At 46.6% G+C, this 57,671-nt stretch carries 44 protein-coding genes (2 of these 44 cut by a window edge); 40 read left to right on the top strand and 4 right to left on the bottom strand.

Annotated elements, in window-relative coordinates; translation table 11 throughout:
• Positions 1 to 2,150 carry the 3' portion of a TonB-dependent receptor gene (locus CWI84_RS06535; protein WP_198674488.1) on the top strand. 1,009 nt of this gene lie to the left of the window's left edge, so only the last 2,150 of its 3,159 coding nucleotides appear in the window; its start codon lies beyond the left edge, outside the window; the stop codon is at positions 2,148 to 2,150.
• Between the two features lie 399 nt (positions 2,151 to 2,549).
• Positions 2,550 to 3,947: a Na+/H+ antiporter NhaC family protein gene (locus tag CWI84_RS06530; protein WP_126841782.1), complete on the top strand. Its 1,398-nt coding sequence runs from the start codon at positions 2,550 to 2,552 to the stop codon at positions 3,945 to 3,947.
• 289 nt (positions 3,948 to 4,236) lie between these two features.
• Here CWI84_RS06530 and CWI84_RS06525 read toward each other — a convergent pair whose 3' ends face one another.
• Complete coding sequence (locus CWI84_RS06525) at positions 4,237 to 4,605, bottom strand: GxxExxY protein (RefSeq protein WP_241968747.1); 369 nt, start codon at positions 4,603 to 4,605, stop codon at positions 4,237 to 4,239.
• Between the two features lie 215 nt (positions 4,606 to 4,820).
• On the opposite strand from CWI84_RS06525, the gene mltF reads away from it, so the two are divergent.
• The 27 genes from mltF to CWI84_RS06390 all read left to right on the top strand — a co-directional run bounded on the left by mltF (position 4,821) and on the right by CWI84_RS06390 (position 39,794).
• Complete coding sequence (mltF, locus tag CWI84_RS06520) at positions 4,821 to 6,191, top strand: membrane-bound lytic murein transglycosylase MltF (protein ID WP_126841780.1); 1,371 nt, start codon at positions 4,821 to 4,823, stop codon at positions 6,189 to 6,191.
• Complete coding sequence (gene tadA, locus CWI84_RS06515) at positions 6,192 to 6,650, top strand: tRNA adenosine(34) deaminase TadA (protein ID WP_126841779.1); 459 nt, start codon at positions 6,192 to 6,194, stop codon at positions 6,648 to 6,650.
• Between the two features lie 326 nt (positions 6,651 to 6,976).
• Positions 6,977 to 7,459 carry a transcription/translation regulatory transformer protein RfaH gene (gene rfaH, locus CWI84_RS06510; RefSeq protein ID WP_126841778.1) on the top strand — a complete coding sequence of 161 codons (483 nt, stop codon included), beginning with the start codon at positions 6,977 to 6,979 and terminating at the stop codon, positions 7,457 to 7,459.
• A gap of 507 nt (positions 7,460 to 7,966) precedes the next feature.
• The gene (gene purL, locus CWI84_RS06505) at positions 7,967 to 11,854 is read left to right on the top strand and encodes a phosphoribosylformylglycinamidine synthase (RefSeq protein ID WP_126841777.1); all 3,888 of its coding nucleotides are present in this window, start codon (positions 7,967 to 7,969) and stop codon (positions 11,852 to 11,854) included.
• Between the two features lie 113 nt (positions 11,855 to 11,967).
• A complete protein-coding gene (locus CWI84_RS06500) occupies positions 11,968 to 12,210 on the top strand; it encodes a hypothetical protein (RefSeq protein ID WP_126841776.1) in 243 nt (80 codons plus the stop codon).
• A 144-nt stretch (positions 12,211 to 12,354) separates the two neighbouring features.
• Positions 12,355 to 13,887 carry a YjbF family lipoprotein gene (locus CWI84_RS06495; RefSeq protein WP_126841775.1) on the top strand — a complete coding sequence of 511 codons (1,533 nt, stop codon included), beginning with the start codon at positions 12,355 to 12,357 and terminating at the stop codon, positions 13,885 to 13,887.
• Positions 13,884 to 16,007 (top strand): YjbH domain-containing protein, encoded by a 2,124-nt coding sequence (locus CWI84_RS06490; RefSeq protein ID WP_126841774.1) that lies wholly within the window; start codon positions 13,884 to 13,886, stop codon positions 16,005 to 16,007. The genes CWI84_RS06495 and CWI84_RS06490 overlap by 4 nt, the downstream gene beginning before the upstream one ends.
• Before the next feature lie 106 nt (positions 16,008 to 16,113).
• Positions 16,114 to 17,070 carry a Wzz/FepE/Etk N-terminal domain-containing protein gene (locus tag CWI84_RS06485; RefSeq protein WP_126841773.1) on the top strand — a complete coding sequence of 319 codons (957 nt, stop codon included), beginning with the start codon at positions 16,114 to 16,116 and terminating at the stop codon, positions 17,068 to 17,070.
• A 15-nt stretch (positions 17,071 to 17,085) separates the two neighbouring features.
• Positions 17,086 to 19,872 (top strand): SLBB domain-containing protein, encoded by a 2,787-nt coding sequence (locus CWI84_RS06480; protein WP_126841772.1) that lies wholly within the window; start codon positions 17,086 to 17,088, stop codon positions 19,870 to 19,872.
• Between the two features lie 81 nt (positions 19,873 to 19,953).
• The gene (locus CWI84_RS06475) at positions 19,954 to 21,456 is read left to right on the top strand and encodes a glucose-6-phosphate isomerase (protein ID WP_420843711.1); all 1,503 of its coding nucleotides are present in this window, start codon (positions 19,954 to 19,956) and stop codon (positions 21,454 to 21,456) included.
• Positions 21,456 to 22,766 (top strand): nucleotide sugar dehydrogenase, encoded by a 1,311-nt coding sequence (locus CWI84_RS06470; RefSeq protein ID WP_126841770.1) that lies wholly within the window; start codon positions 21,456 to 21,458, stop codon positions 22,764 to 22,766. Before CWI84_RS06475 ends, CWI84_RS06470 begins: the two co-directional genes overlap by 1 nt.
• On the top strand, positions 22,766 to 23,746 hold the full coding sequence (locus tag CWI84_RS06465) for a Gfo/Idh/MocA family oxidoreductase (RefSeq protein ID WP_126841769.1): 981 nt from the start codon (positions 22,766 to 22,768) through the stop codon (positions 23,744 to 23,746). Before CWI84_RS06470 ends, CWI84_RS06465 begins: the two co-directional genes overlap by 1 nt.
• Positions 23,747 to 23,750: 4 nt before the next feature.
• Positions 23,751 to 24,332, top strand: coding sequence for an acyltransferase (locus CWI84_RS06460; protein ID WP_420843709.1), 582 nt, complete (start codon positions 23,751 to 23,753; stop codon positions 24,330 to 24,332).
• Between the two features lie 9 nt (positions 24,333 to 24,341).
• Positions 24,342 to 25,421, top strand: coding sequence for a DegT/DnrJ/EryC1/StrS family aminotransferase (locus CWI84_RS06455; RefSeq protein ID WP_275540938.1), 1,080 nt, complete (start codon positions 24,342 to 24,344; stop codon positions 25,419 to 25,421).
• On the top strand, positions 25,418 to 26,506 hold the full coding sequence (gene rfbB, locus CWI84_RS06450; RefSeq protein WP_126841767.1) for a dTDP-glucose 4,6-dehydratase: 1,089 nt from the start codon (positions 25,418 to 25,420) through the stop codon (positions 26,504 to 26,506). Before CWI84_RS06455 ends, rfbB begins: the two co-directional genes overlap by 4 nt.
• A complete protein-coding gene (gene rfbA, locus CWI84_RS06445; protein WP_126841766.1) occupies positions 26,503 to 27,381 on the top strand; it encodes a glucose-1-phosphate thymidylyltransferase RfbA in 879 nt (292 codons plus the stop codon). Before rfbB ends, rfbA begins: the two co-directional genes overlap by 4 nt.
• Complete coding sequence (locus CWI84_RS06440; protein ID WP_126841765.1) at positions 27,378 to 28,475, top strand: DegT/DnrJ/EryC1/StrS family aminotransferase; 1,098 nt, start codon at positions 27,378 to 27,380, stop codon at positions 28,473 to 28,475. The genes rfbA and CWI84_RS06440 overlap by 4 nt, the downstream gene beginning before the upstream one ends.
• Before the next feature lie 6 nt (positions 28,476 to 28,481).
• Positions 28,482 to 29,045 (top strand): acyltransferase, encoded by a 564-nt coding sequence (locus CWI84_RS06435; protein WP_126841764.1) that lies wholly within the window; start codon positions 28,482 to 28,484, stop codon positions 29,043 to 29,045.
• Positions 29,042 to 30,226: a TDP-N-acetylfucosamine:lipid II N-acetylfucosaminyltransferase family protein gene (locus tag CWI84_RS06430; protein ID WP_126841763.1), complete on the top strand. Its 1,185-nt coding sequence runs from the start codon at positions 29,042 to 29,044 to the stop codon at positions 30,224 to 30,226. Before CWI84_RS06435 ends, CWI84_RS06430 begins: the two co-directional genes overlap by 4 nt.
• 9 nt (positions 30,227 to 30,235) lie before the next feature.
• Positions 30,236 to 31,669 carry an oligosaccharide flippase family protein gene (locus CWI84_RS06425; RefSeq protein ID WP_126841762.1) on the top strand — a complete coding sequence of 478 codons (1,434 nt, stop codon included), beginning with the start codon at positions 30,236 to 30,238 and terminating at the stop codon, positions 31,667 to 31,669.
• A 33-nt stretch (positions 31,670 to 31,702) separates the two neighbouring features.
• Positions 31,703 to 32,803, top strand: a complete 1,101-nt coding sequence (locus CWI84_RS06420; RefSeq protein ID WP_126841761.1) for a glycosyltransferase family protein — start codon at positions 31,703 to 31,705, stop codon at positions 32,801 to 32,803.
• Entirely contained in the window at positions 32,800 to 33,912 is a 1,113-nt protein-coding gene (locus CWI84_RS06415) for a glycosyltransferase (RefSeq protein WP_126841760.1), read from the top strand. The genes CWI84_RS06420 and CWI84_RS06415 overlap by 4 nt, the downstream gene beginning before the upstream one ends.
• The gene (wecB, locus tag CWI84_RS06410; RefSeq protein WP_126841759.1) at positions 33,909 to 34,973 is read left to right on the top strand and encodes a non-hydrolyzing UDP-N-acetylglucosamine 2-epimerase; all 1,065 of its coding nucleotides are present in this window, start codon (positions 33,909 to 33,911) and stop codon (positions 34,971 to 34,973) included. Before CWI84_RS06415 ends, wecB begins: the two co-directional genes overlap by 4 nt.
• Positions 34,974 to 35,024: 51 nt before the next feature.
• Positions 35,025 to 36,263, top strand: a complete 1,239-nt coding sequence (locus tag CWI84_RS06405; protein WP_126841758.1) for a hypothetical protein — start codon at positions 35,025 to 35,027, stop codon at positions 36,261 to 36,263.
• Positions 36,217 to 37,440 carry a glycosyltransferase family 4 protein gene (locus tag CWI84_RS06400; RefSeq protein ID WP_126841757.1) on the top strand — a complete coding sequence of 408 codons (1,224 nt, stop codon included), beginning with the start codon at positions 36,217 to 36,219 and terminating at the stop codon, positions 37,438 to 37,440. Before CWI84_RS06405 ends, CWI84_RS06400 begins: the two co-directional genes overlap by 47 nt.
• Before the next feature lie 83 nt (positions 37,441 to 37,523).
• The gene (gene wecA / locus CWI84_RS06395) at positions 37,524 to 38,597 is read left to right on the top strand and encodes a UDP-N-acetylglucosamine--undecaprenyl-phosphate N-acetylglucosaminephosphotransferase (protein ID WP_126841756.1); all 1,074 of its coding nucleotides are present in this window, start codon (positions 37,524 to 37,526) and stop codon (positions 38,595 to 38,597) included.
• Positions 38,598 to 38,615: 18 nt separating this feature from the next.
• Positions 38,616 to 39,794: a nucleotide sugar dehydrogenase gene (locus CWI84_RS06390; protein ID WP_126841755.1), complete on the top strand. Its 1,179-nt coding sequence runs from the start codon at positions 38,616 to 38,618 to the stop codon at positions 39,792 to 39,794.
• A gap of 64 nt (positions 39,795 to 39,858) precedes the next feature.
• Here CWI84_RS06390 and CWI84_RS06385 read toward each other — a convergent pair whose 3' ends face one another.
• Both CWI84_RS06385 and CWI84_RS06380 read right to left on the bottom strand, forming a co-directional pair.
• On the bottom strand, positions 39,859 to 41,136 hold the full coding sequence (locus tag CWI84_RS06385; protein WP_126841754.1) for a type II toxin-antitoxin system HipA family toxin: 1,278 nt from the start codon (positions 41,134 to 41,136) through the stop codon (positions 39,859 to 39,861).
• Complete coding sequence (locus tag CWI84_RS06380) at positions 41,126 to 41,413, bottom strand: helix-turn-helix domain-containing protein (protein WP_126841871.1); 288 nt, start codon at positions 41,411 to 41,413, stop codon at positions 41,126 to 41,128. The genes CWI84_RS06385 and CWI84_RS06380 overlap by 11 nt, the downstream gene beginning before the upstream one ends.
• 645 nt (positions 41,414 to 42,058) lie before the next feature.
• Between CWI84_RS06380 and cysQ the strand changes: the two genes are divergently transcribed.
• From cysQ to CWI84_RS06355, 5 genes are all read left to right on the top strand, one after another.
• Complete coding sequence (gene cysQ / locus CWI84_RS06375) at positions 42,059 to 42,832, top strand: 3'(2'),5'-bisphosphate nucleotidase CysQ (protein ID WP_126841753.1); 774 nt, start codon at positions 42,059 to 42,061, stop codon at positions 42,830 to 42,832.
• A gap of 325 nt (positions 42,833 to 43,157) precedes the next feature.
• Entirely contained in the window at positions 43,158 to 43,496 is a 339-nt protein-coding gene (locus CWI84_RS06370) for a hypothetical protein (RefSeq protein ID WP_126841752.1), read from the top strand.
• 372 nt (positions 43,497 to 43,868) lie between these two features.
• Positions 43,869 to 46,334 (top strand): PilZ domain-containing protein, encoded by a 2,466-nt coding sequence (locus CWI84_RS06365; RefSeq protein ID WP_126841751.1) that lies wholly within the window; start codon positions 43,869 to 43,871, stop codon positions 46,332 to 46,334.
• 126 nt (positions 46,335 to 46,460) lie between these two features.
• On the top strand, positions 46,461 to 48,686 hold the full coding sequence (locus tag CWI84_RS06360) for a S8 family serine peptidase (protein ID WP_126841750.1): 2,226 nt from the start codon (positions 46,461 to 46,463) through the stop codon (positions 48,684 to 48,686).
• Positions 48,687 to 48,699: 13 nt separating this feature from the next.
• A complete protein-coding gene (locus tag CWI84_RS06355; RefSeq protein WP_126841749.1) occupies positions 48,700 to 49,197 on the top strand; it encodes a S8 family serine peptidase in 498 nt (165 codons plus the stop codon).
• Positions 49,198 to 49,261: 64 nt separating this feature from the next.
• On the opposite strand, the gene CWI84_RS06350 is transcribed toward CWI84_RS06355, so the two are convergent.
• A complete protein-coding gene (locus tag CWI84_RS06350; RefSeq protein WP_126841748.1) occupies positions 49,262 to 51,670 on the bottom strand; it encodes an Ig-like domain-containing protein in 2,409 nt (802 codons plus the stop codon).
• Positions 51,671 to 51,870: 200 nt separating this feature from the next.
• Between CWI84_RS06350 and CWI84_RS06345 the strand changes: the two genes are divergently transcribed.
• The 6 genes from CWI84_RS06345 to CWI84_RS06320 form a co-directional block, all read left to right on the top strand.
• A complete protein-coding gene (locus CWI84_RS06345; protein WP_126841747.1) occupies positions 51,871 to 53,184 on the top strand; it encodes an alkaline phosphatase in 1,314 nt (437 codons plus the stop codon).
• Positions 53,185 to 53,655: 471 nt separating this feature from the next.
• Positions 53,656 to 54,462 (top strand): ETEC_3214 domain-containing protein, encoded by an 807-nt coding sequence (locus tag CWI84_RS06340; protein WP_126841746.1) that lies wholly within the window; start codon positions 53,656 to 53,658, stop codon positions 54,460 to 54,462.
• A complete protein-coding gene (locus tag CWI84_RS06335) occupies positions 54,459 to 55,370 on the top strand; it encodes an LPP20 family lipoprotein (RefSeq protein WP_126841745.1) in 912 nt (303 codons plus the stop codon). Before CWI84_RS06340 ends, CWI84_RS06335 begins: the two co-directional genes overlap by 4 nt.
• A gap of 33 nt (positions 55,371 to 55,403) precedes the next feature.
• Complete coding sequence (locus CWI84_RS06330; protein WP_126841744.1) at positions 55,404 to 56,444, top strand: hypothetical protein; 1,041 nt, start codon at positions 55,404 to 55,406, stop codon at positions 56,442 to 56,444.
• Complete coding sequence (locus tag CWI84_RS06325) at positions 56,441 to 57,025, top strand: LPP20 family lipoprotein (protein WP_157981005.1); 585 nt, start codon at positions 56,441 to 56,443, stop codon at positions 57,023 to 57,025. The genes CWI84_RS06330 and CWI84_RS06325 overlap by 4 nt, the downstream gene beginning before the upstream one ends.
• A protein-coding gene (locus CWI84_RS06320) for a transglycosylase SLT domain-containing protein (RefSeq protein WP_126841742.1) crosses the window boundary here: on the top strand, positions 57,022 to 57,671 show its 5' portion. It continues 472 nt past the right edge of the window; only the first 650 of its 1,122 coding nucleotides appear in the window; the start codon lies at positions 57,022 to 57,024; its stop codon lies off the right edge, out of view. The genes CWI84_RS06325 and CWI84_RS06320 overlap by 4 nt, the downstream gene beginning before the upstream one ends.

Raw genomic sequence — 57,671 nt, 5'->3', positions numbered from 1 at the left:
TCGCCCAGATTGCTCGCGATGTTTACGGTTATGAGCCGGGTTCGCCAATTGCTTCATCACCGGTCGAAGACGAAAAATTCTTAGCCAAATTAGATTGGTTTATTACCGATAAGCACCGTGCGGCGTTTACCTACAACTACAACAAAGGTTCGTCGTTGACTGAATCGGATGGCGATAATGACGAGTACGAGTTCTCAAACCACTATTACGACCGCGGAGCAACACTGCGTTCTTATGTGGGTCAGTTATTTTCTGACTGGACCGACCGTTTCTCGACAGAGGTACGAGTAGGTTATTCCGAGCTCGATAACTCGCAAGTTACCCGCGGTCCGAAAGATTTCGGTGAAGTGCAAATTGATACGTCTTTCGACGCCGAGAACGACGGCAATTTTTCTGATGCGACCATCTACTTGGGTTCCGATGATTCTCGCCAAGCTAACAAACTGAAGTACGACACCACCTTCTTTAAAGTTGCGGGTACCTATTTTATGGGTGACCACGTTTTATTTGGCGGTTTCGAGCGTGAAGAATACAACGTTTTCAACAAATTTGTTCAGCATGCAGTGGGTGAGTATCGCTTTGGCAGCATCGAAGAGTTTCGTAACGGTATGCCAGACGTGGTTTATTATGGCAGCGGCGCGGGTACGAATGACCCAGACGACGCAGCAGGCGAGTTTAGCTACGAAATCAACACTGCGTACTTGCAGGATGAGTACTACTACGCACCAATGGATATGACCCTAACGTTCGGTTTGCGTTATGACTGGTATACCAGCTCAGACCTCCCCACGGAGAACCAGAAATTTATCGACCGTTATGGCTTTAGCAATGCGCAAAATCTTGATGGTAAAGGGCTGTTGCAGCCGCGCTTAGGAGTTAACTGGCTGGTGACGCCACAGTTAGAATTGCGTGGCGGTGTTGGCCTGTACTCAGGGGGTAACCCGAATGTATGGCTAGCGAACAACTACCAGCAGAATGGCATTTCACAGGCTCAGGTCCGTGCCTACGATGTGGATTTGTTTAATATCGAATTAGCGGGCGGTGACCGCCCAATTTATAATCCACCACAGTCGCTTTACGATGCAGTCGCGAATGCCGACGGCGATAGTGCAGTGAATGTGTTAGATCCAAACTTTGAAATTCCAAAAGAATGGAAATATGCGCTGGGCGGTACTTATACCTTTGATAGTGGCTACATCTGGATGGCCGACTTAATGTATACCCGCCGTATGAACGAAGCGGTAATTTCAAATATCGCGGTTGAAAAAGTCGGTGAATTCGCTGACGGTCGCCCGATTTATGGTGAGAAAGAAGCCGGTCGCAGTGAAGATTTGATGCTGACCAATGCGAATGACACCACAACCGCACTATCGGTATCGACCTCGGTCAGTAAATCTTACGATTTCGGCTTAAGCTGGTCACTGGCTTACGCTTACACCGAGTCAGAGGATGTGAATCCAATGACCAGTTCGGTGGCATACTCAAACTACACATTGTATGCAACGGATGATATTCAAAATCCGCAAGCGGCGACGTCGAATTATGAAATTCCGCATCGCTTCACCTTCCGTACGACTTACAAGCATGACTTTTTTAGTGATTACACCACGACGTTCAGCTTGTTTGCGCAGCGCAATAAAGGTCGTCCGTTCAGCTATACCTTTGCAGAGGATGGTGACATCGATAGCATCTATGGGGATATTACCGATGGTCGTCAGTTAGCCTACATCCCAACAGGCGCAGACGATCCAAATGTCGTATTCGCTGATGGTTTTAACCAAGAGGCTTTCTTTGCATTCTTAAAGAGCTCAGGGTTAGACCAGTACGCTGGCGGCACAGCACCTCGGAACGAGTTCTATAGCAAGTGGTGGACGAAAGTGGATATCCGCGTAGAGCAAGAGCTACCGGCATTCTCAGATAATCATAAAGCCAGTGCGTTCTTTGTTATCGAGAACGTTGGTAACTTGCTGAATAGCGACTGGGGTGTGCTGTACCAAGCAGGCTTCCCGCAGTTCCAACCGATTGCTGAAGTGGTGACTAACGACCAGAACCAATACGTGTTCAACCGTTACATCGAACCACGCGCCCAATCGCGCGAAACTGGCCCATCGCTATGGGAAGTCCGCCTAGGCGTAGAATACAAGTTCTAAGAACGTAGCCTGTTGCTATGCTGTAGCCTGTTGCTATCGCAACAGGTTCACAGATGAACCCCCCGGTATCGGGGAATCCCTGCCGCACAGCGGCAGGCTACCCACCCCGTAGCCTGTTGCTATCGCAACAGGTCAGGCTCGATCTAATCCCTGCCGCACAGCGGCAGGCTACGGCACAGGTCACAGATGAACCCTCCGGTATCGGGGAATCCCTGCCGCACAGCGGCAGGCTACCCACCCCGTAGCCTGTTGCTATCGCAACAGGTCAGGCTCGATCTAATCCCTGCCGCACAGCGGCAGGCTACGGCACAAAGGCATAAGGCATAACCACTAGCCCCTTTCTTTGCGATGGGGGCTAAGTTATTATCGACGCTTCATTTTTATAAAAACGTCGAACCTATGGACAACGCCTGGCTTAGCTTACTCCCCTCCATCCTCGCGATCATTTTTGCTATTGCTACACGTAGAGTGTTACTCGCTTTGGTGGGCGGTATTGTATTAGCCAATATTGTGTTGTTCTGGCCCTCACCGCTAGACATGTTCAGCGGCACCATAGCCAGCGCTTGGGATACCCTAATAAAGCCAAATAACCTACTTATCTGGGCATTTACTCTCGGAATAGGCGCACTATTCGGCGTGTTGGAAAGAGGCGGCACGTTTAACCAATTCGTCGCCACCCTCGAACGCAAGCAACTGGTCGAAAGCCCACGCAAAGCGCGTCTGCTTACTTGGCTACTTGGCGTTATTGTGTTTATTGAATCGAATGTGACCATCATGATAGCCGGCACCACCTCGCGCCCGCTCTACGACCGCTTGGGTATTTCGCGCGAAAAACTCGCTTACCTCGTCGATTCAACCTGCGCCCCGATATGTATTCTTATCCCACTCAACGCGTGGGGGGCATTTAACCTGAGCTTGATCAGTAACCAAGGGGTTGAGCAACCGCTGTGGGTATTCATTCAATCGATTGCGTTTAACTTTTACGCCATTTTTGCGGTACTGCTGGCGCTGTTTGTCGCGCTGTTCAACTGGAACATCGGCCCGATGAAGCATTTTGAACAGGCCGCACAACCACAAACAGCCTCAAAGAACCAATTTGCTGCTGAACAGCCCACCCGCGAAGGTAAGTCTTCACTCCGCTCTGGCACCTCAGTGGTCTTTATTAGCTTGCTGTCGCTAATTGCCGCCGTGCCAATAATGCTAATGGTCACCGGCAACGGCGTAATGGTAGAAGGCGACGGCACCTTTAGCGTATTCGTGGCGATTTTCTTGGCGCTAGCCATCGCCATTATCGGCACGCTGCTTACCCAACCAACATCCATGGCCCGGGTATTTGCTCATGCCCTCAAAGGTGCCTGGAATATTTTGCCGCTCGCTATCATTCTGTGGCTGTCGATCACCTTGGGTAACCTTACCGACGCCCTTGGCACTGGCGAGTTCCTTGCTTCAGTACTCGATCAATCGGTCGCCAGTTGGCTGCTATTGCCGCTCATTTTCTTGCTCTCAGCGCTCACCGGGTTCTCAATAGGCTCGAGCTGGGGCACCTTCGCCATCATGCTACCGTTAGCCATTCCGCTAGCGATATCACTCGGCCTACCACCCGCGCCATTCATTGCTGCGGCGATCTCCGGTGGTATTTTCGGCGACCACGCCTCGCCAATTTCCGACACCACCATCATCGCCTCCATGGCATCCGGCTGCGAACACATCGACCACGTTCGCACCCAGCTACCATACGCACTCATCGCCGGCATCCTAACCACCATCGCCTTCGCCTTCACCGGCGCCGTGCTGTGAATCACTGGGGATCTACCACAGAGGACACAGAGGGATCTACCACAGAGAACACAGAGGACACAGAGAAAACATAATTATTGTTGCAGGCTTTTTCGTTGTTGATGCTGTCTGAGAGCTTGTCGGCTTTCTCCAGCTCAGTCGCAGTCAAACGAACTGAACGCAAATGCGCGGGGATGATGATATGCGCTAAAATTCGGAGCTTCACAGCAAAAAAGCTCCAGCAATCAATCCCTCTGTGTCCTCTGTGTTCTCTGTGGTAGATCCCTCTGTGGTAGATCCCTCTATGGTGTTAATATGCAACGCGTTTTATGCCGTTCTTTAGTCGGGTTTCATTGAAGTTGATTAACAGACCGCGCTTTAGGTGAGAGAGTTTTAGGTAGGTGATGACCTGTGCTAGATGAACTGGGAGTAATGAACTTACCGATTTAAGCTCGACAATAAGCGAGTCCTCAACCAATAGATCAATTCGAAAGCCGAAGTTAAGGCGAAAGCCCTTGTATATAACAGGCACTGGCACCTCTGTTTGAATACAAAGTCCACGCTCTTGGAGCTCAAAAGCCAAACATCCATGATAAGTGGATTCCAATAACCCTGGGCCAAGATTTTTATGGACCTCAATCGCCGCGCCTATTACTTCGTGAGTTAGTTCATCCACCATTACTTTCCCCATCGTTCAACTAAACAGCAAACCTAATCCATGCACAGAAAGCCGCCAGTCAATAACTGCCGCTTAACACGTAAGTTTCCCCAACCTCTCTGTGTCCTCTGTGTCCTCTGTGGTTAAATCGCTTTCTCTGTGTCCTCAGTGCCCTCTGTGGTTAAATCGCTTTCTCGGTGGTAGAATGATTTTATGATGGTTAAGGATGTTAATTCATGGCGTTAGGTTCGCTAACTCGTTGGATAACTGCGGTTTTTTTGTTGGTGCTGATGGCGGCTTGTACCCCACAACGAGAGCCTGACGCGCTGACTAAGGTGCGTGAGCGGCAGGTTTTGCGAGTCGGCACCTTGATGAACCCGACCAGCTACTACCTTAACCATGACAACGAAGACGGCTTTGAATATGACCTTGCCAAGCGCTTTGCCGCCCGACTAGGGGTAGAGCTAAAAATGGTGCCGCGCTATAACGTTGACGACTTGTTCGCGTTGCTAAAAAAAGGCGAAGTGGATTTGTTGGCGGCTGGATTAGACCGCACCAAGAAGCGCGATACGATCTACCGCTTTGGCCCACCGTACCAAATTATCAGCCAAAAACTGGTATTTAAGCAGGGCTCGCGTGAGCGCCCGCGTGACTGGCAACAAGTGGATGACGGCGAGATAGTGGTAGTGAAAGACAGTTCGCACCACGAATTTTTAAAAAGCTTAGGGCAACGCTTCCCCGATCTACAATGGCGAGCCACTAACGAACATGATGCCAACGAATTGCTACGCATGGTCATGGACGAAGAAATTGCCTATACCATCGCCGATTCCAATACCTTAGATGTGCAACGCCGGTTCTACCCCGGATTGAGCGTGGCGTTTACCGTGCGTGATGATCAAAGTGTTGCTTGGGCGTTGCCGCCAGGAAACGATGACTCGCTCTACAGCGCGGTGCTGGAATTCTTCGGTGAACTGCGTAGCAGTGGTCGCTTGGCATACATTGTGGACCAGCATTTTGGTCATGTGCGGCAGTTCAACTACGTTACAACACGGCTATTTATTGACGCGGTTAAAGAACGTCTGCCAGATTACGTAGAAATGTTTCGCCAGCATTCAGGTTCGTTAGACTGGCGTTTACTGGCAGCGATTTCATATCAAGAGTCGCTCTGGAACCCGCGCGCGATTTCGCCAACCGGGGTGCGTGGAATGATGATGCTAACCCTGCCCACGGCCAAGGCGATGGGAGTTCGCAGCCGCCTCAATCCTGAACAAAGCATTCGCGGTGGTGCCCGCTATTTAGAGCAAATGCTTACGCGTATTCCCGCACGGATTCCGGAACCGGACCGCGTCTGGTTTGCTTTAGCGGCATACAATATTGGCTTTGGCCACTTGGAAGATGCGCGCATATTAACCGAAAAACAAGGCGGAAACCCAGACCGGTGGTTAGATGTAAAACAGCGTTTGCCATTGTTACGGCAGAAAAAATTCTACCGCCAAACCGAATTTGGCTTTGCCCGAGGCGACGAACCGGTGCGCTATGTAGGCAATATTCGCCGTTTCTACGACACCCTGAAGTGGTTAGATGAACAAGGGCAAATACCGTAAATGGACGCTGAGCAACAGCAACAACGTTTTATGCAGCGCGCGCTAGAGCTGGCTGCGCAAGCAGAGCAAGCCGACGAAGTGCCAGTGGGTGCGGTCGTGGTAAAAGATGGGCAAATTATCGGTGAAGGGTTTAACCAAGTGATCACCTTAAATGACCCTTCCGCCCACGCCGAGGCGCAAGCCATTCGCGATGCAGGCAAGCGCTTGGGCAATTACCGTCTGGTCGATTGTGACCTCTACGTAACCCTAGAGCCTTGCGCGATGTGCGCCGGGCTTATCACCCACGCGCGGATAAAGCATTTATACTACGCCGCCACCGACCCGCGTACAGGCGCCACCGGCACAGCCATAGAAGTGCTAAACCACAGCAGTATGAACCACAAAGTCGACGTTACCAGCGGCATCCTAGCCGACCAAAGCGCGGACATCCTCCGCCGCTTCTTCCGCGCCCGCCGTTAACAATACCGTAGCCTGCCGCTATTGCGGCAGAGAATAGATCATCTGCGCCCTGTTGCAATAGCAACAGGCTACGACATAGCAACAGGCTTCAGTGATCCCTGTGGTAAGCGAGGGTTTTATGCTACTATTTTTGTGGGCTTTTAGCGGAGGGCGATATGAGAGGTTTCAAGAAAAAGCGCGCAAATGACAATGTTCGTCGCGCCGTTCTGAGCCGTAGACGTCGGAGAGTGGTTGAACGTCGGCAAAAGTGGTTTCGGCTGACGCAAAAATATGGCTTCCCGCGTTTACCTTTTGCCCACCACGCCTCACCACGGAGTAGTTAAATCATGGAAGAGTGGTTTGTCGTAAAGACCAAACCTAAACAGGAGCAGCGAGCACTCGCTAACCTTGAACACCAAGGCATGGAAGCATTTTTGCCGAAGCTATCGCAACAACGAGTCCAGCGTGGAAAGCGTAAGGTGGTGTTAGAGCCGATGTTTCCAGGCTATTTATTTGTGCAACTGCCAAATTTTGATGAGCAGTTTTACAAAATTAAAAATACCTTTGGTGTCGCAAGCTTGGTTCGCTTTGGCGATCATACCCCTACAATTCCTGACAGTTGGGTGCAGCAGCTAAAAGCGACGACCACAGAGCGTGATGATTTCGCACCCAAGGTCGGTGACACCGTAGAAATTGAACAAGGCCCATTCGCTGGTCTCAGTGCCAAAATCGTTGGCCTAGACGGCGAAAGCCGCTGCATGGTGCTACTCGAATTCCTACAAAAACAAGTCACCGCCAGCTTCGCCTACACCGACATCCGCAAACCCTGAACCATCGTAGCCTGCCGCTATCGCGGCAGGGATTCCCCGATACCGGAGGGTTCATTTGCGAACCTGTTGCAATAGCAACAGGCTACGGGGGTGGGTAGCCTGCCGCTATCGCGGCAGGGATTCCCCGATACCGGAGGGTTCATTTGCGAACCTGTTGCAATAGCAACAGGCTACGGGGGTGGGTAGCCTGCCGCTATCGCGGCAGGGAATCCCCGATATCGGAGGGTTCATTTGCGAACCTGTTGCAATAGCAACAGGCTACGGGGGTGGATAGCCTGCCGCTATCGCGGCAGGGATTCGATCGAGCATGACCTGTGCCGTAGCCTGCCGCTATCGCGGCAGGGCATAGAGCATCTTCGACCTGTTGCAATAGCAACAGGCTACGGCATAGCAACAGGCTACGGCATTGCGATACGCTGCGGCGCGGGGGTAGCAACGCATGGTGGCTTTGGGGTATAATCTTCGCGCAAATTTTCGCCGTATTTGACGAAACATCCGGAGCGTAATGTGAACATCCTGCGCGGCGCACCAGCGCTTTCAGCTTTCCGTATTGCCAAGAACCTCGAACTGCTTCAAAAGCACGATATCCCTGTCACTGGCTTATATGCCGAATACCGCCACCTGGTAGACCTGCATGACGATTTAACCGCAGCCCAGCAAGAGGTATTAGCGCAACTACTAACCTACGGCCCGGAACTACCTGGGCACGACCCTGAAGGGCGCTTGGTATTGGTGGTTCCGCGCATTGGCACCATCTCGCCGTGGGCCTCTAAAGCCACTGACATCGCGCACAACTGCGGGCTGACCAATATTCACCGTATCGAACGCGGCGTAGCCTACTTCTTGCAAGGCGACTTGTCCGCTGCCGAGGTGAAACAAGCCGCAAAGCTGTTACATGACCGGATGACAGAAAGCGTGTTGTACGACGAACAAGACGCGAAACAGCTATTCCGTAGCCAACAGCCGCAGCCGCTCAACAGTGTTGATATCTTGGGCGAAGGCAAAGCCGCGCTTGAGCAAGCTAACAGCAGCTTAGGGCTCGCGTTGGCCGATGATGAAATTGATTACCTCGTCGAAAACTTCAAAAAACTGCAGCGTAACCCCAACGACATTGAGCTGTACATGTTTGCGCAGGCAAACTCAGAGCATTGCCGACACAAGATTTTTAACGCCGACTGGACCATCGATGGCGAACAACAGCCGAAGTCGCTGTTTAAAATGATCAAAAACACCTTCGAAAAAGCCCCAGAACATGTGTTATCGGCATATAAAGATAACGCCGCGGTGATGGAAGGTTACGAAGCTGGGCGCTTTTATCCGCACCCGGAAAGCCATAACTACCAGTATAACCACGAAGCCGTCCACATTTTGATGAAAGTGGAAACCCACAACCACCCAACCGCTATTTCGCCTTATCCTGGCGCGGCAACCGGTTCCGGTGGCGAGATCCGTGATGAGGGTGCAACAGGCCGTGGCTCTAAACCAAAAGCGGGCTTGGTCGGTTTTAGTGTATCGAATTTGCGCATTCCAGGGTTTGAACAACCGTGGGAAGAAGACTTCGGTAAACCGGAGCGCATTGTCACCGCCTTAGACATCATGTTGGATGGCCCATTAGGCGGGGCGGCGTTTAACAACGAATTTGGTCGCCCAGCACTCACCGGTTACTTCCGCACCTATGAAGAACGGGTGACTAGCCACAATGGCGAAGAAATACGCGGCTACCACAAACCCATCATGATTGCTGGCGGTATGGGAAATATCAGCGAGCAACACGTACAAAAAGGCGAAATTCCGGTTGGCGCCAAACTCATCGTGCTCGGCGGTCCAGCCATGAACATTGGCCTAGGCGGCGGTGCGGCATCATCAATGGCGTCTGGCGAATCTGCAGAAGACCTCGATTTTGCCTCGGTACAGCGCGACAACCCAGAAATTGAACGGCGCTGCCAAGAAGTGATCGACCGTTGCTGGCAGCTAGGTACAGCGAACCCGATTGCCTTTATCCACGATGTCGGCGCGGGCGGTTTGTCGAATGCCATGCCAGAGCTCGTAAGCGATGGCGGCCGTGGCGGTATTTTTAACTTGCGCGACATTCCTAACGACGAACCGGGCATGACGCCGTTAGAAATCTGGTGTAACGAATCGCAAGAGCGCTATGTGTTGGCGGTAGCGCCAGAAAATCTTGAGCAATTCGATGCCATTTGCCAGCGTGAGCGCGCACCGTACGCAGTAATCGGTGAAGCCACCGAAGCAGAACACCTAACCCTTAACGATGGCGTGTTTAAGAACCAGCCAATTGATTTACCGTTAGACGTACTGCTAGGTAAGCCACCGAAAATGCACCGCGATGTCAGCCGCTTGCAAGCGCAAGGTAAGGCGTTACAGCGTCACGGCATTAGCGTAGAAGATGCTGCAGAGCGGCTATTACGGTTGCCGACCATCGCCGAAAAAACCTTCTTAATTACCATTGGCGACCGCAGCGTGACTGGGCTTGTGGCACGCGACCAAATGGTCGGGCCGTGGCAGATTCCGGTGGCAGATGTGGCGGTGACCGCGTCGAGCTACGACTCTTACCACGGCGAAGCGATGGCGATGGGTGAACGCACACCAAGCGCGTTGCTCAACCACGCAGCATCGGCTCGGATGGCAGTGGCGGAAGCATTAACTAACTTAGCCGCAGCAGACATTGAATCGCTGCAACGGGTGAAGTTATCGGCGAACTGGATGGCAGCAGCTGGGCACCCGGGCGAAGATGCGGGCTTATATGAAGCCGTCAAAGCCGTTGGTGAAGAGCTTTGCCCGGCATTGGGGATTACTATCCCTGTGGGTAAAGACTCGATGTCGATGAAAACCCAATGGCAAGAGCACGGCGAAGACAAAGCCGTAACCGCGCCATTAAGCTTGGTGATAACCGCGTTTGCACCGGTCCAAGACGTACGCAAAACCTTAACGCCTCAACTGCGTACCGATAAAGGCGACAGCCATTTATTGTTGATCGATTTAGGCCAAGGCAAGAACCGTTTAGGCGCATCTTGTTTGGCACAGGTCTACCGCCAGTTGGGTAGCGAGGTGGCTGACATCGACAATGCCGAGAGCTTGCGGGCGTTCTTTGAAACCATCCAGTACCTCAATACCGAACAAAAGTTATTGGCGTATCACGACCGTTCAGACGGTGGACTTTTTACCACCGTGGTCGAAATGGCATTTGCTGGCCATTGTGGAGTGGACATTGATATTGCTGCGCTAGGTGACGATGATTTAGCCGTGCTGTTTAGCGAAGAAGCCGGGGCTGTTATTCAAGTCGCTGATGAGCAATTAACCGAAGTGTTGGAGGCTTTTCGCCGTGCAAACTTAGGCGCAGCGGTGCACCAAATTGGTAGCTTGAATAACAGCGATACCATCAGCTTTACCCGCAACGGTAAGGTGGTATTGGAAAACGAACGAGGGTATTACCGTGCGGTTTGGGCGGAGACCACGGACCAAATGCAGCGTTTGCGCGATAACCCTGTGTGTGCAGACGAGGAATTCCGTAACAAGCAACGCCAAGATGATCCTGGCCTGTCGACCAAGCTCACCTTCGACGTGAACGAAGACGTGGCTGCGCCATATATTGCTAAGGGCACAATGCCCAAAGTGGCGATTTTGCGTGAACAGGGCGTGAACTCACATTATGAAATGGCCGCCGCATTCGATCGTGCGGGTTTCGAAACCGTGGATGTACACATGAGCGACATCCTCTCGGGGCGGAAAAAGCTAGAAGGCTTCCAAGGTTTAGCGGCGTGTGGCGGTTTCTCCTACGGCGACGTGCTCGGCGCGGGTGAAGGTTGGGCGAAGTCTATTCTATTTAACCCACGGGCGCGGGAACAGTTTGAAGCCTTCTTCAACAACCGTGACACCTTCAGCTTAGGCGTGTGCAACGGTTGCCAAATGCTATCGACCCTTAAGGCATTAATTCCAGGCACCGAGAACTGGCCAAAATTTGTGACCAACCGTTCCGAACGTTTCGAAGCGCGTTTTAGCTTGGTCGAAGTACAACGCACAAACTCGTTGTTCTTTGACGGCATGGCGGGCTCAAGAATGCCAATTGCAGTAAGCCATGGCGAAGGCCGTGCGCAGTTTGCTAACGCACAGCAACAGCAGGCATTGGAGCAGAATAGCCAAGTAGCAGTGCGTTACATCGATAACTGGGGCAAGGTAGCAGAGCAATATCCGGCGAACCCCAATGGCTCGCCAGCGGGTATTACTGCAGTAACCAGCGAAGATGGCCGAGTAACGGCAATGATGCCGCATCCGGAGCGGGTGTTCCGCACGGTGTCGAACAGTTGGCACCCAGATACCTGGGGTGAAGACTCAGCGTGGATGCGAATGTTTAGGAATGCAAGGAAATCAGTCGGTTAAATATTTTTACAAACCTATTGCATTCACCTGCGAATTTGTTATCTTTCAAGGTAATCCACCGAGGAATCGGTAGATTGGCCAATCGAAAATAAAGGATGATTTGGAGTAAAAATATGAAAACATTATCTGCTTTGTTCGCAGCTGCAGCGTTAGCTTCAGCTCCTGCAATGGCGCAAGACGCTGGTTCTGCTGGCGGTTCAGGCATCGGCGGCATGTCTGTTGGTGCAGTCACTTTTGGTGTTGCAGCAGCAGCAGTTGCTATTACTGCTTCAACTACTGGTGACGCAGATCCTACAGTTGATCCAACTGAACCAACAGAACCAACTAACCCAGGTACTACTACTGGTACTAACTAAGTGAGTAGTAAAGGTGTTGAAAAGCCGCTGATTTCAGCGGCTTTTTTTATGTCTTTTTGTCACATATCCCCTACTCAAAAAAAGGTGCCTGTGTTATTGTGCAAGGCTTGATATTTCTGACGTGCAGACACTAAAAGGACCAGCATGCATCTGCCTGTTGCAAGAAAATTTGTTATAGCGTTAGGGCTTTGTTTATTGCTCAGTAGTTGCGGTAGTCGCTATCAGGCCATGCGCGACATGGTTACTTATGCCATCGACGGCCCCCCCGACATCGTTTTATCAAAGCAACAGTTAGACGACTTGAAATATGCAGCGCAGTACGTTCGACTTGGAAGCGAGCAGCCACAAGCCTTGTTAGGTTTGGGGTATGACGATGGCGCACGTTACCAGTGGTTGTCTGGCGAGCACGAGTCGTTACAAACGGACTACGGCAGAGTGGTACAAACTAGCCGTCTACCCGCCAATATCCACTTTACCTCAAACTTGGCAAATGACCCGCTTCGCTGTTTGCGAGGTTCGTTAACAAAAAAATGTTTGCACCAGTGGCAGCGCCAAGTGATCAGTGGAGACGCAGAAAATACGCAGTTATATACACTAATTTCTGACTTTGAATGGGCAGAACAGGAACCATTGATTGCACCGGATGGTAGCAAACTGCAAACACAAAAAATCATTGAGAATGTCACGCAGCAATGGCCCGAAAGCATTAACCAATGGACCAACACGTATTGGCTCGAAGTCGGTACTCACCGTGTTGTGAAGTCCGAACAAATGGCTGCGCCAAATTTTCCCAATATTCGTTTGGTAGAAGCGAAGCCCTACCAAAAGGATTTACAACCAGCCGCAACCGCCGAACAAGCGCAAGTCGAACCGACAACAGACGCCGTGGCGAGTGACAGCGCCGCAATAACCGTCGAGGTGCGTTGGTTAGGCGATTCTGACGATTCCACAATGCTATATTTTGCCAAGCCTGTTCGATTGAGCACCATATACAACCGCTTAAGAACGGAATTCCCGCAACGCTACAATAATGTCTACTGGCCGCTCGCTAGGCTGGGCGGAGAAAATGCCTCGCGAAAACTGGAACAGCACCGAGCGGCAGTGGTCCGTGCCCTTCAACAGCAAGACACTTCGCAAGCAACTACACTGGCGCGGCATGTGAAGAACTGGCCGCTGTTCGCCAGCTACCGACTCAATTTATCGCCCTATGCCGCACGACTTACATTAGATAGCAATCCTGTATTAAATCCGCGAGACGAGAAACATTTTGTGCTGCAACTGCCGGTATTCAGCACCGTAGTGCCACAGCGAGCTTATCTTGCTGGCGCGGGTCAGCAATTAGGAATGGTGCAACCTACCTTGGCAAAAACCTATAACGAGTGGCAACAGGTTGTTGGTACTAAGCGTTACGGTACGAGTGATTATTTATGGCAAATTAGTCCCGACGGCACCGTAATGAAACGTCCTGTGGCATTATATAATAGAAATCAAGAAGCGCTTTGCTGGAATACTGACACAGTACTTGCTAGCCATTTGGGCGAACCTCGCGAGTGTAAACCGACAGCATCGGTAACAACGGGGAATGCACTGTATCGGCCGTTTGATAATGTGCCCGCCGAGCTACAACGGCAAAGTATAGCGTTGCTGCGTTATCTAAGTCCGGAGAGTACAAAATGAAACGTTATTTTGCATGGATGCTGATATCGGTATCAGGGCTCGCGGCGGCACAATCAGCCCCTGCACTGGCTCAACAGACCTACGGCAACGTTGAACCTACTCTTAACGATTTGGGAGGTGTGGGTCTGTTGCAGATGCCATCAGCACGCCATGCCGACGAAGGGGAATTCAGCCTGCAGTATTACGATAACCAAGAGTACCGCCGTATGTCGGTAAGTTTGCAGCTTTTTCCATGGTTGGAAACGGTTATTCGTTATAACGACATTCGCACCCGCTTGTACAGTTCGGACCCAAGTTTCAGTGGCGATCAAACCTACAAAGATCGCGGCGTAGATGTGAAATTCCGTTTGTTGGAAGAATCGTACTGGTTGCCAGAAACCAGTATCGGTTTACGCGACCTAGCTGGCACAGGCAAATTCTCCGGTGAATTTATTGCTGCGAGTAAGCGGGTAGGGCCTTTAGATTTTACTCTAGGTCTGGGTTTTGGTTATTTGGGCAGACGAGACAGTATTGGCAATCCATTTTGCCAAGTAGCGGATAAATTCTGCACCCGCCCAACTGGAACAAAAGGGCGTGGCGGTAGCTTTGAAGTAGATGAATGGTTCCGTGGAAACTCGGCGCTTTTTGGTGGGGTGGAATATCAAACACCATGGCAGCCACTAACGTTGAAACTCGAGTACGACGGAAACGATTACAGTGACGAGCCGTCGGGCACACCGATCATTCAGGATTCGCCTTGGAACTATGGTTTGCATTATCGCGTTAACGACTACGTAAACGTGCAGCTAAGTTATGAACGCGGCAACACGTTGATGTTTGGTTTTAGTATTCGTACAAATTTTAACGACATCTCGCAAGTTAAGAAACCTGACTCGCCCCAGCCACCCAAAATGGCGAAAACCCAGTCGTTGCAGCAAGTACCGACTGAGCAATTAGTGCAGCAGTTATATCAAGACGCGGGCTGGGCAATTCAGAAAGTCCGCGCAAGCAACAATGGTAAAAAAGTTGCGGTTTACGGCACACAGCGGAAATACCGAGATAAAGATAAAGCACTCATTCGTGGTAGCCGAGTGTTGGCTGGCGAACTACCGAACTCTGTAGAGCAGTATGAGTTTGTAGAAACCAGTTTAGGAGCCGAGCTATCAAGTTACCAAGTGGATGCCCAAACTACCAAGCAAGCGTGGTTTAAATCAGATCTTACCACCGTCGCAGAAGACGCTTACCAACAACAAGAAGTCCCGTCGATGGACGACAGCCAGGTATTATTTGACCACCCCCATACCATTAAATGGCCGAATTTTGGCATCCGCCCTAGGCTCGACCAGTCGTTCGGGGGACCCGAAAACTTTTATGCTTACCAGCTATTAGCACAAATTGATATGGGGTGGTTACTGCAACCAAACCTCTATGTTGATGGTCGAATAGGAGTAAACCTATTAACCAACTACGACGAGTTTAACTATTTAGTTGATAATTACGAAGCGTCTCTACCGCGAGTAAGAACCTATGTTCGCGAATATGTGACCTTCTCTGATGTTTGGTTAGCACACCTACAAGCAACTTATGTGAAGCAATTATCGCAGGATTGGTATGCATCGGTGTACGGTGGTTATTTTGAGCGAATGTTCGGTGGTGCAGGAACGGAGTGGATGTACCGTCCGCTAATGGAAAACTGGGCCGTGGGAGTAGATGTGAACTGGGCTAAGCAACGTAGCTTTGAAAGCTATACCGGCTTCCGCGACTACCATGTGGTGACTGGCCATTTAACCGGTTATTGGCAACCGAAATTTTTAGAAAAAACCACGGTGCAACTGGCTTTAGGGCGTTTTCTTGCCGGTGATGAAGGCGTACAATTAAACGTTTCTAAGCAATTCGATAGCGGTGTGATTGTGGGCGCTTATGCGGCCAAAACTAACGTATCTGCTAGCGAATATGGTGAAGGTAGCTTCACTAAAGGTTTTTACATCAGCATTCCGTTGGATTTGTTCCAGCGTGATTACACCCGCGGGTACGGCACCATTGGTTGGACGCCATTAACGCGAGATGGCGGGCAAATGTTAGAGCGTCAAACGCAGTTGTTTGGCGTCACTAATGCAAGAAGCGACTTTTACGCTGAATAACAGCAAGTTAGCTTTGCACATACTCAATAATAATAAAATAACCGGACTTTAGGGCACCGCAACCTAAGGGCGGTAGCGTAAAAAAATACGGACACTAGCGATAACTATGAATACAACACCTTCCAATTACCGACCCGATTCGGATTTTCCTTCACCACACTATGGTCCAGCAGAAGATGAGATCGACTTAAAAGAACTCATTTTGGCTATTTGGGCCGGGAAATGGTGGGTGATAGCCATTACCTCGGTGTTTGCCGTGTTGTCGGTGGTCGTCGCCTTATCGATGACCAATCGTTACGAAGCCAGCGTGACGCTTGCGCCGACAGAAGCGTCTAATGGCGCGGGCAATCTAGGACAGTTGGGCGGATTAGCATCCTTGGCTGGACTAAGCCTTGGTCAGCAGCCCGTCGATAAATCGGTGATGGCGTTAGAAGTCCTTGAATCGCGAAAGTTTCTGATGAACTTTATAGACAAACATCAGTTAACCGACGAAATCATGGCGGTTAAAGGGTGGGACCTAGTCACTAACACGCTGCACTACAACAGAGAGCTTTATAACCCGGAAACGGGAGAGTGGTTGCGTGAAGCAACCCCTCCGCGCCAACCAAAGCCATCATTACTGGAAACGGCAAAAGTATTTCATGAAATGCTAACGATTGAGCCGGAAGGCAATACTGGTTTAACCGTTGTGACCTTGGAATATTTTTCTCCTGTGTTAGCGAAGCAGTGGGTAGACTGGTTAGTGTCAGACCTCAACCAGACCATGCGTGAGCGTCAACAACAAGAAGCACAGCGAAGCATCAACTATTTGAACGAGCAGCTTACGAAAACACGAGTTTCTGAATTTAGGTCAGTGCTCTACGATTTAATAGAAGAACAAACAAAGACACTGATGTTCACTGAAGTACGGGACGAATATGTGTTTCAAACAGTGGACCCAGCGGTGGTAGCGGAAAAACGGTCGTCACCGCGCAGGGCACTTATTTGTATTTTAGGCACCTTTGTTGGTGGAGTGTTGGCAGTGATGTTTGTAGTCATCCGCTATTTTTGGAAGAAAGGGTAAACAACGGTGAAAAGCATGTTCGTAAATAGTCAATTCAGTCGTTTTTTGCAGAGAATGAGTGGCGCATTATTGCTAATGGCTTCGTTGTTTATGGTTGCCGTTGTTCCCACCGCTGCGCAAACCATGCCGACCCAACAGCAACTTGAACAGTTTAAAAAGCTTCCCAGAGCGCAGCAGCAGGCGTTGGCGCAGCAGTATGGCATTGACTTATCCCAGCTTAGCCAAGATACCGCTCAACAAACGGGTCCAACACAACAAACCACCGATACGGTAAATCCGCGGTTAGAAGATCAGCAAGATGCCATGGGCATGAATATCCCGTTGGACCAATTGACGCCGGCCCAACTGGCTGAACGCCTAAACGAGGAAGATCGCAAATTAAAGCCGTTTGGTTACGATATCTTTGCGGGTCAACCGAGTACCTACGCACCTGTGAGTAACGCACCGGTGCCAGCGAATTACTTAGTGGGTATCGGAGATAGCCTTCGTGTGCAACTGTTTGGTAAGGAAAACAACCAATACGTGATTCCAGTCACGCGCGAGGGAACGATCGTTATTCCCGGCCTTGCCCCCATCAACGTGGCAGGGTTGCACTACGATGAAGTGAAAGCGTTAATTAGTAGTACCGTAAAAGAACGGATGATTGGTATGGATGCCGCGGTATCTATGGCAGAGCTACGCTCAATGCAAGTGTTTGTTGTGGGCGAAGCCTATCAACCGGGGGCTTACACCGTTAGCTCGTTAACCACCATTAGCCAAGCACTGTTCCTTTCGGGCGGTGTGTCTGATATTGCCTCGTTACGTAATATTCAATTAAAACGTAACGGCAAAGTGGTGACGAACTTTGACCTATATGACTTATTAACCAAAGGCGACAATAGCCACGACCTATTATTGCGCCATGGTGACGTAGTATTTATTCCTGCTCGTGGCCCCATGGTCACTGTTGCGGGTGAAGTTACGCGGCCAGCGCTTTATGAGATTGTCCCAGGCGAAACGTGGGGCGATGTCTTAGCGTTTGCTGGCGGCGTGCTACCATCAGGTTACGAGCAAGCGGCGCAATTACTGCGTTACAACGGTGGGGAGCGCACGGTAGAAACGGTGAACCTTACTAAAAATGCGGATGAACTAGTCGCCAAAGGTGGCGATGAACTGATGGTCAATGCGGTTTCGCAACAAGTGAATAAAGGGATTAGTGTAATAGGCGCTGTCAGCCGTCCTGGTTATTACGAATTCAATCCGGGCAAAACGATCCAAGATATTTTACCTTCGGTAGAAAAAAGCCTACTTCCCATTACCGATCTTGGTTATGGCTTGGTGGTGCGGCAAGGAAAATTGCACAGGATAAGCGTACTACAGTTTAATGTGGCAGAGGCCATTGCTGGCAAACCAGGGGAAAACTTAACGCTGCAAGCGAACGACAAAATATTATTGTTTAGCCGCTACGAAGCGGCTGATGCCGAAAAGAATCAGTTAGACCAGTGGTTGAGAACAGAGTCAGACATCGCCAAGGAAGAACGCGAGGAAGTTATTAAGCAGTATCGAAAGAACTTTCTTGCCGGTTTGTTGCAGTCGGACGAAGAAGCGTTAACGCTTGACGAAAACGATCAACCTCAGCGGTTAGAAAGCTTCGACCGCGAATTAGAATCGATTTTTGATAATCAAACGGAAGAAGAAAAAGCGGTTAAGCAAATGGCCGAAGCGCAACGCGGCCCAGACTATTATTCTAAATATTCACGCCATAACTTGTTGCAACCGGTACTGTATAAACTGCGAAATCAGTACTCTTCTAGTGGCACACTGCCGCTGTTTTATGTTGATGGTGAAGTGCAAACCCCTGGGGTTTACCCACTGGCTGAGAACAGCAATGCACAACGTGCCGTTGAAGCGGCAGGCGGTTTGAAAGAGTCAGCATATTTGAAACGCGCTGACATCACGCGCACAGAAATTATTGATGGTGAAGCAACAACGCAGTATGTACCCGTTGATTTAGCCAAAGTCATGAATGAAGAGACGACGGTGCCCGTTCAAGGGCGCGATCAAATTAATATTTTAACCATTCCGTCGTGGCAAAACACCCTAAAAGTGACGTTAGCGGGCGAGGTGAAGTTCCCTGGTACCTATAACATTCGCCGTGGCGAAACGCTGAGCGAACTGATCAATCGTGCCGGTGGACTCACCCAATACGCGTTTGAACGGGGTGCCGTATTTACCCGCGAAGATTTGCGTGAAACCGAACAGTTGCAGCTAGAAAACTTAGCGCAACAACTGCGCCGAGAAATCGCCTCTAATATGCTCACCGACAATGGTGCCAACGTGTCTTACAGCGAGCTGAATAAACTGTTGGAGGATATGACCCGGATAGAGGCAGTTGGCCGTTTGATCATTAACCTTGATGATGTATTAGCGGCAAACCCCAACTCGCCGAATAATATTCAATTAAAAGATGGCGACCGCCTAATGGTACCTACGGTGAAAAATACCGTGAGTATTATTGGTGAAGTACAGCTACCGAGTTCTTACCGTTATCAAGCGGGGGTAAGCTTAGAAGACTACATTGCCAAAGCGGGCGGTTTGCGTGAAAAAGGCGATGAAGAACGCATTTATGTGATCAAAGCCAACGGCGCCATTGAGCTACCGGATTCGTCGTGGTTTGCAGTAAATCAAGATCTGGTGGAACCGGGCGACACCATTGTTGTGCCACTGGACTCACAATACGTGAACAATATCCAGTTGTGGAGCACCACCACACAAATTATGTACCAAATTGGTGTAGCCTTAGCCGCGTTCGCCAACCTCTAGCACTAACGTAGCCTGTCGCTATTGCGACAGGCATTAACCAGCACCAGAAAAAGCATGGACGACAAAAAACAACCAGAACCCGTGATCATAGAATCCGAATACTTGACGCTAGACGCCACTTACCAAGGATTATCGCTACAGGAAATAGCGGATTACGGAAAAAAAGTCTTACCCGAAAATTTCGACCACTTACGCGAACAACTGCTCAAAGGCGAATTTGAGAACCGGTCAGAAGGTCGTAAAGTGACCCACTGTTTAGCCCGCAGCATTCACAACGTAGTGACCGCTCGCGAGGGTAAAAACCGCTTTTGCGAAGTGGTGCAATTACTGCGCTCAGGGCGTTGGCTGGGTGCTACAGGCAAACCTATTACCGACGTGGTGAATATTGGTGTCGGAGGTTCGGATTTAGGGCCAATGATGGGCAGTTTTGCGCTAAAAGAATTTGCCGATGATGCGCAGTTACATGACTTGAATGTACACTTTGTGTCGTCGATGGACGGTGGCCAACTCTATGCGGTGCTGCCCATTATCGACCCAGAGACCACGCTGTTCATTATTGCCTCTAAGTCGTTTACCACCATCGACACGTTTGCCAATGTAGATACAGTCCGCGCTTGGATAGAGCCAATGCTGAGCCAAGAGCAATGGTTGCAGCGGCACGTTATTGGCGTATCGGCAAGCGCTCAAAAAATGACAGATTACGGTATTCCCCCTGCTCAGCAGTTTACCTTCGACGAAGGCGTAGGGGGACGGTTCTCGATGTGGACTGCGATAGGCCTAGCCATTGCGCTTAGTTGTGGCATTACTGTGTTTAAACAGATGCTGGAAGGCGCTAGAGCCATGGATGAACACTTCGGCAGCCAGCCGCTAGAACGCAATATTCCGTTACTGATGGCGCTGTACGGCGTTTATAACCGCTGGGAACGTGACATTAACAACCTGGCGATACTGCCTTATGACGGGCGCCTTAGGTATTTACCCAACTACCTTCAGCAGTTAGACATGGAGAGTAATGGAAAAAATTATACCTACGACAATAAGCCGATAGATTATCCAACAGGCCCAATTATCTGGGGTGGATTTGGGCCTAACGGGCAACATGCTTTTTTCCAGCATTTACACCAGGGAACGGAAGCGTTTACGGCGGATTTTGTGGTGGTGCTAGATAGAGATTCGAAGAAGTTTAACAAAAAAGTGGTGGCAAAATTAAAGCAACAACAACGGCTAGCAGTGGAAAACTGCTTAGCTCATCGGCAGTTGCTTTACTTTGGCGCTGAGGCAGCAGCGCAGCGACCGGATTTGGCTTACGCCGGTGGGCACAAGAGCAGCCTGCTGGTGGTGGAAAAGCTCACACCAAAATCGTTTGGTGGTTTAATTGCGACATACGAGCATAAAGTTTACGCCCAAGGGTTAATTTTTAAAGTGAACTCTTTTGACCAGCCCGGGGTGGAGAAGGGGAAAGTAAATGCAGTGGACTTGGGGCGAACTAGTCTTCTAGTTGGGACGTCTAACGTCAAAATTGTCGACTGCTCAACAAGATACAGTCTAGAAAAATTACATAAATTAATGTGTGGAGAAGTGTGATGGATTTCTGTAGTCAGCTGTGCGAAAGGTTAGACAAAAAGAGCGCAGTTATTGGTATCGTCGGTTTGGGGTATGTCGGTTTACCATTGATGTTGAGATATAGCGAAATCGGATATCAAGCTATAGGGCTGGATATTGACCAGTCAAAAATCGATGCGCTGAATAGTGGTGAGAGTTATATTGAGCATATTCCTGCAGAAAAGGTTCGTAATGCAGTTCAATCAAGTTTTAAGGCATATTCAGATTTTTCTAAGGCTAAGGAGTGTGATGCCCTGATACTTTGCGTGCCTACCCCTTTAAATAAATATCGAGAACCAGATCTGAGTTATGTTACCAATACGATTGAAGCGCTTTTGCCCCACATGCGAGAGGGGCAATTGATTTCACTCGAAAGCACGACTTATCCTGGAACTACAGATGAAGAGATAGTTTCTCGATTAGAAAGACAAGGTTTCACAGTGGGCAAGAATATATTTGTTGTTTACTCCCCAGAGCGCGAAGATCCGGGTAATCCAAATTTTGAGACTAGAACTATACCAAAAGTTGTAGGTGGAGTTACGCAGCAATGTCTTTCTGCAGGAGTGCGGCTATACGGTCAGGCAATAGATCAAACAGTTCCAGTCAGTTCAACTAGAGCTGCAGAAATGACTAAGCTACTCGAAAATATCCATCGAGCGGTCAATATTGGTCTAGTAAATGAGATGAAAATCGTTGCTGACCGCATGGGGATTGATATTTTTGAAGTAATAGATGCTGCCGCCACAAAGCCATTTGGTTTCACGCCTTACTATCCAGGACCGGGGTTAGGGGGGCACTGTATCCCAATTGATCCGTTTTATTTAACGTGGAAGGCGCGTGAATATGGGTTAAACACCCGTTTTATTGAGCTTTCGGGTGAAGTAAATCGCGCAATGCCAGAGTACGTTGTCTCGAAGTTAATGGATGGGCTAAATCACCATAAGAAATCCTTGTATGGGAGCAAGGTGCTCGTTCTAGGCATAGCGTACAAGAAGAACGTTGACGATATGCGTGAATCGCCATCAGTAGAAATTATGGAGATTTTACGCCGTAAAGGGGCGAACGTTGCTTACAGCGATCCTCACGTGCCGAAATTTCCGAAAATGCGGGAACACAATTTTGACCTAACAAGCATTGCGTTAACGAAAGAAAGCTTAACGGAATTTGATGCGGTAATTATCGCTACAAACCACGATAAATTTAACTACGAAGCAATCTATGAGCACTCGAAATTGATTATCGATTCCCGAGGCCAATTCCGAGGAAAAAATGGCAAGGTAATTAAAGCGTAATGAAAAATAATAACTGTCCTACTAAAAATTTTGCGCTAATCGGTGCGGCGGGTTATATCGCGCCACGCCATATGAAAGCAATCAAAGAAACGAATAATCACTTAGCTGCTGCATACGATATCAACGATTCTGTAGGAATTATCGATAGCATCTCACCGGCAAGTGAATTCTTTACCGACTTCGAGCGTTTTTACGAATACGCTTGGAAATTAAAGAGAACTGATAACTCAGCTCTTGATTACGTTTCTGTGTGCTCGCCCAACCATATGCATTCTGCTCATATTGCAGCAGGGCTGCGATTAGGGTGCAATGTGATTTGTGAAAAGCCGCTGGTACCAACATCTGCAGACTTGGACGAACTGCAACGTGTAGAAAATGAAACAGGTAAGCGAGTCTTCAATATCTTGCAGTTACGGCATCATCCGGCAATTCTTGAATTAAGAAACAAAGTAGCGAAATCTAATAAGACTGAAAAACACAAAGTAGAGTTAACGTACATTACCTCTAGAGGCCGTTGGTACTTAGAAAGTTGGAAAGGCGACCCAAGAAAATCATTTGGAGTAGCAACCAATATTGGCGTGCACTTTTTCGATATGTTGCATTTTATTTTTGGCAAGCTTGAAAAAAATATATTGCACTACAGTGATGAGCTTAAGGCATCAGGTTATTTAGAGTACGAGCAAGCACGAGTAAAATGGTTACTATCAATTGATGCTAACGATTTGCCGGAAGACGTGAAAGGTAAAAGGCCGACGTTTAGAACGATCAATTGTGATGGTGACGAACTCGAGTTTTCTGGTGGATTTACGGACCTCCACACTGTCAGCTATCAAGAAATATTAGCGGGTAACGGCTACGGGATTGAAGATGCTAGGCATTGTGTTGAGACGGTTGAGGCTATTAGAAGCCAATCGCCCAAACAGCCTGCTCGAAACGAGGCTCATCCTTTTTTAACCAGCTTGATAAATCCCCGGCGTTAACGGTATGTCTTTGAATTATTTTAAACACGATTCGGCAATTGTAGATGACGGCGCACAAATCGGCGTTGATAGTCGCATTTGGCATTTTGTTCATGTTTGTAGTGGAGCCAAAATTGGTAAAGGGGTTTCCTTGGGACAAAATGTATTTGTTGGTAACAAGGTGGTTATTGGCGACCACTGTAAGGTACAAAATAACGTATCGGTCTACGATAACGTGTATTTAGATGAAGGCGTTTTCTGTGGCCCTAGCATGGTATTTACCAATGTATACAATCCGCGCTCGCTGATTGAACGCAAAGACGAGTATAAAGATACTGTGGTTAAGAAAGGGGCGTCGTTAGGTGCAAATTGTACGATTGTTTGCGGTGTAACGATTGGGGCCTATGCGTTTGTTGGCGCTGGAGCCGTTGTGAATAAAGACGTGCCAGATTATGCTTTGGTCGTGGGCGTTCCAGCGCGCCATGTAGGCTGGATGAGCGAATACGGAGAACAGTTAGAATTACCTCTGAAAGGCGAAGGTTCTGCCGTGTGTTCGCATACTGGTGTTGTTTATACCTTGAAAGATGGTTGTTTGATTAAAAGCTAAGAGCGTATTATGGAATTTATAGATTTAGCGGCACAACAGGCGAGAATCAAAGATCAGATCGATTCAGGCATAGCGCGTGTTCTTGCTCATGGCAAGTATATTCTAGGCCCTGAAGTACAAGAGCTAGAAGAGAAGTTAGCTGATTATGCTGGCACAAAATATTGCATTACTGTAGCGAACGGAACCGACGCACTGCAAATAGCCCAAATGGCTTTGGGAATAGGGCCCGGCGACGAAGTCATTACGCCTGGCTTTACCTATATCGCAACGGCAGAAACGGTCGCGTTATTGGGTGCAAAACCTGTTTATGTAGATATTGATCCCAAAACCTACAATCTTGACCCAACATTAATTGAAGCGGCGATTACTGATAAAACTAAAGCAATCATTCCTGTATCGCTTTACGGGCAACCAGCAGATTTTGATAAAATTAATGCGATTGCAGCTAAATACAAGATTCCAGTAATTGAAGACGCAGCACAAAGTTTTGGTGCGACTTATAAAGGTCGTAAATCGTGTAATTTAAGCACTATTGCTTGTACAAGTTTTTTCCCTAGCAAGCCTCTTGGCTGCTATGGGGATGGTGGAGCGATTTTTACGAACGATGAAGAACTTGCTGTTGTGATGCGACAAATAGCCAGACATGGCCAAGATCGCAGATATCATCATATACGAGTAGGCGTTAATAGCCGTTTGGATACCATTCAAGCTGCTATTCTGTTGCCAAAGTTGGCAATATTGGATGATGAAATTCGACTTCGCAATGAGGTTGCTAAAAACTATGGAGTGCTATTATCGGAGGTTAACGTAGATTTGTTGCCCCAGGTTGACGACCAGAGTATATCAGCATGGGCGCAGTATACTATCCAAGTTAATGACCGAAAGGCAGTACAGGAGGCATTCAAATCTGCAAATATACCGACGGCTGTACATTATCCAATTCCTTTGAATAGACAACCAGCAGTCGCAGATAACAGTAACATCTTAAATATTGGTGACAGTCTTGCAGAAAAAGTACTTAGCCTTCCAATGCATCCTTACCTCAAGAGCAGCTCTCAGTCTCAAATCAAGGAATTCTTCTTAAAATGAGAATATTGGTAACTGGTGGTGCCGGTTTTATAGGCTCTGCGGTAATTCGACATATAATCAATGATACTGAATATAGCGTTATAAATGTTGATAAGCTAACGTATGCAGGAAACCTTGAAAATCTTAAAGAGGTAGAAAAAAGCCCTAGATACTCCTTCGAAAAAGTAGATATCTGCGACGCCGAAAATATAAAGCGTATATTTAGAGATTATGAACCTGATGTCGTAATGCACTTAGCTGCAGAATCTCATGTCGATAGGTCAATTGATGAACCTATGGAATTTATCAATACGAATGTAATTGGCACGTTTAATCTTCTTGAACAGTTTAGACGTTATTATGAGTCTATTTCTGTAGATAAGCGCAGAAAACTAAGGTTTCATCACATATCCACCGATGAAGTATATGGCGACTTACCTCATCCTGACGACGACCCTGATGCGTTATTCTCGCTATTTACAGAAGAGACTTCTTATTCCCCTAGTTCGCCATATAGCGCATCTAAGGCTAGTAGTGATCATTTAGTCCGTGCTTGGGGGAGAACTTACGGTATTCCTATAGTCATTACGAATTGTTCAAATAATTATGGTCCGTTTCATTTTCCAGAAAAGCTTATCCCATTGATCATTTTAAATGCGCTAGAGGGTAAGCAGCTACCGGTTTACGGCAAAGGAAATCAAATACGGGACTGGCTACATGTCGAAGATCACGCTCGCGCATTGGTAAAAGTAGCCATGGAGGGTCGAACAGGTGAAACCTACAATATTGGTGGGCATAACGAAAAGGAAAACTTAGAAGTAGTAAGCACGATTTGCGACATACTTGATGAGCTAGTACCGAAAAATAGCTCATATAAGGAACTAATAGCCCATGTTGAAGATCGGCCTGGCCACGATATGCGTTACGCTATTGACTCAACCAAAATTAAAAGTGATTTAGGCTGGATGCCTGAAGAGACCTTCGAATCAGGTATTCGAAAGACGGTTCAGTGGTACTTAGATAACCAAGAATGGTGCAAACGAGTTCAAGATGGAAGCTACCAGAAAGAGCGGCTAGGAAGCGCACATTCAGGAGAATTGGCATGAAAGGAATAGTATTAGCAGGCGGTTCAGGAACGCGTTTGTATCCGATAACAAAAGGCGTATCGAAGCAACTACTGCCAATTTATGATAAGCCAATGATTTATTATCCGCTATCGGTATTAATGCTGGCCGGTATTCGTGAAATTCTCATTATTTCGACGCCTGAAGATCTACCGAATTTTGAAAAGTTGCTAGGAGATGGTTCGCAGTTCGGTATTGAACTGTCTTACAAAGAGCAACCAACTCCAGATGGTTTAGCACAAGCTTTTATTATTGGTGAAGAGTTTATTGGTAATGATCGTGTTTGCTTAGTACTTGGCGACAATATTTTTTATGGTCAGGGTTTTAGTCCTAAACTACAGCATGCTGCAAGGCAAACATCGGGAGCAACTGTATTTGGCTACCAAGTAAAAGATCCCGAGCGCTTTGGGGTCGTCGAATTTGATGACACTAAGCGCGCCATTTCAATTGAAGAAAAGCCTGCCGAACCTAAATCAAATTACGCGGTTACTGGACTATATTTCTATGACAATGATGTTGTCGAAATAGCGAAGCAAGTAACCCCATCAGACCGAGGAGAGCTTGAAATTACCAGTATAAATCAAGCTTACCTAGAGCGTGGCGACTTAAATGTAGAGCTTCTAGGAAGAGGTTTTGCGTGGTTGGATACCGGCACACATGAGAGCTTGCTAGAAGCTGCACAGTTTGTTGAAACCATTGAAAAACGTCAGGGTTACAAAATTGCCTGCCTAGAAGAAATAGGCTACCTACAAAATTGGTTGAGTTGGGGGCAGGTGCAACAGACCGGTCACGATTTGCAAAAAAATGGTTACGGTGAATATCTTCTTAGTCTTAATTCGAAGAAGTCGTCAGTATGATACCTGTTACAAAGCCTTATCTTCCTGACCGTGAAAAGCTAGATAAGTATATCGATGGTATTTATGAGCGTGAATGGTTGACCAATAATGGTCCTTTAGTACAAGAGTTGACCAAACGTTTAGAAGAATACCTTGGTGTTGAAAATTTAATGTTAGTTTCAAACGGGACGCTTGCACTGCAAATTGCCTACCGCGCGCTTGGCGTTAGCACAACTAACCGAGACGAAAAACCTGAAGCTATAACGACGCCATTCACGTTTGTGGCGACGGCAAGCTCTCTAAAATGGGAAGGAGTAGAGCCTGTATTTGCTGACATAGATAGCGATACTTGGTGTTTAGATCCTAAAAACATCGAAAAAGCTATAACACCGCAAACTAAAGCTATTGTGCCTGTACATGTATTCGGTAATGCCTGTGAAGTAGAAGCCATTGATGAAATAGCTAAAAAACACGACTTAAAGGTAATTTATGACGCTGCTCATGCTTTTGGAGTTAATTATAAAGGCGAAAGCTTGTTGCAGCATGGCGACGCAGCGATATTGAGTTTTCATGCGACTAAGTTGTTTCACACTATTGAAGGCGGTGCTATTGTTTTTAAGCGAAAAGAAGACTTAGAAACAGCTAAAAGAATGATGAGCTTTGGAATTACTGGCCTTGATAATACTATTGAAGAGCTTGGAATTAACGCAAAAATGAATGAGTTTCAGGCTGCTATGGGGTTAGCAAATTTGGAGGACATCGAAGCGATAATTATGACTCGAAGGCAAATTAAAGAGCTGTATAATAGAGAACTAGCTGGTAGCTGCATACTCCAGAAAGAATGCCCTTATATTACAGGAAATGGCGCTTATGTACCAATCGTATTGGATAACGAAAAAGAGTTGTTAAATTTAGAGGTTAGCTTAAAAAGTATAGACATTTATCCTCGTCGCTATTTCTCTCCATCTTTAGACTCGTTAAAAATAATTACAAATAGTTCAACTCAAAAATATTCGAACTATATAGCTTCGAGAATTTTATGCTTGCCGATTTATGTCTCGTTAAGTCAAGAAATTATTAATTTAATTATTAACGTAGTGAAACGCAGGGAATAAGCAGTTATGGCTTTTTTAAGTCAATCAGAACTAAATAAATTAGGCTTCAAGAGCCTAGGCTCTAATGTATTAATCTCAGATAAAACTTCAATTTATAATCCCGCAGGAATTTCAATAGCTTCAAACGTCAGAATAGATGACTTCTGTGTGCTTTCAGCTGGTGTTGGAGGGATAGATATTGGTAGCAATATTCATTTAGCGGTATTTTCATCAATAATTGGAGAAGGAAGAGTTATACTCTCCGATTTCTGTAATATTTCCTCGCGAGTAAGTATTTACAGTAGTAACGATGACTACTCTGGAGCTTCGATGACTAATCCAATGATTCCAGATGAATACAAAAAGGTTACTGTAGCTGATGTACGTATAGGTCGCCATGTAATTATTGGTTCTGGCTCAGTTATTTTGCCAGGCGTGAATATAAACGATGGTGCTGTTGTCGGAGCTTTAAGCCTTGTTAATAAAAATTGCGAAGAAAATAAAGTTTATTCTGGTGTTCCTGCGAAATTTTTAAAGGAGCGAAAGCAAAATTTCCTTGAACTTGAAAGGAGCTTCTTGAATAGAATATGAAAATTCTGCATTTGGCAACTGACAGTAAGTTCATAGATCATGCAAGTTTACTGTTTGAAAAAGCCTTTCCTGAATCAAATGATATATATATATTTTCAAGATCGAAAAAACTTAAATATGTAAATCAATCTGTTGATAAGATAATTAAGCCCAATAGAATATTGAAAAGACCAACTTTAAATTCTCATGACTACGCTGAGTATGATGTTATCGTTTTTCACTCTTTAAGTGGTTTACTGTGCTTGGAAGTTTTTTCAATTCCAGGTGAAATTCCAACAATTTGGTTCGGATGGGGTTATGATTATTACGATCTGATTACCTCTCAGGAATCATTGCTTTTAGCAGGGACTCATAAGCTGAAAAATAATGTCAGAAAAAAAAGTTATGTTTCATTCATAGTAAGGACATTTAGAACTGTATTTGAAAAGCTAAAAATAAATAAAACGAAAACGGCCGCAATTGAAAAAATAACTTTGTTCTCACCGGTATTGCCTCAAGAGTATGATTTAGTTAAAAAATCAATGCTCTGGAAGAAGTTCCCAGAATATTGCCAATGGAATTATGGGACGATAGAAGATAACTTTGTAAGAGGATATGAAAATACCGAAATTGATTCAAACTCAGTTTTAGTTGGAAATAGTGCTTCGTCAACGAATAATCATTTAGAAGCGCTTAGTTTACTTAGAAAGCTAAACGTGACTGATCGGGACGTTGTAGTACCTTTGAGTTACGGTAATAAGGAATATGGTAATAGAATAAAGCAGTTAGGCTACGAATTATTCGATAAAAAATTTTTTCCTTTAATAGATTTTATGCCGGTTGATGATTACGTACGAGTTATCAAAAAATGTGGCTTTGTTATAATGAACCATAAAAGGCAGCAGGCTGTCGGAAATATCGTGATAATGTTCTACTTTGGTGCTCGTATTTTCCTTAGAGAAGAAAATCCAGCTTATATTTTTTTTAAAGAAAATGGGTTAGTGTTATCGTCTGTTCAAGAACTTGAAAAAGATCCATTGTTAATAGGTAAGCCATTGTCTCTCATAGAAAAAAGGATTAACCGAAGACTAATTGTAGACTACTGGTGTCGTAAAAAAGGAATTGAAAGAACTAAAGATATAGTGAAAAGAGCTATAAAGTTGAGTCTACAGCTTAATAAACCAGTAAAAACTCAAACGTAGATATTTAAATTGACACCAAGAAACATCCTTAGTTTTGCAATAGGCCCTGTTGGCGGGGCCCTCCTTGGGCTTATAACCCTACCTCTAGTCACTTGGTTTTTTTCCCAAGAAGATGTGGGGCGCCTGTCAATGCTTCAAGTGACTTTAAGTTTTGGCGTGCTATTATTCAGTCTTGGACTGGATCAAGCTTATGTAAGAGAGTTTCACGAGCGGGAGGATAAACCTGCACTGCTGAAACAAGCTGCCTTACCAGGATTCTTATTGCTTACATTTTTTATTGCGGTCTTTTTATGCTTTGGAGAGTTATTTTCAGACTTATTGTTTGAAGTTCCTGCGGTTCATCTAAGCCTGCTGGTTGCGCTTGGTTTGCTAGCTAGTTTTACGTCGCGTTTTTTATCGCTAGTTTTGCGCATGAACGAACGTGGATTCGCTTATTCAATGAGTCAGCTTTTACCCAAATTGTTATTAGTTATTCTAGTTAGCTTATACGTATTACTTGGAGCTGATAAAACCTTAACAAACCTAGTAGCGGCAACTATCGTTTCTCTCGTCGCTGTAACATTGGTATTTGCGTGGAATACTCGGGAGGAGTGGGTCAAGGCAGTGTCTGCGCCTTTTGATTTAAACGAAGTTAAATCGATGCTGAGGTTTGGTCTTCCGCTAATTCTAGGAGGACTTGCTTTTTGGGGGCTAACTGCACTTGATAAAGTGTTTCTTCGTGCCCTTTCTAGCTATGAAGAATTGGCGGTATATTCGGTTTCCGTAAGCTTTGCTGCGGTAGCTACAATATTTCAAACGGTTTTCTCAACTCTTTGGGCTCCAACAGTATATAAATGGGCTAGCTTCGGGGAAGGCATTGAGAATATTAGTAAAGTGCAACGTTATGTAACATTTGTCGTTGTTACTGTTTTTTGTTTAGCTGGTCTTCTATCATGGCTGATTCCTACGGTTCTTCCAGAAAGTTATGACGATGTTCAGTGGATAATGGTTTCTTGCCTTGGATTTCCTTTGCTTTACACTCTTTCTGAGACTACTGTTGTTGGGATTGGGGTTTCTAGAAAAAGCTTGTTCTCAATGATAGCTTCTATATCCGCATTCATTATTAACATCTTAGGTAACTTACTACTTATTCCCAACTTTGGTGCAAAAGGCGCAGCAGTAAGTACATGCCTATCATTCTTTATATTCTTTGTTCTTCGAACAGAATTCTCTAACTATCTTTGGATAAAATTTAGTAGAGGATTAATGTACAAATTTTCATTCTTATCGGTTTCTACTGCTGTTTCATATACATTGTTTGGTGAAGGAAATATTGGGGTTTTTTCTCTTCTGTGGTTTTTTATACTCTTTTATGCGCTTCTTGAATTCAGGCTTGAGCTTAAAGACGCAAGCTTGTTTGTATTTAATAGACTAAGAAAGTTTCTCCCTAAATTCAGTCAGTAGATGTAAGAAAATTCATAGTTAAGAGATTCTGTTTTGAATATAATTTTTCACTATCCTATGCCATTGGAAAAAGAGTCAAAGTCAGCTAGCGGTATCCGTCCGATTCGCATGTTAGAGGCTTTCAGAGCTCATGGGTTTAATGTAGAAGTCATTTCCGGTTACGGGTACGAACGAAGGCGATCAATTAAAAGATTAAAGAAAAAGATAAAGTCAGGGGAGAAATACCTTTTTGCTTATTCGGAAGCAACAACCATGCCGACAACTCTCACGGAAAAGAATCACCTTCCAAGTTACCCCCTGTTAGACTTCTTTTTTTTTCGTTTTTTAAAAAAAGAGAATGTTCCTATAGGACTTTTTTACAGAGATGTTTATTGGCGCTTCCCGAACTATGGAAAAGGTTTAGGTTTTTTTAGAAAGTACTTGGCAATCATAGCGTACTTAACAGACTTAGCCTTTTATAGAGTAACTTTAACCCGATTTTATTTGCCGTCGACAGAAATGTCTAGTTATATACCGGTGATAGATAAATCAAAAATTTCTGTTTTGCCTCCAGGTTATAGATTCAGATATACAGAATCATTAAATAACAAAGAATACGAAGACACAGATAAAAAGTTAAAGTTATTTTACGTTGGGGGGCTGTCAGAACATTATAGATTACACAAATTGTTTTTAGCCTTATCTAACTTGCCGAATATCGAATGCACTGTCTGCACGAGGGAAGATGAGTGGCACATAGTCAAAGAACAATATGGGACCTTGCCTTCGAATATTAGTATTATTCACGAGTCAGGAGATGCGATGTACGAACGGTTAGATGACTCAGATATAGCTCTCCTCTTTGTTGAGCCTCATATCTATTGGACGTTCGCCTCTCCTGTAAAATTGTTTGAATATATAGGTTTTGCTAAACCTATAATAGCTTCAAAAGGCACCCTTACAGGTAGCTTTGTAGAAGCGAATGATATCGGGTGGACGATTCCTTACGAAGAAAATTCTATAAAAGAATTACTATTGGATATCTGTCAACGTAAAGCACAAGTAAGTGAAAAAGTTGAAAGACTTAAGAAAATTCAAGCTGCTCATACGTGGAAGAGTCGAGCAAAAAAAGTCATTGAGGATTTAACACCTTGAAAATAGTTTTACTAGCTGCCGCGTCTTCAATACATACATTAAAATGGGCCAACGGTTTATGCGAACGAGGTCACGAAGTATACGTATTTAGTCAACACAAAGCACTTGAAGATTTTAATCAAGGCGTCACTGTCTATACATTTCCGAATAGAGGTGTACTTGGGTACTTCTTGATGGTTCGTCGTGTCAGAATTTTAGTGGATAAAATCAGACCAGATCTGGTTAATGCTCACTACGCTAGTGGCTATGGCACTACTGCGCGGCTATTGAATTATCGACCATGGGTGCTATCAGTTTGGGGGAGCGATGTATATGACTTCCCCAAAAAATCGTTTTTACATAAATATTTGGTTAGGGGAAATTTGCAATCTACCGACGTGATTTGCTCGACAAGTAAGTGTATGGCAGACGAGACAATGAAACTTATTTCTGAAACAAAAGAAATTAGTATAACTCCCTTTGGAGTTGATCTAAAAACTTTCAAAACTAAAGCGGAAATCGGACCAGCTGAAAATAAGGTTGTGATTGGTACGATAAAATCTATGCAATGGAAGTACGGGGTTGATACGTTAATTGAGGCATTTGCAATATTAAAAGAAAAAATAAGGTTAACTTCTAAAGCCTCTGATATACAGCTCGAGTTAAGACTGATTGGTGATGGTGAGCAAACTGAAGAATTAAAAGGCTTGGCCAATAAACTTGGAATAGGGAAAAGTGTAAAATTTGTCGGTCGCATACCACACAGTAAAGTACCCAGTGAATTGTCTAAGCTAGATATTTTTGTTGCTCTCAGCAGGCTAGATAGTGAAAGTTTTGGTGTAGCAGTAGTAGAGGCAAGTGCCTCAGGAATTCCGGTCGTTGTATCGGATGCTGGTGGTTTACCCGAAGTAACAATAAATGGCAAAACTGGCTTCGTTGTGCCAAGAGAGAGCCCAGCTGATGCAGCGGAAAAATTGGAAATGTTAGTCAGAAACTCTCGGCTTAGAGCTGAGATTGGCTCAAACGGTAGACTTCATGTCGAAAAAATGTATTCCTGGAAGAGTTGTTTAGACAAGATGGAATCGGTATATAACGATGTGATTGAAGGTAAAAGAGTTCTTGGCAAATGATAAAAATTTTCACTGTAATAGGGGCTAGACCTCAATTTATAAAAGCCAGCGTGGTTTCTAAAGCAATACAGCAAGCTTCTAGTATCAAGGAAACAATACTGCATACGGGTCAACATTTTGACAAAAATATGTCAGATATCTTTTTTAATCAATTAGGTATTCCTAAGCCGTCAATTAAGCTCAACGTTAACGGTGGTAATCATGGGCAAATGACCGGACGCATGCTCATAGAGATTGAAGAAGCTCTACTGCATGAAAAACCAGATAGGGTTCTTGTTTATGGTGATACAAACTCAACACTTGCTGGTGCACTGGCAGCCGCAAAGCTTAATATCCCCGTAGCTCACGTTGAGGCGGGGTTAAGAAGCTTTAACAATCAGATGCCCGAGGAAATAAATAGAATACTGACCGATAGGCTCAGTGATGTGCTTTTTTGCCCTACAGAACTGGCAGTTAAGAATTTGAGAGATGAAGGAATCGATAAAACTTCTAAAAAGGTTTTCAAGTCTGGTGACGTCATGCAAGATGCCGCTCTATTTTTCTCCCGTGAACTTGACTCTGAAATAAGTAATTCAGGTGATGGAAACTTTGTTCTGGCGACCCTCCATCGAGCAGAAAATACTGATAATCCTAAGCGACTGGCTAGCCTTGTTCGTGGATTAAATCGGGTTCACAAGCACGTGTCCCCTGTTGTCCTTCCGCTTCATCCAAGAACCAAAAAACTGATTCAAAAACAAGGCTTGTCTCTAGATGTAGATATTATTGATCCTGTTGGGTATTTTGAGATGTTGAACCTTTTAAGGCGTTGCCAGCTAGTGTTAACTGATAGCGGAGGCGTACAGAAAGAAGCTTTCTTTTTCAATAAGGCTTGCGTGACAATGAGAGATCAGACTGAATGGGTAGAGTTGATTGATATTGGTGCAAATGAACTAGTTGGAGCTGATGAGGAACTTTTGTTTTTAGCTGCAAAAAGTAGTTTAGGGCGTTATGTTGAGGATGACGACAATCTTTACGGCGGAGGGACTGCCGCCAAAAGAATTGTGAGACAGCTGTTGGACTAATTAATATTAAGAAATAGGGAGCTACTATTCTGGTAGTCTTTGGTTAGTAAATTGTCTAAACCTTTATCAACGATAAGTTTCGGTAATTTTGTCTGGGGGGCTTTCTTAATTATAGCCTTGTTTTTCCCATACAAAAAAATAGAACTTTATTTTCTGACTTCATCAGTTTTTTTACTGTTTTCTTTTATGGTAGTTTTGCCACATTTGAATAAAATAAGCTTATTCCCTGTGGTCATACTATTTTTAGTAAGTATTAGTGCCGCCGTCGGGGTTTTTTTTGAGGGGGGAACCGTTAGGAACTTATCCGAGATCGTTAGATTTATTCCTCTTTTGCTTATGTTTTTAACTCTTCCTTCGTTAAATGTAAAGACAAGGAATTTGGTTAAAATACTTGTTTTCTTTTCTGTGGCTAATGCGGGTTTGACTATACTACAAGTCTTACATGTTCCGTACGTTGATTTTATAACGAGTATTTATGCCTCTGAAAATCACCAGAAGGTGTCGCTGGGAGTTAGTTCAAGAGGTTTGGGTTTTAGTCAGGGGCCTGGACAGAATGGAGCTATTGCTGCAGCCTGTCTCTCTATATTTCTGCCTTACATTCTTAATCGTGACTATGTAGGAAAAATACCTTTATTGAAAACTGCTACTACTGCATCCCTCTTATCTATCATCTTAGCTCAGTCACAGACAGCATTTCTGGTTTCTTTAGGGATAATAATATATTCGTTAATCTATTATTTTATTAAATATCCCGAAAGCCGAAAAAAGGCTGCAGCTTTAGGTTCTTTAGGAATGTCGTTTTTTTTCGGTTTTTTATGGTATATGTGGGATTATCTTTCTTATCTAGTGTCACTTTTTACGCTTGGATTAGAAAGAAACTCATTTCAAACGAGGATTGAAAAATCGGAAACCATACTCAATAGCCTTTTCAATGAGCCTTATTTTTTTATTACAGGAGTAGGGAAGGATTATTTCCAATATTCCTCTGCTATGGATAATGAATATTTGTTTGTTTGGGGTGTTTGGGGTGGTTTTGTATTGCTCATATATATTTTCATAATATTTTATTTCAATCTAAAAATATGGAACCGACGTCCGAAATCTAACGAACATTGTTCGCTCGCATTTCTATTCTGTTCAGGAGCTGTGCTTGCATACCCTACGTCATTTTTGAGTGACGGGCGTTTAATGTTTTTAGTTACAATATTTTATTTTTTGTCTGTTAAAGCGACCAAAGAAATCAATGAAAAAAAGAATATGGATTATCAATCAATACGCTTCAACTCCTGACGTTGGATTCGGGGGGAGACACTACTACTTAGCACAAGAGTTGAACGAACTGGGTCATAGTGTTTCTGTGATTGCATCGGGGTGCCACCATTTATTACGGACTCCTGTAAAATTTAAAGGCAACACAAAAAAAGAGCTAGTAGGTCGCGTTGAATACGTCTGGATGAAGACTGTTAAATACGTTAAAGCTCACTCTCTACTTAGAGTTTTTGGTTGGTTTCAATTCTCTCAGAAAATTTCTAAAGCGGATAAACTTTTAGGAGATAAACCTGACTATATTATATATTCCTCACCATCGTTAATTGGCTATATTGGAGCAAGAGAGCTAGCAAAGCGAACTGGAGCTAAATTAGTTTTCGAAGTTAGGGATCTTTGGCCGCTAACTTTAGTGTCGTTGGGGAAAGCATCTAAAAATCATCCGCTAGTATTACTTTTATCTCATTTAGAAAGAAGTGCATATCAACACTCAGATCTGGTTGTTTCGAACCTTAAGTATGCAGTTGACTACATGATTGATAAAGGCCTGGATCCCAAAAAATTCAAATGGATTCCAAATGGGTTTTCCAAGTACGAAGTTGAATCTCAAAAAGAGTCGCTTTCAGAAAGCGTGGTTGAAGAATTACCGAATGACAAATTTATAGTTGGCTATACGGGAACGTTAGGTTTTGCTAACAATCTAGGGGAACTAATAAAAGTAGCTAAACTGTTCGAAAAGGATGCCGAACTTCATTTTGTTCTTGTAGGAGGAGGGCAGGAAGAGGAGAGCCTTAAGAGACTAACCGATAGCCTGAAGTTAGACAATGTTACATTTATTAAACCGATACCGAAGCGTCAGATTCAATCGATTTTGGAAAAATTTGATCTGCTTTATATCGGCTTACCTAAAGACGATTTATTCAAGTTTGGAGTGTCGCCGAATAAACTTTTTGACTACTTGTACGCTGGCAAACCTATTTTGTATGCTGTCGATTCAGGTCGCTACAACCCAATACACGAGTCTAAAGCTGGAATTTCTATAGAGCCATCTAACCAAATGGCGCTATATAATGCAATTTTAAAGTTGAAGTCTATGAGCCCAGCAGAGAGAATGGAAATGGGTCAAAACGGACGAAATTTGGCTGAAACGGACTACGAATATTCGCAGTTAGCCCGAATGTACTCTGATTTAATGCGTTAGGTGGTACAATATCAATCACTCTGGTTAGTATAAGTTGAGAATTTTTTGTATAGTTGTAGCGTTACACGAGTGAGTGGCATGTTATGAATCTTTGGGTCGTATTGACATCTTCAATTATTCTCTCTGGAATGCTTTGCTATTTCCTCATTCCAACCGCTTGGCGCTTAGGGTTAATTGATAATCCGTGCCAGCGTAAACAGCATCTTGGACAAGTACCATTAATTGGTGGGCTGTCAGTATTTTTTACTACGATTATTGTCTTCGGTTTTGCTTTCAACTTAGACCTTCATTTACGACTCTTTATTCTTGCTTCATCGCTAATGGTTGCTATTGGTGTTCTTGATGATAAGTTTGATTTAAGTGTTAGGCTTCGTATTGTTGCGCAACTTACAGTTTCAGGAATCATCGTGTTTGGTGCCGATACCTACATTAGACATTTGGGCAATGTTTTTGGTTTAGGTAATGTTGAGTTGGGTTGGTTTGGAGTACCATTTACATTATTAGCAATAATGGCTGCTATAAATGCGTACAATATGATAGATGGAATTGACGGGTTACTTGGTTCAATGGGGATCGTGTCTTTTTCAGGAATTGCGGTATTAGCAGGCGGCAATGGTCAAACATTCGCCGTAGCTGCTGCGACTACCATTATTGGTGCTCTCCTTCCCTTCTGGGCAAGAAATACTGGTATACCTTTTAAAAAGGCTCGTAAGATTTTCATGGGCGATGCCGGTTCTATGTTTATAGGACTGAGCGTTGTTTGGCTTCTAGCACTAATTATAGATCCGGCGCAATTTAATGATTCAGGAAATGCAGTTCGTCCCGTTGCAGTACTTTGGTTAATTGCTATTCCTTTGATGGATATGCTCGCAATTATGGTACGTAGAGTTTTGAAAGGGCAATCACCTTTCAGACCTGACCGAGACCATTTGCACCATATTTTTATGAGAGCCGGATTTTCTCCGAGAGAGGCTCTTATATGTATTACAGCTAAAGCAGTAATTTTAGCATTATTCGGTATTGCTCTAGAGGTATGGAAGGTGCCAGAGTCAGTTGTCTTGCTATTGTATACGATTGTATTTATTTCCTATTGCCTAGTACTAAAATTTGCATGGCGATTTGTTTCTTGGGTTCGCACAATGCGCGGCATAGAGTGACTGGTTTATAGATTACATATGCGAATTTCAGTCGTTGGTGCTGGCTATGTCGGCCTATCATTATCGGTTCTTTTAGCTAAAAGACATCAAGTTAAACTCTTAGAGTTATCCAATGTTCGCGTAACAAAGTTATCGAACAAAATTTCTCCAATCATTGACTCCGAGATCTCTAACGCCCTCGCCGAAGAGCCGCTGAATTTAACGCCTGTGCTAGCCACGCCGGAAGCAAGTGCAGAGACCTACCGTTGGGCAGATATTGTATTTATTGCGACGCCAACGAACTACGACGAGAAGACCAATAAATTTGATACGTCTTCAGTTGAATGCGTGGTGCGAGATGTCCACGCGGCAAACCCGAATGCCTTGATGGTGATTAAATCCACTATTCCTGTAGGATTTACTCAGGAGTTTTCTGCCGAAGTAGGTACTCACAACCTGCTATTTTCGCCGGAGTTTCTGCGCGAAGGGCAGGCGTTACACGACAACTATTATCCGTCGCGAATTATTGTCGGTGAGCATTCTGAACGGGGCCAGATGGTGGCCGATTTGTTGCGCGAGGGCGCGAAGAAGTCAGACGTTGAGTTATTGCTCACGGGCTCTACCGAAGCCGAAGCCATTAAGTTATTTGCCAATACGTATTTGGCTATGCGCGTGGCGTTCTTTAATGAACTCGATACCTATGCCGAAACCCACGGTTTGGACAGTCGCCAAGTGATTGATGGCGTGAGCTTGGACCCGCGAATTGGCAGCCATTATAACAATCCGTCGTTTGGTTATGGTGGTTACTGCTTGCCGAAAGACACTAAGCAGCTTTTAGCGAATTATGATGATGTGCCGCAAAACCTGATTCGTGCGATTGTGGATGCAAATACCACGCGTAAAGACTTTGTCGCGCAGCAGATCATCAATCGCGGTCCGAAAGTGGTGGGCGTTTACCGCTTGGTGATGAAGAGTGGTTCGGATAACTTCCGTTCATCGGCCATTCAGGGCGTGATGAAGCGCATTAAAGCCAAAGGTATTGAAGTGGTAGTGTATGAACCGGTGCTGGAACAGGATGAGTTTTACCGCTCACGCGTTATCCGCGATTTAGACGAATTTAAACGCTCCTGCGATTTAATTATCTCCAACCGCTTGGCGGCCGAGCTCTCGGACGTCGCCGATAAAGTTTACACCCGCGATTTGTTTAATTCGGATTGATGTAGCAGGGTATAGATCGAGCCTGACCTGTTGCAATAGCAACAGGCTACGGCATAGCAACAGGCTACATTAGGGCTTTGCGGATTTGTTGGTGCTGCTGGGTGATGCGCTTTATGGTTTGTGGTCTCACGCCAAGGTCAGTGGCAATCTGGGCAAACTCCGCGACTACGTCGAACATCTCCTCTATAGCCTGTTGCGCGATTGACCAACGTGCATAGCCGGCACTATCGGCGAGTTGTTTTAGCGCTTTTAGCGGTGGCTGTTTGCCATAGCCTGCATACGATGTGGCGTGCTCATCGAATGGGTGTGGGCTGTAGGTTACATCGTAAAATGGCGCGGGTTGCCACTGGCCATTATCGTTAAGCATAAATGCCCAGTTTTTGCTGTGGTCATCTTGGTTGGCGACCAATAAATTAAATATCGCGCGCCTAAATTGCCGTTGCGCGGCGGCGGGTGATTTACACAGTATCGCTGTTGCTTTTATCAGATCTTGGTAGTCTAGGCTCGGCGCTCGAAAATCCGCATCCAACAATCCACAAGCGCTATGTAAGTGCATTCTACCGGCTGAACCTTCCGGGTTGCTGACGTAATCAAAGCGTTTTAGTGCCAGCCACTTTTGCGCTTGTGACGGTTGGGGGGCATCAATTAGTCGCCATTCTGGCGGTTGTAATCCGGCACGCGCCGCCATTGTTAAATAAGCGGCTTCACACATTCCTTCCTCATGTCCCAACGCTAAATTTGCGGAGGTAAATTTTACCAACCATGCTTCATCTCCGGGGTTGGGGCGGGTTCTGCAATTTCGCGGATCGTTCGGGTTAACGTAGACGTTGGCTTTCGGCCGTGCGCCGCCAGAGCTGCCCGCGGCGACCAGTTGCGCCAGTACTTCGTCGGTCTGGCCGTCAAACAGCCGCTGGGCATTTAGGCCTAGCTCCGCGATACTGGTATCTTGTTGGCTTGCTATGTTGTACTCGGACATAGGGCTAAATGTCAGCGCGCCGAGTGCTGAGTCTCCAACAAATGCCAACCTATCCATGGCAGTGATCCTTTCCGGCGCTATATCACGCTGCCTGAACACCCTGTTCTGTAATAACAGCCCCCAACCATCTGGCAGCGAATCGCTAAAAACGCCATGTAAGCCCTGATGTGGACTATCAGGAGCGCGTTGAACTGATGTGTCGGCGACCAGCGAGAACGGCGATAGATTATGAAACTGCTTAAGGTACTCGTCGTGGTACTGAAAATAGACGCCGTGCTTGTTTTGCGCCAATACGCCCACACTGACTTTACGCCCTGACGTTAAGGTACGAGAGACATCAAGTTTCTGAATCGGTTTATTGGTCATTTCGCCACACCTCTGCTATCGAAAGAGGGTTAAACGGTTGTTGTGTGTTTTGGGTTAGCGCATATAGGCGCTTAATGTCGTCGAGCGTTTGCCACAGTGATAGTAGCTGGCGAAATGATATGTTCCCGGTGAGTTCAAACCGTTTAATAGTGGCTGCGGGCACGCCGCTACGTTCGGCCAGGCTGTCACGCGAAAGCTTCGCTTGTTCACGTAAGCCTCTTAGGTGTTTTGCGAACGCATCTTGAATATCACGTTCTGTGAGTAGTTGATGTTTCATATCGCGAGAATTGGATAATATTTTATCCATTGTATACTATTTTTGCTTTATTTGGATATTATATTATCCATTTTGTGTTTTTGGTAGCCTGCCGCTGTGCGGCAGGGCATAGATGATCTACGTCCTGTTGCGATAGCAACAGGCTACCACCAACCTTTGTAGCCTGCCGCTATTGCGGCAGGGAATAGATGATCTACGTCCTGTTGCGATAGCAACAGGCTACGGCGCAGGGCATAGATGATCTACGTCCTGTTGCGATAGCAACAGGCTACGGCGCAGGGCATAGATGATCCACGTCCTGTTGCGATAGCAACAGGCTACGGCGCAGGGCATAGATGATCCACGTCCTGTTGCGATAGCAACAGGCTACGGCGCAGGGAATAGATGATCTATGTCCTGTTGCGATAGCAACAGGCTACGGCGCAGGGCATAGATGATCTACGTCCTGTTGCGATAGCAACAGGCTACGGCGCAGGGAATAGATGATCTACGTCCTGTTGCGATAGCAACAGGCTACGGCGCAGGGCATAGATGATCTACGTCCTGTTGCGATAGCAACAGGCTACCACCAACCATCCAACCCTTGATATTTGTCATAGACGGCGTATCTTGGTATGCCCAATGTTAAAGAGGTATGCTTTGGCTATGACGAAGGTGTTGGAGTTGAACAAGTTGGCTGAAATTGCCCGCGCTGCTGGGCAGGCGGTGATGGATGTTTACCAATCTCCCCACCTTGGCGTGGAATACAAAGCCGACAACTCTCCCCTAACTAAAGCTGATTTAGCTTCTCACGATATTATCTGCGCCGAATTGGCGCGTTTTACTCCCAACACGCCCATACTTTCCGAAGAAGAAGTTAATACGCCGTGGTCCACTCGCAAGAGCTGGGAGCGTTATTGGCTGGTAGACCCGTTAGATGGCACCAAAGAGTTTGTGCGTCGTAACGGCGAGTTCACGGTCAATATTGCGCTCATTGAGAAGGGTGAACCGGTATTGGGTGTGGTATATGCACCGGCGAAAGATAAACTCTATCTTGGTGGTGAGGGCGCTACTGCCACGTTAAATGGTGAGCCAATCCGTGTGCGTTCACGCCCCGATGATCAACCGCTCCAGGTAGTGGGTTCGCGTTCGCACCAGTCTCCACATTTAATTGACTACGTCGAGAAAATGGGTGTGCCTTACGAATTGGTGGGCGTGGGTAGTTCGCTGAAAATTTGCTTTATTGCCGATGGCACGGCGGATCTTTATCCACGTTTGGGCCCAACCAGTGAATGGGATACAGCGGCCGCGCATGCTATTTTGCGTGCTGCTGGCGGTGAAATTTATACCCTCAAAGAGGACCTCCCGCTGCGCTATAACCAAAAACGCACCCTGATGAACCCCAATTTTGTTGCGCGTGCGGTGTTGTCGATCTCGTAGCCTGCCGCTGTGCGGCAGGTTGTAGATGATCTAATCCCTGTTGCAATAGCAACAGGCTACGGCGCAGGTTGTAGATCGTCTAATTCCTGTTGCAGTAGCAACAGGCTACGGCGCAGGTTGTAGATCGTCTAATCCCTGTTGCAATAGCAACAGGCTACGGCGCAGGTTGTATATCGTCTAATTCCTGTTGCGATAGCAACAGGCTACGGCATAGCATCAGGCTACGACATAGCAACAGGCTATGGCGAGGCGTTGTCTGGAGGAATTTGCTTTTACGAGCTGTATATATAATAACCAGTTCAGTATAATTTGGAGTGAACTGGCGATGGAAAAGGAACTTCTAGTTAAAGAGGCGCAAGATCGTTTCCAGCGTCTCCATGCTGCAATTTTTGCAGAAGTAAGCGCAATGTTGCGTAAAGCCAAACTGATGCCGCTGGTTAAGTTAGAAAATCATAAACCGACGTTTGCGGAACTGGTAGATGAACTTCGCAACTTACGGAATGTTGTTGATAAGCTCTCGCAAATGATTAATGAGCGGGTAAACCTTGCCGATATAGATCAGTATATCGGTCTAGCCGATAAATTGGCTAAAGCGATCGATAAAGGGTGTCACGATAGTTTGGGCGCTGCTATTGCTGAATTGGACGAAAAGCCTTATATATAGGAAGTGTTGAGTAGAGGTACTGGGAGGGGATAATGACTATGACTGAACTAAAACAAGTGTCTGGTTTGTTAGCGGAGATGGAGTTATGTCTCGGCAGAATCAAGACGCTTAACCAGCGTTTGGATGCTGACTTAACGTTACCATCAGCAGCTTAACGAATGAATGATCTAAGAGCCGCGCTACTAGCGCGGCTTTTTATTTTGCGGCAGGGATTAGCTCGAGCGACCCATGTCGTAGCCTGCCGCTGTGCGGCAGGTTGTAGATGATCTAATTCCTGTTGCAATAGCAACAGGCTACGGCATAGCAACAGGCTACCATCTAGCCAGAACTTGTAGTAACTTGGTTGGGTTGGATGAAAAATAGTGCAATGGAATGATGGCGAATCGGCGCATAAAGCAGCTTGTAGAACAATTAAAGCCTTACGTCATGCACCCGCAATTCGATGAAATGTTTCAGAAAGTCGCTGGGAGCTTGTCTGGGCCTGAAAAGCTTAAGCTCAAAATGGAGCTTAAAGACCTTACTAAACCCGTAAATAAGACAGTCGATTTGCGGCGACGGGTTAATGGGGTGGTCGAACCATACGAACATGAAGGGCGAACGCACTATCTTGATAGCGTTGCTCGTGAAATTTTTGAGCAAGGCCTTAAGACCTTTCGTGGTACCTTCACCGAAGAAACCTACCAACGCATTCTTAGCGCCGAGAATAACTACCGCGTGCTTGGCGACAAGCAATTGCAGCAAGTGCGCGAACAGTTGAACGATAGCGTCGCTCCTGTTGCTCCGCTTACTCCCGTTGCGGAGGAAGCCCTAACGCCGATTGAGCGCTTTACCCTAGGTCAATATCAAGCGCGTAGTGAAGAGCGGATGAACTTTGTGGTAGCGACCAAAATTGAAGTATTGGACAGCAAGGGCGATTGCACTTGTGAATTTATCGCGCTAACCACAGACATTTCGTTCCAAGGCGTCCGCCTAAAATTTGCTGAGCAGTTAGCGGCTGTGGCAGCGGTTCCAGCGAATACTGCTATCGCTATTCGTTATGTTGGCTTGGCCGATGAGTTTGTGTTTGATACCCAGCATCGCGAGTATTACACGCTGCGCCATATTGAGGAGCAAGACCAAGCGGTTTACTGGCGGCTACAACGAACCGGCAATGAAAACGATACTGATAGCCCTCTGTTGAGCCTGCTGCGCACGCTAATGACAGGCTATAAACGGCGCTATAAAGTCGATGTTGATAACGTTGCAGAATCGGTTCGGAATAAAGGCCATGAGCAATTATGGCTCGCCAACCACAGTAATATCCCGCTGTTATTTCATCAGCACGATTCGGGGGAACACTGTGTTTTGGAAACCCCGGCAAATGGCGACGCTATTGCGGCTTGGTTGAACGAAAAAAACGAGTTGGTGATTAATGCGCTATGGAAAAAGCCATTTGTCGCTGATGCGTTAACTACCATTAAGCAGCAAGGTGGCACGCACGTAACCCAGCTCAGTTTTTACCGTGTAAGTATGACCTTGCGTGGGCAGGTAAAGTTTTATGTTATTCCCACTGAACAGCTAGCACAAAAGCCACAGCTTAAATTGTTGTTAGGGCGCCTAGCCCAACAGCCAGGCGCGGTAGCATTACAGCAACTCAGTATTGCTAATCTACAACCGCTTAATGACACGTCACTAACTAGCCTGCCTGAATCGTTATTGGGCGATGCCGAAAAGGCGTTAAAGCAAGATACTGCGGCACGGATGGAAAAGCTTTATCGCTCGATGACCTTTGTCGGCCAATTGGTCACGGTACCATTAACGCTGCCTGCTAGCGACATACCGCTAAATAAAGAAAGCTTAATGTTGCTCAAACCCTTTGCTTTGCAACGCTCTGAGCGCACCAAGTCGATGCATCGGATCAGCCCCTCTTTTGTAAATGTTCGGGGTGAAGACCGTTTTAACTACCGCACCCAAGCGCTCATTAAAGTCGGTGATCAAAAGCTCCTAGGCGTGCTGAAAGACTTTTCGGTCAATGGCTTGCGGATAGAGTTAGAAGCCCCTTGCGACGTGAGTCAAGAACAGACGGTCATGGTGGCGTTGCCGAACATGGAAAAATTATCTCGTCAGCACCGCTTACGGGATATGCCATATCGCTGTGTCCGCCTCGCCGGCGATGGTCGGGTTTTGCATTTAGTGGCTAGTGAAAACGCTCCTTTAGGTCATGTTGGCGTTCAGTTTTTTACTGACCTAACAGCGAATAATGCGGAAAAGCTCTATCGGGTTAAACAGGCGGGTTTGAGTCCGCAATTGTCTTTGTTAGTCCGCAACTTATATTGTGGTTCGGCTTTACCCCATGTGCTATTTGCCCATGGCACACGTAAGCAGGCACAGCTTGACCTGCTGGCGAGTTCGCCTTTACTGACACCGGTTGCAGCATTTATTGCACGCAATCAAGCGCTGCTCGTGGAACCGGAAAAATTGCTAGGTGGCAAAGCGGTTGTGGGGCGGCTTTTCCAACCACTGAAAAATGCGAGCCGCGAGGCGCGGTTAGATAACCAGATTGTGCTGATTGCGCGCGCCCCTTACGAGCAGCAAAAAGTGCTGAAATTTTCGGTGTATTCACAACTCACCGAGGCAGAACTTCAGGCGTTTCGCGAGGACTTGCCAGAACAAACGGAGCTGCAAGCTCTGCTGGTGTGTTGCAGTCAAGGTCGGGCGCCAGATATGGACTTTTTGTTGGATGAGCTGAACTATGTTTATCAATATCAAAAGCACCGCGCAAGGCAACTAGAGCGGCAGTTGCGCGAAACGCCGTACATTATTGAAGTCTCGGATATCACGTCAACTTTTGCAATTTAACGTCAGTCTTAACACGTTTTGTAACAAGGATAGACGAAAAAGTACTTTCAAACCCGCTTGTAATGTTGATATTTTGTTAATAAATCGATGTGTTTTGGCACAAAATAATAACAAAGCGAGGTAATAATGATCCAGCACACTTTTACTCGAACGGCGCTCTTGGCTGCTATTATGGCAACGCTAAGCGGCTGTGTAGGCGACGATGACGACAATATTGCGCCCCAAGTTGAAAACGTTACTGTAGCCTCTACTACTCAGTTTCAGCCAACTGAAGGGCAGGTTCCAGCGAATGATCCTAACCGTGATGACTTAACCTTTACTGCAAGTGTAGTTGCAGATACCGATGGTAAAGCACCGGGTGAAGTTACTATCGATAATACTGGGCATTTTGTTTACACACCATTTAGCAACGAAGCGGCGACCATTAATGTCACCGTTAGTGATGGTGAACTTGAAACATCGAGCACTATAACTATTGCTAGCGTTGCTGGTGACCCACTCGCTGACCAACAATGGCACATCCGCAACACCGGGCAAAAAGCCTTCTCGCAAAGCCAAGAATTCTTAGATTTCTTAGTTAACGTATTGGGTTATCCAGAAGACGTAGCGCTGGCGAATTTCTTCGACGAGTCAATCTTAGTTGCTGGCGAAGACATGAATGTTGTTGCAGCCTATCAACAAGGTGCTCTGGGTCAAGGCATGGTTGTTGGTGTTGTCGACTCTGGTTTAGAAATTACCCACCCAGACCTTGATGGCAACATCGAACCTGGCTTGTCACTAAACTTGCGTGACGATGCAACCAATCTTAACGATCCAACAAGTTTGGAAGAAACTGGCGACCATGGTACCTCTGTTAGCGGTTTGATTGCTGCTGAAGCGGGTAACGGTATGGGGGGTCGTGGGGTAGCACCTGAAGCTAAAGTGTTTGGTGTTAATTATCTTGGTGGACCAACTACTCAAACACAATTCAACGAGTTGTTGTCTCACGGTGTTCCCGGTAGTGGCGTAGACGATTCAGTGAACCTGATCGCGTATAACCGTAGCTATGGAATTTCAGTGCCGTTTGCACTGTATTATTCCGACACCACATTGGCGGCTGAACGTTATGTGAACCTTGAGCTACGCCAAGGCAAAGGTGCGGTAAACGTTAAATCGGCAGGAAACGCGTTTGATTACACCGGTAACGCGGGTTACTTTGATGGTATCTGTGAAGCGTCAGGTGCTACTACGCTTGGTCTAACATGCTTGAACGGTAACACCGATCCTGAAAATGCATCTTTCTGGACGGTATCTGTTGCTGCGGTTAACTCAGATGGTCGCCATACTAGCTATTCAACGGCTGGTGCTAACATCTTTGTTTCAGCTCCGGCGGGTGAGTATGGTTATGCTGCTCCTGCAATGGTCACGACTGACCAAGCAACATGTTTGCGCGGATACAGTAGCTTCCCTGCGCAAGACAATATAGATGCTAGCACGGGTATTCCCGGTTATTTCGCTGGCCTGTTCCCATTCAATGCACCAGGCTACGAAGCAAACCCTCGTTGTAACTATACCTCAACTTTTAACGGCACGTCATCCGCAGCGCCTAATACCTCTGGTGTCATTGCGTTGATCGGTTCTGCGAATCCACAGTTATCAGCGCGTGAAATTCGCCACATCATTGCTAACACAGCCGACCAAGTCGACCCGAACGATGAGCCGGTAGTTATTACTATTGGCGATGGCGCGTTTGTTGCTGATCCAGGTTGGGTTGAAAACGCCGCGGGTTACCACTTTAACCTTAAGTACGGTTTCGGACGCATTAACGCGGGTGAAGCCGTTAAAATGGCTAAAGCGCAAACCGCAGGTTTTATGCCAGCGCTTATCGAAGGCCACTGGATGGATGTTTCTCCTGCTACTGCGCTTGACGTTCCAGACAACGATGCCGATGGTGCTTCACTCGCTTTCGAAGTGACTGACGACATGGTCTTAGAAGGTGTTCAATTCCGTTTAACAGTATCGAACGCGGACTTGAATGGTTGTAATTTTACTACTGCCGGTAACGACCTCGCTATTGAAGTTACCTCTCCTTCAGGTACTACAACGCAGTTGTTGAGCGGTGCGCAAGCATTGAACCTTGGTGCTGATGGCTACTGCAGTCAGTACATTTTAGAAGATACATTGTTCTTAGCGAACGCCTTTTATGGTGAATCTGCTGTTGGTGAGTGGACTATTCGTTTAGTCGACGTAAATGGTGATGATTACCAAGCGAGTGGTTATCCAATCACTAACAATACTGAAACTTTCGCGAATAACAGTGTTCCAAGTCAATTAGAGGCGGCAAGTGTGCGTTTCTATGGCCATGCGGAATAAGGGGGAAAGCATAATGAAAACATTAACTTTGAGTATCGCTGTTACGAGCTTGCTTTCTATCCCTGCTCTGGCGCAGCAGCACGGAAAGCTTTTGCCGCACCAGAATGCGAATAAAGTAAGTCCATTTCAGGCTATTCAGCCAGGGGCTATTAAGGGCGCTGATTACAAAGGCTATAAGTTTACGCGTCTACCGATGGGGGTTGATGCCTCAACCTTAAACAATGCCAACGAGAAGCCGTTGTTTGCAGGTACTGAAATGGTGAATACTATTACCGGTAAACCTGCTTATGTTTCAGGTGTTATCAGTGTTGTATTGACTCAGGCCGATCCTGATGAAATTGCAGCGCAACTGGGGCTTGTTGTTGATAAGCGTTACGACCGCATGAATGTGGCGTTATTACGTGCTCCAGAAGGAACCGACATGCTTGCGCTTAAGCAACAGCTAAAGCATATGCAAGGTGTTAGTGGTGCAGACATTGAAGTTGTTGAAGAACTTCGTCAGCCAGACTAACGATAGCTTTTAACGCACCAAAAAAACCCGCTCAACTGAGCGGGTTTTTAGTGTTACGCCTATGTTAATGGTTAATCACTAACGGTGCAGATTTCGTCTTTCCTAAAAAAGAAACCCGATCCACTTTTCCGGCAGGCATAGCTTGCCCACTGGAGGCTGTTGCGCCCGGGAATGCTGAGTTTTCAATACCTTGCGGGAATTCAAATGGAATCGAAACGGTAACTCGCGGGGTAAAGCCACTTACCAAATTTACCGGTGTGCTTGGATCTCTATCCACAAACACGCTTTCTAATAAGGTAATCTGACCATTTTCCGCTTCTTGTAACGGGATATATTCATACGCCGCACAGTTAGCATCAACTTGGTTGCCTGCACCAAAACACTCAAAGTTGTAAGCCATTTGTATGCGCTGCTGCCCTGAACTGTCTTCAATAACGCGGTAATTCCTCGTTGAGTTATTTAAGACGACCAAGGTCGAGTCATAGGTACAGGTGCCATCGATATAATACTCTTGGCAACCAACAGAAGTCCTATAGGCTTTACCAGCTTCGTCGAACTGCCAGCCTAAAATGGTGAATACCGAAGGTAAGTTCTCTGCTTGATCCCATTGTGAGGCATACCAAATATTTGGATTGGTCAGCCACATAGTCGCTGCGGTATTCACTAAATCCGCTGGGTCAATAGTGTATTCAGGATCGCGCGGTGCTACCCAGTCATACCAAGTGGCGTTTGCTGCTTCTGATGAGACCTCAACAAATGCGGTGTACACCCCATTTTTAGTCGAGACAATCTGTACTTTTTGTTCAACATCGCCAAACTCTTCCGAGGTATAGCTCATAGAGATAATGCTATCTGTAAGCGACCACTCGCCATCAACGCCTGCGTAGTCAGAGCCGAAGCTACCATCGCTGTTAAAGGTGATTAGATCCGGTTGCAGCGCTTCATGCATATCACCCGGAGCCGCTAAACCCACAATAGGGAGTACCCATTGCTGAGTGGTTAAGTCCGCTTCTGTTCCAGCGATTTTTGGCAACGCATCACCATTCAAGTACGAATACTGGAATTTGCGAACGCCTTGCGCGGTTGGGATTTGGTAGGTTTTTCCATCCACGCCATTTAATGGCTGGTACACTTTCGTGTAGGTTTCTTTGGCTTGAACAAGATCAACCGTTTTACCATCAACCAACAGCTTAAATGCTAGTGCCGACACCGAAACTTCCGTCTCGACTTGATAAACACTGGCATCATCGTAGGCCGCAAGAATAGTGGCATCGTCGGTTTCATCGGTTACCGCTGGGTAATCTATGTAAACCGCTGGAGTTGCAAAGTCTAACGCATAGTAACCATTGTCATCACGACTCCATGTAAAGTCGGTTTCGTTTTCTAAACCGAAAAAGCCGTTGATATAAACCCCGGTTCCATCGTCGTTAAAATATAGTGTGCTGTCGCCGCGAGCGATAAAGCCAGGCTGCGTTGTTGGCAGCTGAATATAAAACGCCGGCAACTTGAACTGTGTGCTAGCCACGGTCAGTTCTTCATCTTCGACAATGGCATCAGCGGCTGCTTGCAACGCCGTTGGATCGGTATTCTCGACATAGGCTACGTAGTCGTTATAGGCGGTTTCGTCATTAATCAGTTCACCGATAGTGCTCACACCATCAGGTAAATCGAAGTCTGGGTTATCGACAATGACCTTAATGACCGCTGCTATTTCTAGTACTTTGGTACCATCAATATTCGACTCTGCGGCACTAAGAGTATTCTCATCGGCAGGGTCTTCACCACCATTAGCCTCTTTGGTCAGTACATAAGAGGCAGTGGTAACGTTGGTAACGTTAGTACCACCGGCTTCGCTGCGCTGCACTATTGCGTCATCACCTGCTAGCCCTTGTAAGGTGGCTAATGAAGGCATTAAACTGGTCAAATCCACGTGGTCTTGCTCGTTATCAGCTGAGCCAACGGCTTCAATTTTTACCAGCTTGGTGCCATCGGTATAGAACACTTCTAGTGTGTAATTGCCATCCTCATCGGCGGTGGTGGTGAATGTGTCCTCGCCAATAGTAATAGTAACGGTGGCATTAGGTATCGCGGCGTCTACAACTTTACCTGAGAACGCTAATGCTTGTTGCACGGTTAGGCTCACGGTCGCGGTGTCATCAAGCTCCCCGTCGCTAACCGTATAGGTAAAGCTATCATCACCGAGCGTATCGCCAGAGGGTTCAAAGCTCAATGTACCATCTGAATTGATGGTTACCGAACCTGAATCAGGTTGGGTGACAGCAGTAACACTGAGCGTATCTTTGGTGTTTTCATCACTATCGTTCGCTAGCACGTCAATAGTGTTGGTCGCACCAACTGTAGCGGTGTAAGAGTCATCTGTTGCTATAGGTGCGACATTTTTTTCATCGTCGCCGCCACAGGCAGAGAGCGCCGCAGCAACCGCGATTGCCGTAAGGGAGTGTAGAAATTTCATTAGGTGTATCCTTAGCAGAGGCTAATATTGTTGTTCTTATCCGCGGTCAAAAACTAAACAGCTGGCCGTGATCAATTTTATTAGAATGTAATATGCATAAAGTAACTATGACATAAAGCATATTCGCGAAAAAATTCTTAATAGGTTTGTCATAAACCCTTTGCTAAAATTTGATTTTTTCTAATGAATGGAATTTTGGTATGCGATTAACGCGTTGGATTTCTGCCGCAGCATTCGCTGCAGCGAGCTTTGGTGTGGTTGCGGAACAGTCGGCACCCAATATCATCTATATTGTTGGAGACGGCATGGGCTTTGAGTACATTAGTGCTTACCGTTATGCCTACGACGATCCCAATCAACCCGGCTTGAGCGCTACGGAGTTTGATGACTTATTGCGCGGCTCGGCAACCACTTACCCGGATGACGATACCTTGGTCACCGATTCCGCGGCTGGGGCAACCGCGTTATCAACCGGAACCAAATCCTATAACGGCGCCATTGCGGTAGATTCACAACACCAGCCATTGCAGACATTGATGCAGAAAGCGCGTAACCACGGCTGGTCAACGGGCGCGGTTGTAACGTCTCAGGTTAACCATGCAACACCGGCAGCGTTTTTTACTCATAACGTTTCGCGCCGTAATTACGACGCCATTGCCGACGAGATGGCAACCCAAACCGGTGAAAACCAATGGTCATTCGACGTGATGCTTGGTGGTGGGTTGTCGTATTTTAAACGCAACGATAAAGACTGGATATCGGTGTTACAGAACCAGGGCATGACCGTAGTGACTGACTTTGCCGATTTGACTCGTGTGCAACAGACGCCGGTTTTAGGGCTATTTGCCCCTGTGGGCTTGCCGCACGCGATTGATGACGATGTTAACCGCTTGGCTTATATGACGTCGAATGCGTTGCGTTTATTGTCGGCAAAGGACAAGCCATTCGCCTTGCTAATTGAGGGTAGCCAAATTGATTGGTGTGGTCATGCCAACGATATTGCCTGCGCGGTACGCGAAATGGATAGTCTGAATAGAACATTGCGGGTGGTGCGTGAATTCCGCCAGCAGCACCCCAATACTATTGTGGTAGTCACTGCAGACCATTCAACTGGAGGCTTAACCTTAGGGCGCGATGGCGAATACGCGTGGTTTGCTCAGCGAGTGATGAAAATTAATGCGTCTATTGAGGTGATGACGGCGGATTTGTTGGGGATGCCGGGAACTGAATGGAAGACCTATTTGCAGAAGCAAATGCCGGGGTTAGCGTTCACTGCGGAACAATGGCAGCAGCTATTGGCACCGGCGGGCATCAAAGACGTTAAGGCACGTAAAGCCGCTATTAGCGATGCCTTAGTGGCTGTTACCGCTGATGTCACTGGCACCGGCTGGACCACCCACGGCCATACCGGCGTTGATGTGCCGGTCTTAGCCGCCGGCCCCACCAGCGAGCAACTCCAGGGCTACATGAACAACACCGACATCGCCCACCACCTGTGCGCGCTGATCCGCTAACGCGCGCCGCTCCGCCCGCGGCTCCGCCGTAGCCTGCCGCTACCGCGGCAGGGATTAGACGATCTTCGAACCTGTTGCACAGCAACAGGCTACCGCGGCAGGGATTCCCCGAACCCGGAAAATTCCGCTCCGAACCCGTGCCGTAGCCTGCCGCTATTGCGGCAGGGATTAGTCCACCTCCGAACCTGTTGCACAGCAACAGGCTACCCCGGTCTGGCCGTAGCCTGCCGCTATTGCGGCAGGGATTAGTCCACCTCCGAACCTGTTGCACAGCAACAGGCTACTGCGCAGGGGGTTAATCCATCTCCAAACCTGTTGCACAGCAACAGGCTACGTAAAACTTTGTCTTTATTTTCAATGGGTAAGCTTGGTTGCTTAGTTTTTGGCTTGCGCACTCGACGGTTTAATTTATTCTTAAGTAAAGATTTTGTAAGCATTTAGCGAATAGAATAATAAGAAAAGCATACTTTAATGGATAATATATCGACCAATACCGCGTCCAAACAGCCCGTCGCGACAGAGAGCTTTTGGCGCAAACTCGCGCGAATAATTGTTACTGTAAGCTTGCCACTCATTGCCTTAGGTCAGTGGGTTGATACCCGCGATCTCCTCGTTGATAGCTACAATGGCTTCATTACGCACTTTACCGACAAAGTTGAACTGCAACAGCTAAACCAAGTCCGTGTGGGTGCCAATATCGACTACTTAGAGTCATTTCTGGGCACACCGCAGCTGATAAAGCGCAGCACTACATTAGCTGGCCAAGAGTTTCGTTACTATCACCAAAATAAGTACCTACTAGGCCTTGCCGTTGATGGCACACGAGTATCTATGTACAGCGTGACCGCATTAACACCCTCGCTCACCGTGGCGATACCCTTTGCCGACGACAAGAGTTTGTTAACTCAACCACTGTTTCAACTCGAAGACTTCATGGGCGATTTTACCCTTGATACCGGCAATCTGACCTTCTTTTACGAACAGTTGCCGTTAGGCAAGCAAGGCTTATTCTTCAAGCGCCAGCTAGGTTGGGTTGAGTATGGTGCGATGCCAGAACAAGCCGCTCACTCTCATCAGCAGATTACCCAACAAGTAACACGCTTAGACAAAGCTTATGTGTTAGGTGACCAACAAGCCATGCAAGCGGCATTGACGGACTTACGCCGCGATACTGTGCCTAACACCTTTGCCGTAGGTCCATACGGCATTGAAAGTGCCGCAGAAATGTTACTGACGCGGTATGAATATCAAGCCTATTTTGGAGATACTGGGTTATGAAGTACGCCATTTTTTCGCTGATGTTAATGATCGCAGGGTGTGCTTCCGCTCAGGATTGGTGGCAACAACCACCGGCAGACGACAGTAACCACCTTTACGCAATTGGCGAAGGCAAAACCATCAACCAAGCACGGCAAGAAGCACTCGCCGCCTTAGCCGCAAAATTAGGCACAACTATCGCCTCAACCATGAACCGCTATACCCAAGATCTCGGAACCGTGAGCACAGACGACATTAGCCGTCAGATCACCTCTAACAGCGATGATGTAGAACTCAGCTACTTCCGTGTGCTGCAGAGCCGTAACGTGGGTGACAGTGTGCGAGTGTTACTGCAACTCGATCGCGCCAGTTTAGCGCATAAATGGCAACAACAAATCGCCCACAAAACCGCGATATTCGAAAGCCGCTTGCCACAGCCCGCGAATAATTTAGCCGATGTCTATCAGTTGTATCAGTTGACGCCAAAAGCTAAGGCGATAGACCGCTTGGCGCTACAATACGCATCGCTAACTCAGCAATCGCCAGCGCCTTCACTGACTGAAAAGCTTATGAAGCTGCAACAGCAGCACGGTGTGACGGTGCAATTATCTGGTAATGATGCGGTTATTCAACAGGCACTGGAGCAGCAACTCATTAATCACGGGGTGAAGCTTTGCCGCAGCCAATGCCAAAACACAGTGGCGTTTACCCTGCAAGAACAGCAACAGCAAATGTTTGGTAAACACGTCAGTATTCAAACATTGAATGTTGAAGTAGAACAGGCGGGTCAGGGTGCTGCAGCTAAAACGCTAAAAGCGCAAGCCAGTTCTGTTACTAGTCAGCAAACCGCTCATCAGGGAGCGACCGAGCAGTTAATTAAACAACTAGAAAACCAAGGTCTGTGGCTTACGGTGGGGTACTCATCGTAACGAGCAGATGTAAAGCAAACTAAGGACAAAAAAATGACTAAACGAAAACTCAATACGCTCATTGGTATGGGGCTTTCAGCAATGTTGATTGGCGGATGCATGTCAACAGGAGGCCACCAAGTCGCCAAATCACAGGAAGTGAACCTGCCAAAAGCCACCATTATGCCGTCGGCCCAACAGCTATCTGGCGAGGGTATGAGCGTTGTGGTGTTGCCTGTAGAAACCGGCTCTGATATCGACGCGAAAATTGGCGAAATTGCCTATGACCAGTTTGAAGGGGCCTTGTTAGGCGCAGGTAACCGTGTTATTGAACGCGATCTCGCTACAAAAATGCAAGATGAATTGCGCGCTGCAGAGCTTTCGGGCCGTTATAACACTGATGGCATCGCTGCCGCCGACATCGCACTGTTTGCCAAAATCTCAGGCACCGACTTTAACCGTGAGTTTACCGAGCGCTCGGTGTGGTACGACGATGACGGTGACCGCCACGTGGTGCCACCTAAATGTGAATACAACGGCCACGCCAACATTAATGTTCGTGCCTATAAATTACCGGATATGACACCGGTTGGTACCTATGTTTATGACGGTGCAAGCAGTTTTGAACGTGAAACCAGCAATAGTAGTTGCCCGGTTTCTGCTGGCGAGATTGACGGTCTGAAGCAATCAGCCACGCGCAATGCTATTGATGCCAACCTTCACGAGTTGCTTACCTCTATTGCGCCTAACTTTTATGTAATTGCGCGCCGAGATCTCACCGAAGACAGTGGTACTAGCTTGTTCCGCGTTAATTTAGGCTCACGTAAAGGCGCCCGTGAAGATGCAGAAGTGACGTTCTACCGTATGGAAGAACGTGTACACCCGATTACAGGCGCAAAAACGCTTGAGCCTGTAGCAATTGGTAACGGTACCTTTACCGCGGATATTGGCATGGACTATGGTTATGTCTTAGTTGATGAGCCTGAAGTACGCGACCAAATTCGTTTAGGCAACGTGGTTCGTCTTGTTCACAGCCGTTGTGGCAACCAGAAAGAAGGATGGCTTGGCGTGTGCTGGCCAGGAATCAAACTATGAAAAAATTCCGATTAATTTCAGCGGTCAGCCTGTTAATTCTAGCAGGCTGTGCCAGTAACGGTGGACGTACGTCTCTCGAATACGCATCTTGTACCTTTCCTGACGCGCCGGAGAAAGTTGCTCCTACTTGGGTCTGCGACCAACCGGTGAATGACGTATTCATGCAAGCGGTAGGCTACTCTAAACCTAAGCAGTCGGGCGTGGGAGTTATGAAAGACATCGCCGCCCAGGAAGCGCGTAATCGTCTGGCGCAAAACTTTGCTCAGACTATTGCTTCTGAATATTCGCGGTTTGTGAAAGAAGAGGCCACTACCGATACCGAAGTATCGGTCGACAAAGTGGAGCAGGTTATTCAAAGCAACGTTGCGATGAACTTGGTTTATAGCCGTATTTACCGCACCCAGGTTAGCCCGAGTGGTGGTATGTATGTGTTAGTGGGTATCAATAAAGAGGCTTACGACGAAAACGTCAAGCGGCTATTTAACAACCCGATGGATCCAGAACACCCGGAGTTGTTCCAGCAGTTTATGGTTGAAAAATCACAAGCGACGTTGGACGAAACCCGGGAGCGGATGCAATGAAACACCCAGCCATAGGCGCAGGGTTAGTAATAGTAGGGCTGCTTGGCAGCCCTTTTACTAGCTACAGCCAGAGTTATGAAGAGTTTGCCAAGCAACAACGGCAACAATATCAAGACTTCGCTGCCGCTTACGTCGCGGACTACAACGCCTATAAAAACAAACTGTTAGCACAATGGGGAACAGCGACAGAGCTGCCTTCAAAAACGGCTTATGTTGCTTACGATGAAAAGCTAGAGCAAAAGACCGTTGTCGATTTTGCTAATGATGAAATTCGTATCGAACTGCTAGAACCTGCGGTTGATGTAGACACCTCCGCAGTTGTGAGTAAGGTGCTTGAGCAACTTGCATCGAATTCTGTTGCCGAGGTGGCCAAAAAAGATCCCTTGCTAAAATCGGTGCCGATTAACGATGAGCAACCGCTGCTAGCAAGCTGGGCGCCCAAAATGAGTGTCGAACAGGTCACCGAAGCTGCTCAGGTGAGTACGGAAGAGGTGACTGCCGTTGTTGATAAACCTGCCACAATGAAAGATGCCAGTCAAAAGCGGGTGAAGCGCATTACCTTAAGGTTAGGGGATGTATCAGTTTTTAGCCGTCGCGCTGAACCTTTCCGTGATGAAGTGGAAGATGTTGCGGCACAGACCGGTGT

The organism is Idiomarina tyrosinivorans, from assembly GCF_003987475.1.
Taxonomy (GTDB): Bacteria; Pseudomonadota; Gammaproteobacteria; order Enterobacterales; family Alteromonadaceae; genus Idiomarina; species Idiomarina tyrosinivorans.
The sequence above is the reverse complement of the archived record's forward strand: the minus strand, read 5'-3'. Positions and strand labels throughout refer to the sequence as shown.

Coding starts and splice junctions, on each gene's coding strand:
- CWI84_RS06350 (WP_126841748.1), bottom strand. CDS start 51,670: ATGAAATTTCTACACTCCCTTACGGCAATCGCGGTTGCTGCGGCGCTC.
- CWI84_RS06485 (WP_126841773.1), top strand. CDS start 16,114: ATGAATACAACACCTTCCAATTACCGACCCGATTCGGATTTTCCTTCA.
- tadA (WP_126841779.1), top strand. CDS start 6,192: ATGGACGCTGAGCAACAGCAACAACGTTTTATGCAGCGCGCGCTAGAG.
- CWI84_RS06460 (WP_420843709.1), top strand. CDS start 23,751: ATGTCTTTGAATTATTTTAAACACGATTCGGCAATTGTAGATGACGGC.
- CWI84_RS06330 (WP_126841744.1), top strand. CDS start 55,404: ATGACTAAACGAAAACTCAATACGCTCATTGGTATGGGGCTTTCAGCA.
- wecA (WP_126841756.1), top strand. CDS start 37,524: ATGAATCTTTGGGTCGTATTGACATCTTCAATTATTCTCTCTGGAATG.
- CWI84_RS06430 (WP_126841763.1), top strand. CDS start 29,042: ATGAAAATTCTGCATTTGGCAACTGACAGTAAGTTCATAGATCATGCA.
- CWI84_RS06455 (WP_275540938.1), top strand. CDS start 24,342: ATGGAATTTATAGATTTAGCGGCACAACAGGCGAGAATCAAAGATCAG.
- CWI84_RS06435 (WP_126841764.1), top strand. CDS start 28,482: ATGGCTTTTTTAAGTCAATCAGAACTAAATAAATTAGGCTTCAAGAGC.
- CWI84_RS06390 (WP_126841755.1), top strand. CDS start 38,616: ATGCGAATTTCAGTCGTTGGTGCTGGCTATGTCGGCCTATCATTATCG.
- CWI84_RS06340 (WP_126841746.1), top strand. CDS start 53,656: ATGGATAATATATCGACCAATACCGCGTCCAAACAGCCCGTCGCGACA.
- CWI84_RS06365 (WP_126841751.1), top strand. CDS start 43,869: ATGATGGCGAATCGGCGCATAAAGCAGCTTGTAGAACAATTAAAGCCT.
- rfbA (WP_126841766.1), top strand. CDS start 26,503: ATGAAAGGAATAGTATTAGCAGGCGGTTCAGGAACGCGTTTGTATCCG.
- CWI84_RS06380 (WP_126841871.1), bottom strand. CDS start 41,413: ATGAAACATCAACTACTCACAGAACGTGATATTCAAGATGCGTTCGCA.
- CWI84_RS06530 (WP_126841782.1), top strand. CDS start 2,550: ATGGACAACGCCTGGCTTAGCTTACTCCCCTCCATCCTCGCGATCATT.
- CWI84_RS06370 (WP_126841752.1), top strand. CDS start 43,158: ATGGAAAAGGAACTTCTAGTTAAAGAGGCGCAAGATCGTTTCCAGCGT.
- cysQ (WP_126841753.1), top strand. CDS start 42,059: ATGACGAAGGTGTTGGAGTTGAACAAGTTGGCTGAAATTGCCCGCGCT.
- CWI84_RS06490 (WP_126841774.1), top strand. CDS start 13,884: ATGAAACGTTATTTTGCATGGATGCTGATATCGGTATCAGGGCTCGCG.
- CWI84_RS06335 (WP_126841745.1), top strand. CDS start 54,459: ATGAAGTACGCCATTTTTTCGCTGATGTTAATGATCGCAGGGTGTGCT.
- CWI84_RS06360 (WP_126841750.1), top strand. CDS start 46,461: ATGATCCAGCACACTTTTACTCGAACGGCGCTCTTGGCTGCTATTATG.
- CWI84_RS06500 (WP_126841776.1), top strand. CDS start 11,968: ATGAAAACATTATCTGCTTTGTTCGCAGCTGCAGCGTTAGCTTCAGCT.
- rfaH (WP_126841778.1), top strand. CDS start 6,977: ATGGAAGAGTGGTTTGTCGTAAAGACCAAACCTAAACAGGAGCAGCGA.
- CWI84_RS06325 (WP_157981005.1), top strand. CDS start 56,441: ATGAAAAAATTCCGATTAATTTCAGCGGTCAGCCTGTTAATTCTAGCA.
- CWI84_RS06525 (WP_241968747.1), bottom strand. CDS start 4,605: ATGGTGGATGAACTAACTCACGAAGTAATAGGCGCGGCGATTGAGGTC.
- CWI84_RS06400 (WP_126841757.1), top strand. CDS start 36,217: ATGAAAAAAAGAATATGGATTATCAATCAATACGCTTCAACTCCTGAC.
- wecB (WP_126841759.1), top strand. CDS start 33,909: ATGATAAAAATTTTCACTGTAATAGGGGCTAGACCTCAATTTATAAAA.
- CWI84_RS06465 (WP_126841769.1), top strand. CDS start 22,766: ATGAAAAATAATAACTGTCCTACTAAAAATTTTGCGCTAATCGGTGCG.
- CWI84_RS06470 (WP_126841770.1), top strand. CDS start 21,456: ATGGATTTCTGTAGTCAGCTGTGCGAAAGGTTAGACAAAAAGAGCGCA.
- CWI84_RS06480 (WP_126841772.1), top strand. CDS start 17,086: ATGTTCGTAAATAGTCAATTCAGTCGTTTTTTGCAGAGAATGAGTGGC.
- CWI84_RS06495 (WP_126841775.1), top strand. CDS start 12,355: ATGCATCTGCCTGTTGCAAGAAAATTTGTTATAGCGTTAGGGCTTTGT.
- CWI84_RS06385 (WP_126841754.1), bottom strand. CDS start 41,136: ATGACCAATAAACCGATTCAGAAACTTGATGTCTCTCGTACCTTAACG.
- CWI84_RS06345 (WP_126841747.1), top strand. CDS start 51,871: ATGCGATTAACGCGTTGGATTTCTGCCGCAGCATTCGCTGCAGCGAGC.
- CWI84_RS06355 (WP_126841749.1), top strand. CDS start 48,700: ATGAAAACATTAACTTTGAGTATCGCTGTTACGAGCTTGCTTTCTATC.
- rfbB (WP_126841767.1), top strand. CDS start 25,418: ATGAGAATATTGGTAACTGGTGGTGCCGGTTTTATAGGCTCTGCGGTA.
- mltF (WP_126841780.1), top strand. CDS start 4,821: ATGGCGTTAGGTTCGCTAACTCGTTGGATAACTGCGGTTTTTTTGTTG.
- CWI84_RS06440 (WP_126841765.1), top strand. CDS start 27,378: ATGATACCTGTTACAAAGCCTTATCTTCCTGACCGTGAAAAGCTAGAT.